The organism is Algoriella sp., assembly GCF_036647415.1.
Lineage (GTDB): Bacteria > Bacteroidota > Bacteroidia > Flavobacteriales > Weeksellaceae > Empedobacter.
Window position 1 is genome coordinate 1 of the sequence record NZ_JAVXKG010000004.1, and the last position, 57,671, is coordinate 57,671.

A 57,671-nucleotide genomic window follows, 5' to 3' on the forward strand; every position below is an offset into this window, starting at 1 on the left:
TGTAAATCCGTTGGTTTCACCTTCGCAGGTTCGAATCCTGCTCTCCCCACAAATACTATTTTAATTTTCTTTAAATCATTTTGCGAATTAGTATATAATTTCTAAATTTGCAATGCTTTATGAAAATTAAAGTAAACGCGGGAATAGCTCAATTGGTAGAGCGTCAGCCTTCCAAGCTGAATGTTGCGAGTTCGAGTCTCGTTTCCCGCTCAATAAAAATCTGGTGGAATCCAGTTTGGTTAATCTTTAAAGTGGTTGTTGAAACTAAATTTATTCAAGGTTAACATTAAATCAAGAAATAAAATACTTTATATATCAATCAAAAAGTGTATTTTTGCACTTGAAAATAATTAAAGTTATTTTTTTAATTTAAGTATAACAATAGAAATTAATAAAAAGTAAAATGGCAAAGGAAACTTTTAACCGTAACAAGCCGCACTTAAATATTGGTACTATTGGTCACGTTGACCACGGTAAAACAACTTTGACTGCTGCGATTACTAAAGTATTAGCTGACGCTGGTTTTTCAGAAGCAAAAGCTTTTGATCAAATCGACAACGCTCCAGAAGAAAAAGAAAGAGGTATTACAATTAATACATCTCACGTAGAGTACGAAACTGCAAACCGTCATTACGCACACGTTGACTGTCCAGGTCACGCGGATTACGTAAAGAACATGGTAACAGGAGCTGCTCAAATGGATGGTGGTATCTTAGTAGTAGCTGCTACTGATGGTCCAATGCCTCAAACTCGCGAGCACATCTTATTATGTCGCCAAGTAAACGTTCCTCGTATCGTTGTTTTCTTAAACAAAGTTGATATGGTTGACGATGAAGAGTTATTAGAATTAGTAGAAATGGAAGTAAGAGACTTATTGTCTTCTTATGAGTACGATGGTGATAACACTCCAGTTATTCAAGGTTCTGCTTTAGGTGCATTAAACGGTGAGCCTCAATGGGTTGATACTGTTTTAGACTTAATGGCGAAAGTTGATGTTTGGATTGAGCAACCAGTTCGTGATCAAGATAAACCATTCTTAATGCCAGTAGAGGATGTATTCTCTATTACAGGTCGTGGTACTGTAGCAACAGGACGTATCGAAGCAGGTGTTATTAATTCAGGTGAAGGAGTAGATATCGTAGGTATGGGAGAAGAAAAATTAACTTCTACTGTAACAGGTGTTGAAATGTTCCGTAAAATCTTAGATAGAGGTGAAGCTGGAGATAACGTAGGTTTATTATTAAGAGGTATTGAAAAGTCTGATATCCGTAGAGGTATGGTTATCGCTAAGGCTGGATCTGTAACTCCTCACAAAAAATTCAAGGCTGAGGTTTATATCTTAACTAAAGAAGAAGGTGGTCGTCACACTCCATTCCACAACCGTTACCGTCCACAGTTTTACGTACGTACAACTGACGTAACAGGAGAAATCAACTTACCAGAAGGTGTAGAGATGGTTTTACCAGGAGATAACTTAACTATTACAGTTGAATTATTACAACCAATTGCATTAAACGAAGGTTTACGTTTCGCTATCCGCGAAGGTGGACGTACAGTAGGTGCAGGTCAGGTAACTGAAATTTTAGAATAATATTCTAATTATATAATACAGAAGATGTGGTAATCTTCATAGATTACCACTCTTTTTTTATTCTACGGGCATAGTTCAATGGTAGAATAGCGGTCTCCAAAACCGTTGATCAGGGTTCGAATCCTTGTGCCCGTGCTAATTTAAAACGATATGAAAGTCGTACAATATTTTAAAGATTCTTTTGTAGAGTTTAAAGAACATGTAACATGGCCATCTTTTGCTAGTCTACAAAAAGACACAATTATTGTTGCAATAGCTACAGTTTTGTTAGCTATATTTTTATATGCGGTAGATACGATATTCACACAAGTGTTGAATTTCATCTACGGCGCTTTTTAGTTTGTAACACATCCCGTTTAGCAATTATAGAATCATGAGTGAAAAGAAATGGTACGTAATCAAAACTGTGGCTGGTCAAGAGCTAAAAGTAAAAGATTACATTGAAAGAGAAATTCAATACCAAAATTTGAATGATTATGTAGGACAGATTGTTGTTCCTATGGAAAAAGTGATTCAAATCCGTAACGGTAAAAAATATCAAAAGGAAAAAGTTCACTTTCCTGGTTACATTATGATAGAAGCTGAACTTGTAGGAGAAATTCCTCACATGGTAAAGAATACATCAGGTGTAATTAGCTTTTTAAGTGCAACAAAAGGAGGAAATCCTGTACCAATGAGACAATCGGAAGTAAACCGAATGTTAGGTAAAGTTGACGAATTAGCTGAAAATGTAGATACATCAATTTCTATCCCATATATTATAGGAGAAAATGTAAAAGTTATCGACGGACCTTTTAACGGTTTCAACGGAACTGTTGAAAAAATTATTGAGGACAAACGTAAATTAGAGGTAATGGTTTTAATCTTCGGACGTAAAACACCTTTAGAGTTAAGTTTTAATCAAGTTGAGAAGGTATCATAACCTTTCAACACAATTATTAAAGTAGAAATTTAGGCTGCTTCCACATAACGCTTAATTTTAAGAATTAAAAAAATGGCAAAAAGAATTGAAAAAGTTGTAAAACTTCAAGTTAAAGGAGGACAAGCAAATCCTTCGCCACCAGTAGGACCGGCTTTAGGTGCTGCAGGTGTTAACATTATGGAGTTTTGTAAACAATTTAATGGACGTACACAAGAGAAACAAGGTGCAGTGTTACCAGTTGTTATTACAGTGTATCAAGACAAATCGTTTGATTTCGTAATTAAAACTCCACCAGCTGCAATTCAGTTAATGGAAGCTGCGAAATTGAAAAAAGGATCAGGTGTTCCTAACCGTCAAAAAGTTGGATCAATCACTTGGGATCAAATTAGAGCTATTGCTGAAGACAAGTTAGTAGACATGAACTGTTTTACTATCGAGTCTGCTATGAAAATGGTTGCTGGAACTGCGCGTTCTATGGGTATAACTGTAAAAGGCGGTCAAGCTCCAGAATAATTAAAAACACATTTTAGGAAATGGCAAAGTTAACAAAAAAGCAAAAGGAAGCACAAGCTAAAGTAGATAAAAACAAACTTTACTCAATAGAAGACGCGTCTTCATTAGTAAAAGAAGTTAATTACGCAAAGTTTGATGCATCAGTTGATATAGCAGTTCGTTTAGGAGTAGATCCTAAGAAAGCTAACCAAATGGTACGTGGAGTAGTTTCATTACCTCACGGAACTGGTAAAGATGTAAAAGTATTAGCATTAGTAACTCCAGACAAAGAAGCTGAAGCAAAAGCTGCAGGAGCTGATTATGTAGGATTAGATGAATACTTACAAAAAATTAAAGAAGGTTGGACAGATGTTGACGTTATCGTTACAATGCCAGCTGTAATGGGTAAATTAGGACCATTAGGACGTATTTTAGGACCTCGTGGATTAATGCCTAACCCAAAATCAGGAACTGTAACTGTAGAAGTTGGTAAAGCCGTTTCTGAAGTTAAAGCAGGTAAAATCGATTTCAAAGTAGACCGTTACGGAATTATCCACGCTGCAATTGGTAAAGTATCTTTTGATGCTGATAAAATTAAAGAAAATGCGAATGAATTAATTCAAACTTTAGTTAAATTAAAACCAACAGCTGCTAAAGGAACGTATGTAAGAAGCATTACGCTTTCTACAACTCAATCAGTAGGTGTACCAGTTGATCCAAAAAGTGTAAACGCTTAAAATTAGTAGATTATGGCAATGACAAAACAAGATAAAGCAAATATGATAGATGAATTGCAAGCTGTATTAGCGGAAGCAAAAATCATCTACTTAGCAGATATCGATGGATTAAACGCTGTTAATACTACTGAATTGAGAAGAGCTTGCTATAAAGGCAATGTATCTTTACGCGTAGTAAAAAACACTTTATTAAAGAAAGCAATGGAGCAAGTAGAAGACAAAAACTTCGAAGAGCTTTATGGATCTTTAAAAGGGAATACAGCTTTAATGACTGCTGAAGTTGGTAATGCACCAGCTAAAGTTATTGATGTTTTTAGAAAAAAATCTGAAAAACCTATCTTAAAAGGAGCTTGGATTGAAGATAATACTTTTGTTGGTGATGACAAATTACCTCAATTAGTTGCATTAAAATCTCGCGAAGAATTAATCGCAGATATCGTAATGTTACTTCAGTCTCCAATCAAAACTCTTGTTTCTCAATTAGAGAACAAAGACGCTTCAAAAGAAGAAGGAGCATCAGAAGAATAGGACACACTCATATTAAATAGTTGACAAACAAAAAAAATTAAAATGGCAGATTTAAAAAAATTAGCTGAAGAGTTAGTAAACTTAACAGTATTAGAAGTTAATGAATTATCTACAATCTTAAAAGATGAATATGGTATCGAACCAGCTGCTGCTGCAGTTATCGTTGCTGCAGGTGGAGGAGAGGCTGCTGAAGAGCAAACTGAATTCGACGTTATCTTAAAAGAAAGTGGAGCATCTAAATTAGCAGTAGTTAAATTAGTAAAAGAATTAACTGGAAAAGGATTAAAAGAAGCTAAAGATTTAGTAGATTCAGTTCCTGCAACAGTTAAAGAAGCAGTTTCTAAAGACGAAGCTGAAGCTTTAAAGAAACAGCTAGAAGAAGCTGGTGCAGTAGTAGAATTGAAGTAATTTTTATTACTCAACAATATAGGTTTGGACCTAACACATAGCGTGTTAGGTCTAAACCTTTTTACGCATAAAGTCATTATATAAACCAAAATTCATTCGAAATTGGCCACTAAAGCAACATTAAGCACGACTGAGAAAAAAGAAAGATTGAACTTTTCTACTGCAAAAGCAGTCGCTCAGTTCCCAGATTTCCTTGACATTCAGATCAAATCGTTTGAAGATTTTTTCCAGTTGGAAACAAGACCTGACCAACGAAAAAATGAAGGTCTTTACCGAACATTTGCTGAGAATTTTCCAATCACGGATACACGCAATCAGTTTGTTTTAGAATTCTTAGATTATTTCGTAGATCCACCACGTTACACAATTGATGAGTGTATCGAAAGAGGATTAACGTACAGTGTTCCATTAAAGGCTCGCCTTAAATTGTACTGTACAGACGATGAACATGAGGATTTTGAAACAGTTGTACAAGACGTATATCTAGGAACAATTCCTTACATGTCTCCTTCAGGATCATTTATTATAAATGGTGCCGAACGTGTTATTGTATCACAATTACACCGTTCTCCTGGGGTATTCTTTGGGCAATCTTTCCATGCGAATGGTACAAAATTGTACTCATCTCGTATCATTCCTTTCAAAGGATCTTGGATTGAGTTCGCAACAGATATTAATAGCGTTATGTACGCTTATATCGACCGTAAGAAAAAGTTACCTTTAACAACTTTATTACGTGCTATCGGATATGAAAGAGATAAAGATATCTTAGAAATTTTTGATTTAGCAGAAGAAGTTAAAGTAAACAAAGCAACTTTGAAAAAAGTTGTAGGTCGTAAACTTGCTGCACGTGTATTAAATACATGGCACGAGGATTTCGTAGATGAAGACACTGGAGAAGTTGTATCTATCGAACGTAATGAAATTATTTTAGACCGTGAAACAATCTTAGAAAAAGATCACATCGATCAAATCGTAGATTCAGGTGTAAAAACAATCTTATTACACAAAGAAGATATCAATTCTGCAGATTATGGAATTATCCACAATACACTACAGAAAGACCCTACGAATACTGAAAAAGAAGCCGTAGAGTATATCTATAGACAATTACGTAACGCTGAGCCACCAGATGAGGAAACAGCTAGAGGAATTATTGATAAATTATTCTTCTCTGACCAACGTTATTCATTAGGTGAAGTAGGTCGTTACAGATTAAACAAAAAATTAGGCTTAAGCATTAGCGAGGAAGTACAAGTATTAACTCGTGAAGATATCATTTCGATTATTAAATACTTAATCGAATTAGTTAACTCTAAAGCAGAGGTAGATGATATTGACCACTTATCTAACCGTCGTGTTAGAACAGTAGGTGAGCAAATGGCTAGCCAATTCGGAGTAGGTTTAGCACGTATGGCTAGAACTATCCGCGAAAGAATGAATGTTCGTGACAACGAGGTGTTTACACCAATCGATTTGATTAATGCAAAAACATTATCATCTGTTATCAACTCATTCTTCGGAACGAACCAGTTATCTCAGTTCATGGATCAAACGAATCCATTATCAGAGATTACACACAAACGTCGTTTATCAGCATTAGGACCTGGAGGTTTATCAAGAGAAAGAGCGGGATTCGAGGTACGAGATGTACACCACACTCATTATGGACGTTTATGTCCAATTGAAACTCCTGAGGGACCAAACATTGGTTTGATTTCGTCATTATGTGTATTCGCTAAAGTTAATAACTTAGGGTTCATCGAAACACCGTACAGAAAAGTAGAAGAAGGAATTGTGGACGTCGAATCAGCACCTATCTATTTAACTGCGGAAGAGGAAGAATCTAAAGTAATTGCTCAAGCCAATATCGACATGACCGACGATGGTACTATTGCTACAGAACGTGTAACTGCTCGTGAAGATGGAGATTTCCCAGTTGTAACTCCATCAGAAGTAGATTTAATCGACGTTGCGCCAAACCAGATTGCTTCTATCTCAGCATCTCTTATTCCTTTCTTGGAGCATGATGATGCCAACCGTGCGTTGATGGGATCGAACATGATGCGTCAGGCAGTTCCATTATTAAAACCTCAAGCACCTATTGTAGGTACTGGATTAGAGAAGCAAGTTGCAAAAGATTCAAGAATCTTAGTAAATGCAGAACGTGAAGGTACAGTAACATACGTAGATGCTGACATTATAACAATAAAATATGATAGAACAGAAGATGAAGAGTTGGTAAACTTTGACTCATCTGAGAAAACATATAATTTAACAAAATTCAGAAAAACCAACCAAGGAACAACGATTACATTAAAACCAATCGTTAAAATTGGAGACCGCGTAGAAAAAGGTCAAGTTTTATCTGAAGGTTACGCAACAGAAGGAGGAGAATTAGCAATTGGTCGTAACATGGTTGTTGCCTTTATGCCTTGGCAAGGGTACAACTTTGAGGATGCCATTGTAATCTCAGAAAAAGCTGTTCGCGAAGACTGGTTTACATCTATCCACATCGATGAGTATTCATTAGATGTACGTGATACAAAATTAGGTATGGAAGAGTTAACAGCTGACATTCCTAACGTTTCTGAAGAGGCTACAAAAGACTTAGATGAAAACGGTATGATCCGTATCGGAGCAGAAGTAAAACCTGGTGATATTTTAATTGGTAAGATTACTCCAAAAGGAGAATCAGATCCAACACCTGAAGAAAAATTATTACGTGCAATCTTTGGTGACAAAGCTGGTGATGTAAAAGATGCTTCTCTTAAAGCTTCTCCATCATTACGCGGTGTTGTTATCAACAAAAAATTATTTTCACGTAGTATTAAAGATAAACGTAAACGTTCTCAAGACAAAGCTATCATTGATAGTGTAGAAGGAGAATATGACGTTAAGTTTAACGAATTAAGAGAAGTATTATTAGAGAAATTATACGTTTTATTAAACGGAAAAACTTCTCAAGGTATTTACAACGACTTGAATGAAGAAGTTATCAAGAAAGGCGTTAAGTATACTCAAAAAATATTATCTAATGTTGAACATTTCTTAAATTTAACAGGTTTAGAATCTTTATGGACAACAGACGAGGATAAGAACGAATTAGTAAAAGAGTTAATACATAATTATAAAATTAAGTACAACGATTTACAAGGAGCTCTTAACCGCGAAAGATTTACAATCTCTGTTGGAGATGAATTACCAGCAGGTATCGTTAAATTAGCAAAAATCTATATTGCGAAAAAACGTAAACTGAAAGTTGGGGATAAAATGGCAGGACGCCACGGTAACAAAGGTATTGTTGCTCGTATCGTTCGTGACGAAGATATGCCTTTCTTAGAAGACGGAACACCAGTTAACATTGTACTTAACCCACTTGGGGTACCTTCTCGTATGAATATCGGTCAGATTTATGAAACGGTATTAGGATGGGCAGGTATGAAGTTAGGACGCAAATTTGCAACTCCTATCTTTGATGGTGCATCAGCAGAGCAAATTGATCAATTAACGGAAGAAGCTGGTTTACCACGTTTCGGTACTACGTACTTATACGACGGTAACTCAGGAGAACGTTTTGCTCAAAAAGCAACTGTTGGGGTGATTTACATGTTGAAATTAGGACACATGGTAGATGATAAAATGCACGCGCGTTCTATCGGACCATACTCACTAATTACTCAACAGCCATTAGGAGGTAAAGCACAATTCGGTGGTCAACGTTTTGGAGAGATGGAGGTTTGGGCATTAGAAGCATTTGGTGCATCTAATATCCTACGCGAAATCTTAACAGTTAAGTCGGATGACGTAATTGGACGTGCAAAAACTTACGAAGCAATCGTAAAAGGAGACCCAATGCCAGAACCTGGAATTCCAGAATCATTTAACGTATTGTTACATGAATTACAAGGTCTTGGATTAGACATAAACTTGGAAGAATAATAGGGCAACCTATTATTCTCCCTTTTCGTTATAATAATATAATTGTTAGATACATTTCTATATGTCAACAAAAAATAAAACAAGTCAATTCACAAAAATTCGTATTGGGTTAGCTTCTCCAGAATCGATTCTTCAAGAATCAAAAGGTGAAGTTTTAAAACCTGAAACGATTAACTATAGAACGCACAAACCAGAGCGTGATGGGTTATTCTGTGAACGTATCTTTGGACCTGTAAAAGATTACGAATGTGCCTGCGGAAAATATAAAAGAATCCGTTATAAAGGTATCGTTTGTGACCGTTGTGGGGTAGAAGTTACTGAAAAGAAAGTTCGTCGTGAGCGCATAGGACACATCAACTTAGTTGTGCCAATTGCACACATTTGGTATTTCCGTTCATTACCTAACAAAATTGGTTACATTTTAGGATTACCATCTAAGAAATTAGATATGGTAATTTATTACGAAAGATATGTCGTAATACAAGCAGGTATTGCTAAAGGACCAGAAGGTGAAGAATTAAAAAGATTAGATTTCTTATCAGAAGAAGAGTATTTAGATATTTTAGAAACTCTTCCAATCGAGAATCAATACTTAGAAGATACTGATCCAAATAAATTTGTTGCGAAAATGGGTGCTGAAGCATTAGAAGACCTATTATCTCGTATCAATTTAGATGAATTATCTTACGAATTAAGACATAAAGCACATAACGAAACTTCTAAACAACGTCGTACAGAAGCGTTAAAACGTTTACAAGTTGTAGAAGCGTTACGTGAGTCTAATATGCGTCATGTAAACCGCCCAGAATGGATGGTAATGCGTGTTATTCCGGTTATTCCACCAGAATTACGCCCATTAGTTCCATTAGATGGAGGTCGTTTTGCAACATCAGATCTTAATGATTTATACCGTCGTGTAATTATCCGTAACAATCGTTTGAAACGATTAATGGAAATTAAAGCACCAGAAGTAATCTTACGTAATGAAAAACGTATGTTACAAGAGGCTGTAGATTCATTATTCGATAACACACGTAAAGCATCTGCTGTAAAAGCTGATGGTAATCGTCCGTTAAAATCATTATCTGATTCATTAAAAGGTAAACAAGGTCGTTTCCGTCAAAACTTATTAGGTAAACGTGTAGATTATTCTGCTCGTTCTGTAATTGTTGTTGGACCAACACTTAAATTACACGAATGTGGTTTACCAAAAGATATGGCTGCTGAGTTATACAAACCATTTGTTGTTCGTAAATTAATCGAGCGTGGAATTGTAAAAACAGTAAAATCGGCTAAGAAAATTATTGATAAAAAAGAGCCAGTTGTTTGGGATATTTTAGAAAACGTAATCAAAGGACACCCAGTTTTATTAAACCGTGCCCCTACGTTACACCGTTTAGGTATCCAAGCATTCCAACCGAAATTAATCGAAGGTAAAGCAATTCGTTTACACCCATTAGTGTGTACTGCCTTCAATGCCGATTTCGATGGTGACCAGATGGCCGTTCACTTACCATTAGGACCAGAAGCTGTTTTAGAAGCACAATTATTAATGTTGGCTTCTCAAAATATTTTGAATCCTGCAAATGGTTCTCCAATTACTGTACCATCTCAGGATATGGTATTGGGTCTGTACTACATGACGAAAATTCGTCGTACTGACCACCAGTTTACAGTAAAAGGAGAAGGATTAACTTTCTATTCTGATGAAGAAGTTCAAATCGCTTATAACGAAGGAGCTGTAGATCTTAATGCACCAATTCGTGTAAAAGGAACTATTCGTCAAGGAGAAGAATTAATCGAGAACCAATTAATCGAAACTTCAGTAGGACGTGTGTTATTTAACCAAATCGTACCGAAAACAGTAGGTTATATTAATGAAGTATTAACGAAAAAATCGTTACGTACTATTATTAATAAAATCATCAAGATTACAGACTTCCCTACAACGGCAGCCTTCCTTGATGATATGAAACAATTAGGATACCGTAATGCCTTTGAAGGAGGTTTATCTTTCTCATTAGGAGATATCTTAATCCCAGAACAAAAGAAAGAGCTTATCTCAGGTGCGATCAACCAAGTTGAGAACATCAAGATGAACTATAACATGGGTCTTATTACAAATAACGAACGTTACAACCAAGTAATTGATGTTTGGACAACAACCAATGCAACATTAACAGAAATTGTAATGAAACGTATGACAGAAGATCAACAAGGATTTAACTCTGTATTTATGATGCTTGATTCTGGAGCACGTGGATCTAAAGAGCAAATTCGTCAGTTATCAGGTATGCGTGGATTGATGGCAAAACCTCAAAAAGCTGGTTCTACTGGTGGGGATATCATCGAAAATCCAATTATCTCTAACTTCCGTGAAGGTCTGTCAATCTTAGAGTACTTTATTTCTTCGCATGGTGCGCGTAAAGGTCTTGCCGATACTGCCTTAAAAACTGCCGATGCGGGATACTTAACTCGTCGTTTAGTTGACGTTGCACAAGACGTTATCGTAATGCACGAGGATTGTGGTACATTAAGAGGATTAGAAGTATCTGCACTTAAGAAAAAAGAAGAAATAATCGAAAGTTTATCTTCTCGTGTATTAGGTCGTACTTCTTTAAATGATATTACTAACCCAGATAATGGGGAATTAATAGTTTCTGCTGGTCAAATCATTAATGAAGAAGCTGGTGATATTTTAGAAGCTGCAGGTATAGAGCACGTAGAAGTACGTTCTCCATTAACATGTGAGGCTAAAACTGGTATTTGTGCAAAATGTTACGGACGTAACTTGGCAACAGGTAAAGGTGTACAAAAAGGAGAATCTGTAGGTGTAGTTGCTGCACAATCTATTGGTGAACCTGGTACACAGTTAACATTACGTACTTTCCACGTTGGGGGTACTGCCGGAAACGTTTCTGAGCAAAATACAGTTGTATCTAAATTTGACGGAACAGTAGATTTTGATGATTTACGTACGGTAGAAAGTACAGATGATGCAGGTAACAAAGTTGATATCGTAGTTTCTCGTTCTACAGAAATGAAAATTTCTGATGAATTTGGAAATGTTCGTCAACAAACAAACATTGCATACGGTACAATCTTAGCTGTTAAAAATGGAGCTATTGTTAAGAAAGGTCAAGAGATTGCAAGTTGGGATCCTTATAATGGGGTTATCATCGCGGAATCTACTGGTAAAATCGAGTACGAACAATTAGAGCAAGGTATCACTTTCCAAATCGAAATTGATGAGCAAACAGGATTCCAAGAAAAAGTTATTTCGGAATCACGTAATAAAAAGTTAGTTCCTGCGTTAAGAGTTATCACAATTGATGGTGAAGAGAAAACATACAATTTACCTGTAGGTGCCCACCTTATGGTAAATGATGGCGAGAAAATTAATGCTGGTAAAATCTTGGTTAAGATCCCACGTAAATCTGCAAAATCTGGAGATATTACAGGAGGTTTACCTCGTATTACTGAGTTATTAGAAGCTCGTAACCCATCTAACCCAGCAGTTGTTTGTGAAATGGATGGTGTTGTTTCATTCGGAAAAATAAAACGTGGTAACCGTGAAATCATCGTTGAATCTAAAAATGGTGAGATTCGTCGTTACTTAGTTAAATTATCGGCACAAATATTAGTTCAAGAAAATGACTTTATTCGTGCAGGTGAATCTTTATCTGATGGTGCAACAACTCCAGAAGATATCTTGAAAATCTTAGGACCAACAGCGGTTCAAGAATACTTAGTAAACGAAATTCAAGATGTATATCGTTTACAAGGTGTAAAAATTGATGATAAACACTTCGAGATTATCGTACGTCAAATGTTACGTAAAGTTCGAATTGTAGATTCAGGAGATTCAAGATTCTTAGAAGATAGTTTAGAGCATAAAGACGATTTCATGAAAGAAAATGATCGTTTGTTCGGAATGAAAGTCGTAGAAGAAGCTGGAGATAGTGCTGATTTAAAACCAGGACAAATTATCACAGTTCGCGAATTACGTGATGAAAACTCTAAATTAAAACGTGAAGATAAAGTTTTAGTAACAGCTCGTGAAGCTTTACCTGCAACAGCAGAAGCAGTTTTACAAGGGATTACAAGAGCATCTTTACAGACAAAATCATTTATGTCTGCAGCATCGTTCCAGGAAACAACAAAAGTTCTTAACGAAGCAGCTGTAGCTGGTAAAGTAGATGGTTTAGTAGGATTAAAAGAAAACGTAATCGTTGGACACTTAATTCCTGCAGGAACTGGATTAAAAGAGTACCAAAGTATAATCGTAGGATCTAATCGTGAATACGAGGAATTAATAAACGCAAAACAAGAATTATAATGTCAGAAAATCAACAAAACGAAGGATTAAACATTGAGTTAAACGAATTAGTCGCTCAAGGTGTTTACGCAACAGGGGCAATCATCAACCACTCTCCATCAGAGTTCGTTGTAGATTTCGTTCAATTTTTACCAGGTGCAAGACCAAGCGTAAAATCAAGAATCATCTTGTCTCCATTACAAGCGAAACAATTATCTAAATCGTTAGCAGAAAACGTAGTTAACTTCGAGAAAAGCTTTGGTGAAATCAAAGAACCTCAAACTAACAACGGTACAGCAACTTACGAAGCTTAAGAAATCATTCTTAAATATTTCAAGAATCCCTCAATCTATGATTGGGGGATTTTTTTATGAATAAATATCAAATTCGTAAAATAGCTGTAATTAGATTTGGTATTATTATGAAAAAGATAATATAAATCGATTTTTTTAGAGATAATCAAAAACTAAATTGAATAATTCTTAAAAAATGCATTTTTTTGAATCGAAAAAATGTTTAGATTTGTATCAAGCAAATAAACACAAGCATGTCTGACTATAAATTAATTCTACCTTCGATGGGTGAAGGTGTGATGGAGGCCACTGTAACCAATTGGATTAAGAATATTGGAGATACAATTGCAGAGGACGAATCAATCGTAGAGATTGCTACAGATAAAGTAGATTCTGATGTTCCTTCGCCAGTTGCAGGAGTTTTAAAAAAAATATTAATTCCAGTTGATGGAATTGCAAAAATAGGTGAACCAATTGCAATCCTATCTGTTGATGGAGTTGTTGATCAACCACAAGAAACAGTTGATGCAAATAGCGATGAAGAAATTGCAGATGCTGTAAAAACAATTGAAAAAGATGTAGCGTCTATCAAAACTGATGCGGTTATCGTTTCATCAGACGATAAGTTTTATTCTCCTTTGGTTAAATCTATCGCAAAAGAGGAAGGAGTTTCTCAAACAGAGTTAGATCAAATTTCGGGTTCTGGTAAAGAAGGACGTGTTACAAAAGATGATATTTTAGATTTTGTAAAAAATAAAGGAAATAAAGTTACACCACCAGTTGTTAATGCGGTAACTTCTGCTCCGGCTGCTAAAACGCAATCTGCACCAGTTTCTCTTGCAAATGGAGATGAGATTATAGAAATGGATAGAATGCGTAAAATTATTGCGCAAAATATGCTACAAGCAAAACAAGCTGCACCTCATGTTACTTCTTTTGTAGAAGTTGATATGACGAATATTGTTTTATGGAGAAATAAAAACAAAAACGAATTCTTAAAAAAACACGGTGAAAAAATTACATTTACACCAATTTTTATAGAAGCTGTAGCTAAAGCTATCGAAGATTTTCCGATGATTAATGTTTCTGTAGATGGAGATAAAATTATCAAAAAGAAAAATATAAACGTTGGTATGGCTGCTGCTTTACCAAGTGGAAATTTAATTGTTCCTGTTATTAGAAATGCCAATCAATACAATTTAGCTGGTTTAGCAAAACAAGTTAATGATTTAGCAAACCGTGCGCGTACAAATAAATTGAAACCAGACGAAATACAAGGTGGTACATATACAATTACCAATATAGGTACTTTTGGGAATATTTTAGGAACACCAATTATTCCACAACCACAAGTTGCAATTTTAGCAGTAGGAGCTATTGTAAAGAAACCTGCTGTTATAGAAACACCACAAGGTGATATGATTGCAATTCGCCATAAAATGTACTTATCTCATGCCTACGATCACCGTGTTGTAGATGGTGCATTAGGAGGAATGTTTGTAAAACGTGTTGCCGAATATTTGGAAGCATTTGATATGAATACACCGATTTAACAAAAAAATATAAAATTTTAATTATATATCTGTAAAAAAGCTCTGATTAGTTCAGAGTTTTTTTATTTTTACACTAAGGTTTAGTTGTAAGAAGATGAAGTTTGTATATTTAATAGTTTTGTTGTTTTCTATTAGTTGTTATTCTCAGAATAGTGAGGAGAATAATACATTTTACAATGAAGCAATACAACAAATAAAAACAGATAATAATAAAACGATCAGGATATATGAATACCTGATAAATAACTCGACTTCTAATTTTCAGAAATTAAATTATCAACTCGATTTAATAAAAATTAAAGTTTATGTCTCAAAAGATATAGAAGCTTTAGAATTATTTTTTTCGATAGAGCCAGAGATTATTTCTACAGATAATCAAGAATTAAAAGACAAATATTATATCATAGGATCAGATTTAGCTCATTATTTAGGATTTAAAAAGCAAGCAAAGAAAATGCAAGCACAAGTAAAATCTAATGATAAAGACTGGATCAATTCTATTCATCATAAATTTATAGATTTGCGTTATGATTTGGCAATTAATGCAAATATTATAAAACCAATTTCTTCAGAAAATCAAGCCATTTTATTACAAGATAGTTTACCCAAGATATCAAATGAAGTGGAGAAATTTATTTTGGTTAAGAAACTACAATCATTTTATCTCAAAAAGAATGATTTACAAAATTATGCAGTTAACAATAGAAAACTCAACGAATTAAATGATCGATTAACGATTGAGAAAAAAGTTACACGAAATTATTTAGCAAATAAATTATTAGAAAAACAAAAAACACAACAAGTTATAGACGATAAAAATTTAACTCTATTATCGATAATTTTTAGTGTTGTACTTTTTGGATTGATTTTATTTACCATTTTTTATAAAAAGAAAAAGGTGGAAATGGATTCATCTATTAATAAAACAAACATGATTTCGGATCGTGTAGAATCTCAAATTCTTGAAAGATTAGAAGCCTTCGAAAAAAGTAAAGGTTATCTAAATCCCACAATTTCTATTGCTATTTTAGCCAAAGAACTGGATACGAATGTCAAATATTTATCGTCAATTTTAAATAATATCAAACAAAAAAGTTTTAATAATTACATTAATGAATTACGTATTTATTATATTGTAAATTGTCTAACAGAGGATAAAAAGTATAGATTATATAAAATTAGTCATTTAGCAAAGTTGAGTGGATTTGTTTCTCAAAGTAGTTTTACGACATTTTTTAAATTAATAACAGGTATCACACCTTCTGTTTTTATCAAAAAATTAAACGATAATGAGCAATAAATTTTTATACATACTACTTTTTTTTGCTTCTCAAGTTGTTTTTGCAGAAAAGGTAGACAGCATCCGAATAGCGTACGATTATGTTTACATTAATCCTAAAAAAGCAATTGAAATTGCAGATCGAATAATTAAAAACTCCAATGATCGAAATGATCAGATTACTGCAAGATTAATAAAAACGAATGCGTATAGTTCTTTAGACGATAGCTACAATGCATTGAAATATGTGTTTGAAACGTATGAATATATAAAAAAAGAGAAAGATATTTTTAACGAAGCACGAATTTTAGGACGAATTGGCGAACTTTTTCAGTTGTACGGTTATAATACACAATCTCGTGATTATTTGGATGAGTCGGTAAAAATAATAACATCCTCTAGTTTTCCAAAAGAAAAACGCTCTATGTATTTGGGAAATATATATGGTGTAAAAGGCAATGGTTACAAAGATGATTTAGATTGTGATTTTGCTTTAAAATATTATAATAAAGCAATTTCAGCTTATAAAAGCGCAGAGCAAAATCAGAGTGTCGTTAATAATTTAGCATTAGTGTACATCGAGAAATCAAATTGTTTGATTGATAAACAAGATTTAGACTCTGCAACCTATTTTTTAAATAATGCATTGTCTGTCATCAAAAAAAATAATTTGATAGAATACGATCAGTCTGCAACAATAAGTTTAGCTAGAATTCATCAATCAAAGAGAGAATTTCGTCAAGCAAATGATTTATTAAATCAGGTTTTAAAAGATAAAAATCTTGCTCAAGAATTGTTGATACAAAATCAGATATATAAATTATTGGCGCAAAATGCGTTCGAATTAAAAGATTTTGTTACATATAAAAAATATATGGATATTATAAAGACCTCTAATTCTAAAATAGAAAAGATTAATTTGAATGCTTTAGAAAGAAGTTTTGATTATCTATTGTATAAAGATCAAACATTTTTAGATAAATTATCATTTTTTAAACTTCCTATAATTTTAATCGTTGTATTACTTATTTTAATATTTCGGGAAATTTATAAATCAAATAAGAAAATAGCCTAATTTTTTTATTCGTTTTTATTAAAGTTTAATCGTTTCATTTTTAATGTTTTAAATGGTTTTTATTCTTAATGAATTTCGGTAAGATTCATCAAAATGAAACGATAAGTAGTTCTTATTCTAATAAAAACTTTCTTCATTTGAGAAAAATAACACACAGAATATGAAGAAGACTTTTATCCTTTTAGCAACAATCTTTAGTATTAGTGCAACTACACAAGCACAAACAATTTTTGATAAATCGAATACAACAGTTATTAAAAATAACAAATCAAATCACTCAAAAAAATTAAATAAGAGCTTTGATTTGAGTACTTATAACAGAGGAAAAGATGCAAATAGTTTTGGAAGTTTTGAACAAACTACAAGTGATTTTGTAAAAAAAGGAGCTGAAGTAAATGAACTAAAACCTTTTGGTAACATAAATGCACAACGTTGGACATACGGAACTAATGTTGATACAGATGAAACAATTATGTTTTCTATTGATGCTAAGTATGGTCAAAATGGAACATTAACATTTAAAACATATACAGATGATTTAAAAGTTGATAAACAGTTTACGATTAATATTCCTGCAACAGCAAATAAAGCAGAACCAATTGGAGATTTTTCTTCTAAGATTTTAGATAATAATAACAAATTAATTGTTGGTGTTTATGTTCACTTTTTTGAAGGAGGACAAGGACCAGAGTTTCAAAAACATCAAATTTGGTTTGTAAATGAAACAGGAGATATCCTTTATAAAGAAGATGCATCTTCTGCAGAAATTTTAAAAGATTCTAAAGGAAAATTAAATGTTTATACTTACGATAGTGACGAAGACTATTTTACAGTAAAAAAAGTAAATTTAAACAATACTGCAAGTAATTTAGAATACAAAGTAGATTTTGATCTTGTAAACTACTATGTAGGAATGCCAATAGCTCATAAAAATTTAGATGGAAAAGATTATTTAGTTTTTTCTCATTTTACTGAAAAATTATTAGATAATAGTACGTTAGAATTTAACACAAATGCAAAATTTGCATTAGATTTTATTGATACAGAAACTTTTGCATTAGAAAAAACATACGCATTACCAGTGTTGGGGTTTGATCCAGAAAATCCTTATACAATTCCGATGACTACTTTTGGATTATTGTACAATACTGATAAATACGATATTTCAAGAAATGTTTATAATACGGATAATAAGTTAGAGTTTACTTACGGATCGTTATTTTATGATATGCCAAATGATCGCGAATGGTTTAATTACTATGTTGTGAACGAAGATGGTGAAGTTCTGAAAACGTTGAGCGATGATATTGCAAATGGTGGTATAGAATCAGGTATAGAATTAGTAGAGTTGCCAAATCAAAAAGATCAGGTTGCAATGTTAATAGATACTGGAGAAGGAATAACTAACATTAAAATTTATAATTTACCAGAATTTGAATTAGCTCAAGATTTTGAAGCAGTACATAATGGAGATTTATTATCACTTAATTTCAATAGAATTCCAAATGGAGATTCATATAATTATGTTGTAGGTCTAAATGCTGGAGAAATGGAAGGAGATAAAGCATTTGGTCTTGTAAAACATTATGATACAAAAGGTGTAGAAGTAAAAAAAGTAAGATTACCTATTTCTGCTGAAACAGAATTATTTGCTCCATTCTTAAATCAATTAACATTAGATCCTAGAATTGTTAATAACGATGATAAGATAGAATATGTATATGCTTATTTAGACAGACAAAATAATGTTGGTGCAAATACATACAGTATCGCGCAAGATGAGAATAATGTATTGGCAAGTTTCTCTGGGCGTACAGCAAAAGGAAATATAACAATGGCTGGTTACGGTGCAAATAGAAAGGGTGAGTTTGATCGTTTGTATGCTTATTACGGAAGTGATTATTCAGCTACATCATATGTAACAGATTTCTACAAATTTCCATTTGAAGTTTTGGGCGTTAATGATATTACAAAATCAAATCAATCAATTAAATATTTAAGTAACGTTAATCAGATCACAATCGGGTATGATTATTCTACTTATCAAGTTTATAATGTAAACGGAAATTTAGTTGATACAGGAAAATCTGTTAAAACAATTTATACAAATGGATGGAATAAAGGAGTTTATTTCATCAAAACAATAGATAAACAAGGAAAAGCAAATGCTGCAAAAATTTTGGTTTTCTAAATTTACTAATTAACACTAATTATGAAAGAAAATCCATCTTATTTAGATGGATTTTTTCTTTTTAATTTATAGGTTAACATTATTCCGCCTTTGTAAAGCAACCATTCGCCACTTTTGTTAAACGCATGTGCCGAATCATATCTTCCAATACCAGAATCATCTTTATAATAACCTTTGTAGTTTCCTTGTGAATGACCACCACCAACAAAAATATCTAAATTTAATCGATCATTTAATTTTGCCTGATAACCAATCGTAGCTCCAGTTAATATTGTAAGACCACGTTGATAATTATTTGTATTCCAATAATTCCATTTTTGAATATCAAAAAAACCAATTCCAATATTTGGTCCGATATAAAACTTACTGAATGATTTGTCAAAGTAATATCTTCCTTCACCAAAAGCCATATACATTTGCAAATGATTTCCAGCAAAAGATTTCCAAGGAGATATAAAACCATCTGCCTGTAAAGTGATTTTGTTACTTATCGCATGTTCTATTCCCAAATTTACCATACCAAGAGGTAAGGTAATTGTATTGATTTTTAACTGAGTTTCTCCTTTTTGGGCGAATACAGCAAGAGGAAAGAGTAGTAAAATAGAATTTTTCATGATTTTTAAGTTGATTTTTAGGGCAAGGTAAATATTTACAAGAATATATCGTATACTTCGTGTTTTTTTATAACTTTATCCTAACATAGTTTAACAATATGACAGCATTATTATCAATTCTAATTATTTTTTTAATTTTCGGAGTTTTTGTTTCGACTTTCTTTATTATTGCCATTTCCGATGCCAAAGTAAGAGAGAAAAATGAACTGTATACATTAGAGAGTTTACCAGATAATATTACGCTAAAAGCTGTTGTACGCTACAATATTGGTCGTCCGCAAGGTCGCTTTCTAAAAATGAAATCTTTTCAAGGAAGTGGAGTTTTGTATGTACAAGGCGAACAATTAATTTTTAAAGATATTTTAGGAAACGAAGATCATGTTTATGATTTACAAACCTGTAAAATGTCTTGGGTAGAAAATAAAATCAACGGAATTACAAATGCTTTCAAGGTTGCAGACCATGAGGCAATTATTTTCTTTTATATTGATAAAGGAGTTTTTAAACCGATTGAAGAAAATGTATCAACTTCAGATTTGTATATGCGATTGAAAGAGTTGCGTAAAAAACTTAGAAATGCTAAAAAAGCTGAGTCGGCAAGTGAATAGTTAAGCCGGCTCTAAAACCACTCATATCTTTAAAATCTTTATTTTCTCTGAATTCAAAAGAATATCCAGCATTCAATTCCAATAAACTTAGCACAGCAATACCAACTTTAGGCGTTATTGTCCAAGGAGAAACTTCTACACGAACAACATAAAATGCAGAACTAAAATTAGAACTGTACGGATCACCAGTATTATTTTCAAAATTGAATAAATATCCTGCGCCAATTTCTGGTATTACACGAAATTTATCTTTCATATAACCCAAATTTGCATTTGCACTAAATGCCAATATATTGTTGTTTTGTTGTACCAAATACAAGTCTGTACCTACTTTTCCGTAGTTTCCGTTCCAATATTCATAACCCAAATTTATCGTAAAATAATCGGTTAATTGTTTCTGTGCTTTTGCATTAAAACTTATGAAAATGATAAAGAGTACAAGGATTTTTTTCATTTGACAAAATTAAAGAATAATTAGTAAATGTTGAAGTTTAATGGAATATTTAATCCAAAACTGAATTGAAATTTATCGATTGATTTAAAGTTTTGTTTTTGTTTCATTTCAATTCCATAACCAAATCCAAAATCAATAAATGTAATATATGATAAGCCAATTTTTGGTGTAAAAGTGTACGGAGTAAATTCGGTTTCTGCGAAAAAAGCTAGTCCACCAGAACGTTCTGGCATAATATAAAAACTAAATCCTGCTTCTGGAATTAATTGAAAATCATCGCGCATATAACTCATGTTTGCATTTACATCTAATTTTAAAACGTAATAATTTCCTAAAAAAACTTCTCCAAAAGCGCCAATTTTACCAAAGTTTCCTGCTTGATTTGTATAACCAATTGTTGGTCCAAACAAAAAATCGGGATTCTTATATTTTTGTTGAGCGAATAACATGTTTCCTAAAAATAGAAAAATAAGCAGTGTAAATAAATTGTATTTCATAAACGAAAAATAGTATTAATTAGTTTTACATCATTTTGAGATGTAAGTTGAGAGGAATATTAATACCTAAAGAAAGCTGAAAACCTTTGATTGGTTTAAAATTATCTTTTTCATGAAGTTTTATTCCGTATCCAAAGCCAAAATCTACCATTGTAAATATAGAAAAACCTGCTTTTGGCGTAAAGGTATACGGTGTAAATTCGGTTTCTACAAAGGGAAAAATATCTAATAATGTGAAAGAAGTAATGTATCCTGTTATACCAATTTCTGGAATAATTTGAAAATCATCTCGCATATACGCCATATTTGCGTTGATGTCAATTTTAGTTGCAATAGAAGAATTAGAATCGAATGTATAAAAAGCACCTATTTTACCAAAATTTCCAGATTGGTTGGCATAGCCTAATGAAAAACCGTATAAATTATCTTCTCTTTGAGCAAATGAGAAAGTGGATAATGATAATACAAAAAAGGTAATGATTTTTTTTAATTGCATAGGATTGGTTTTATATGATTTGAATTTAGTGTAAAAATAAATAGCTACAACGAAATTTGTTGTAGCTATTTATAATGATTTTTTAAAATTTAAAATCGACTCAAAATTTTAATCCATCGTAAATCCTTTTGTATAGATTCGTCCATAATAGTCGGCAAACTTAATAGATACACGACCTTTATAATTTTTCAGAATCTTTTCGATAGCATCCTGAGAACTTACTTCTTTATCATTCACAGATAAGATAATAAATTCGTCTTGTACACCGGCGGCGGCTAATTTTCCTGAATTGTCAAGATTCTTAACCATTACACCGTAATTTATTCCGAAACTATCTTTTTGACGCTCTGTTAATGGCTCAAATTCTGCTCCTAAAATTTCTGTTGGCGATAAATCTGCTTTACTTCTAATTTTAGTTCCACCTTTTGCATCTTTTAATGTAATTGTATATGTTTTGTCAGCTGCACCACGTCTTACTTTGATGTTGACTTTATCACCAGGACGTTTGCTACCAACTAAGAAAGATAAGCTAGAGAAAGATGTTACTTCTTTACCGTCAACTTCTGTAATAATGTCACCATTTTCTATACCAGAATCTATTGCAGAACCTTTAGAAACTAATTCGGTAACCATTACACCGTTTTGTGTTTTTATATTTTTCTTAAACTCTTTGTTATATTGTGCAACAGCTTGGTCATTTGATAAATCAAAACCTTTTATACCTAAGTATCCGCGTTGTACAATTCCGTAAGATTTAATATCCTCTACAACTTTTTTCACCAAATTAGTTGGTACAGCAAATCCATAACCAGAATATGCACCTGTTGGCGAAGAAATAGCAGTATTAATACCAATTAAATCTCCATTTGCATTAACCAAAGCTCCACCAGAATTTCCTGGATTTATCGCTGCATCAGTTTGAATAAATGATTCTATTGGCGATTCAGAGTTTTTACCTAAAATATTAATGCTACGACCTTTTGCCGAAACGATACCTGCGGTAACAGTAGAAGTTAAACCAAATGGATTACCAACTGCTAATACCCAATCTCCAACATTAATAGCATCAGAATCTACAAATTTTGTAAATGGTAAACCTTTTTCGCTAATTTTCAATAAAGCAATATCCGTACTTGGATCTGTTCCAACTAATTCTGCAATGTAACTTTTTTGATTATTTAACGTAACTTCTATTTTTGACGCTCCAGCAATTACGTGATTGTTTGTAACAATGTAACCATCTTGCGAAATAATTACACCAGATCCCATTCCTGATGGTTGATCAGGTTGTTGTTGCTGTTGTTGACCGCGACGTTGCTGTTGTTCTGGTTGTCCAAAGAAAAAGTCAAATGGATCAAATTGTTGTTGCTGTTGTTGTTTTTGATTCGAATAATTTTTAATACTTACAACTGTGTGCACAGCCTTTTTTGATGCCTCTACAAAATTAGGCGCATCATATCCATAATTTCCTTTGTAATCTACTAACTGAAAATCTCCGTTTTTACTATTATTTGCATCTGTGATAAAAGGATTATTACCACTTTCATTCATAAAATAAAAACCTCCTAAAGTTGTCATAGAACTCATTAAGCCAACTAGTAAGTAACCTGTATATTTTTTCATCTTTATATTTATAAGTTTTTAATGTGTTTTTTATTGTGAATTGATTAAATCAAATTTAAGACCAAAATGTTAACATTTCAAATAGCTTTAACGCATCTTAACACTGTATTATAAATATTTTATAACATTAGTTAAGAGTGACAAAAATGTATTTACTTTGTTTAAAAATTAAGAAGTTTGAAATTAAAGTTTTCTAAATATCAAGGAGCAGGAAATGATTTTGTAATGATAGATGATCGTCAACAAACGTTTCCTATCTCAACAAAGCTTATAAATAGACTATGTGATCGCCATTTTGGTGTTGGAGCAGATGGGTTAATTTTGCTACAAAATGATACCAAATCTGACTTCAAAATGGTTTATTTCAATTCAGATGGTAACGAGAGTACAATGTGTGGAAACGGAGGACGTTGTATTATTCGTTTTGCAAATGATTTAGACGTTGCGTCAGAAAACATGACATTTACTGCCATAGATGGTTTACATCACGGTATTGTTGACAATAATGTGATTCGTTTACAAATGATTGATGTTGATGAAGTCGAAGATCACGATTATTATTTGTTTATGAACACAGGTTCGCCGCATCACGTAGAATTTGTAAATAAGGTTGAAGATGTTGATGTTTACAATCGTGGAAAAGAAATTAGAAATGGATCACCTTATTTCGAAAAAGGATCTAATGTAAATTTTGTAGAAGTTACGCCCGACAATAATCTTAAAATAAGAACCTATGAACGTGGTGTAGAAAATGAAACCTTAGCTTGTGGAACAGGAATTACTGCAGCAGCTATTTCGGCTTATGTTAAAAATTTAGTTGATAAAAAATCAATTGAAATAAAAGCCTTAGGTGGAGATTTATCTGTTAATTTTGAAGAAAATAATCATAAATTTGTAAATGTTTGGTTAAACGGACCAGCAGTTAAAGTTTTTGATGGTGAAATAGAAATTTAATTCTATATGAAAAAATTAAATTTATTACTCGTAATAATCTGTTCATTCGCATTTGTCGGATGTACATTTATAGACGGTTTCAAAGGAAATGCAACCAAAGATGGTGCAATTTATATTTCTCGTGGAGCAAATTTTGAACAAGTTTTAGATTCTTTAAAACCTTATTTAAAGGACGTAAATTTGTTTAAACAATATGCAGAAGATGCAGATTATCCTGCAACAATAAAATCTGGAAAATATAAAATCTCAAGCTCAGATTCTAACCGCGATATTATAGATCGTTTACAAGGCGGAGAGCAAGAAGAAGTAAAATTAAGAATAAAGAATGAGCCAACAATTTATCATTTGGCAGGTTCTGTTTCGAAACAAATTGATGCAGATTCTATCGAAGTTTTGACTGCAATTCGTGATTTTGTCAAAGAAAAAAACGATTCGACACTTAATGATGAAACTGTCAAACAATACTTTATTCCAGAAACATATTTTGTGTATTGGGGATTAACACCCGATAAGTTTGTAGAGAAAATGGTTGCACAACACGATAAAATTTGGAATGCAGAACGTTTGGCAAAAGCAAAAGCGCTAAATATGACGCCACTTCAGGTAACAACTTTGGCATCTATCGTACAATTAGAATCGTCTGATAATATGGACGAACAGCAAAGAGTTGCACGTGCGTACATGAATCGTTTGGCGAAGGACATGCGTCTGGAGGCTGATCCAACTTCTATTTATGCGTATAAAATGGAGAATGGTTGGGACAAAAAAGTGCAACGTGTGTACAAAAAATGGACGTGGTCATCTAATGCTTACAATACTTATCGTAACAAAGGTTTACCGCCAGCACCAATTTGTTTGCCAAATTTAGGAGCAATTGATGCGGTTTTATCTCCAGCAAATCATGATTTTATTTTCTTTGTTGCAGACCCAGCAAAACCAGGTTATCACGTTTATACGAATGATTATCAAGAACATTTGAAAAATGCTGAGAAATACAAAAATTGGCTAAAAGAGAATAACATCAAATAAGAAATTGTACCTTTAAGCTAAGTTGATTTAGCTATGATACAAAATAATTATACCAAAAGAGAATTCCTAAAGTTGCTTGGAACAGGCAGTTTAGGAATTTTTTTTATGTCTTTTTATTCGTTTGAAGATTTTTTGGATGACGAATTAATTTTATTGACAAAAGATGATGAAAAGTACGAATTGTATCGAAAATCATTTAATAAAAGAATTAATAAATTTCCCAAATATATTGCAGTTTGTAAATCTAATGAAGCTGTAAAAAAAGCAATTTTATTCGCAAATGATAAGAAATTAAAAATTGCAATTCGCAGTGGTGGACATAGTTTTGAAGGTTTTTCGAATAACGATAATGGATTATTAATTCATCTTGGATTGATGAAATCCATTGTTTGGCAAAAAGATAATACAGTAAAATTGCAACCTGCTTGTTTGTTGCAAGAAATTTATGCAGATTTTTTACCGAAGAAAAGAATTTTGCCCGCCGGTTCGTGTGGAACAGTTGGTGTAGGAGGTTTGGCTTTGGGTGGAGGTTACGGTTTTTTTAGTCGGAAATATGGGTTGACGTGTGACAGTTTGATTCGTGTAAAAATGATCGATTACAAAGGAAATACCATCGATTCTGATAAAGATCCTGATTTGTTATGGGCGTGTAAAGGTGGTGGAAATGGAAATTTTGGTGTAATTACAGAATTATATTTTAAGACATATCCTGCTCCAAATTCGTTTAGTGGATACAGAATGAAATTTTCTAATTTAACACTTACTCGATTTACTTCTTTGATAAAATTATGGTTCAAATCAACACAAAATTTACCAAAAGAAGCTTTTTCTGCATTTGTATTGAATGGAAAATTTCTGACGATTTTATTTACAAATTATCAATCCAATCAAACAGATTTTGAGAAAAATTTTACAGAATTAATTGCTCAAGCAGATAATTACAAACCGATGAAAAATAGAAATCTTGCAGCAGCGCTCAAAAATTATTATGGCGTTACAGAACCTATTTATTTCAAGAATGCATCTGCTGGTTTGTACAACGGAATTGAAGATATTGAGAAAGGTTTAGCAGATATTTTCAATAAAGTTATTGCGGCAAAAGGAACAATTTACCAGATAAATACATTGGGTGGAAAAATAAACGAAGTAAAGAAATCAGATTCGGCTTATCCGCATCGTGATATTAATTATTTGAGTGAATTACAAGCGTATTGGGATTCTCCAAATCAGGAAGGAAAATTGACGAAATCTTTTGAAGAAATTCAACAAATAATTCGAAATTTAGGAAATACAAAACAATACCGAAATTATCCTGATCTCAATTTTCCTGATGCTAATTTATCTTATTTTGGAGATAACTTGGCTCGTTTGCAACAGTTGAAAAAGAAATATGATCCACAAAATATTTTTGATTATCCACAAGTTATAAAATAAAAAAATCCCTTCAATTGAAGGGATTTTTGCTATTATGAATATATTTTGATTAGAATTTATATCTCAAACTAACTATAAAATATCTACCTAAAACATTTTTAGTTGTTGTTGAAATATAGTTGTCATTAACACCATTTGTAACGATTATATTATTTCCTAATAAATTTCCTCCTGTAACAGTCAAATATGTTTTCTTCGCTATATTGTATCGTACAGAGGCATTCCATTCTCTTGCTGTGTTTATTTCTTTACCATCACGGTATTGTAAACGATAAGAGAAGTCAGATTGTAACAGTAATTTATCTGTAATAGACCAAGCGGCATCACCATAAGGTCTCCAATTGGTAAATTTTTGTTCGTATAAAGATTGATATTTACTTATATTAAGATTAACACCGGCTTTTAATTCAAATTTCTTTTTGAATGTAAATGAATTCTCTAAATTATAGGTTTGGTTAAAACTTTTGTTGTTTACATTGTTTAATTGATCATTTGTTACAACACCATTTTTGTATTCAATATTTCGTGTAATTGTATAATAATTAGAAGTAGAAATATTACCCGTTAATCGTGCATTGTACCATTTAGCAAAACGTTTTCCGATCATAAAATATCCTGAATAAGTTTCTTGGTTATTACCAGAATTAATTAAAGTATTGAACTGATAGTTATTTACAATGGTATCGTTTCCATTTATAATAAAATCACGGTTTAAAATAGACTGCGTTTGTATACTTTTCTCTTGTAATGTATAACTTAAATTCGCGAAAATATTAAAAAATGTAAATGAGTTAAAATGACTAAAATTAATACTTGCTGTATGTGTCAAAGCTTGTCTTAAATTTCTATTTCCATAGAAAATCGATTGGTAACTTTGAATTGTGTATGAGTCATTAAAATCTTTTGTGTACGGATAGCTATAGTTTTGTGTATAACTTGCACGAACATTTGTTGCGTTGTTGAACTTGTATTGTAAATTCAGATGAGGTAAAACTTTCGTTTCAGAACGATTTAACTTTTCACCGTCTTGGTATTTTGATTTTTCATTGAAAAATGAAACTCCAGCTCCTAAATCAGCTTGAAAATTACCGAACTTCTTTGTCAATGTTACATCAGCAAAAGTTTCATTGTAATCCAAATCTGTATTACTGATTAATAAATTATCATTCATCAATTTCTGAAAATCATAGATTTGATTGTCAAAATCTTGTGTACTAAAACTTGTTCCAACTTTTATTTTAAGATTTGCTGTATTTGTTAACAAGTGATTATAGATTCCGTATAATTGAACAGTGTTTAAAACAAAGTTTTGATCTTGATTGATATTATATTGGTTATTTACGTAAGATAAATTCTTGAATAAATCAAAAGAAGAGAATGGATTTGCTGTTGATAAAACATTGTAATCTGGTGTGTCTTTTTGATATTGATGACGGAAATATAAACCAACATTATCATCGCGACCAACTTTACGGATATAAGATAAAGTTTGTGATAATGAGTAATTCTTTTGTTCAGAATTTACATTTCTAAAGCTATTTTTTTGATCGTTATAGTAACTATCAACTAATTGCTCGTTCTCACTATCTAAATAATTAAAGTTTAAACGATATTTAATTTGTCCTTTATCATTTGGGTTATAATCAAGTCGTAAACGAGCCATTCCCATAAATACATTACTTTTATTTTGTTCATCATCAACAGTTGTATATGGTTTTTCGATGTTGTTGTAATAACGCTCTGATCTAGAATCATATCTAATGTTATTTGTGTTAACTAATCCAAAACCAGAAACTTTTAATTTCTTATTTGGTTCAACTCCAAAATGTACAGCTCCATTATACGTATTCATACTTGGTGCATCATTTTTAGACATTAAATTTAATCCGTTTGAGTTTCCTCTTAATGAATAAATACTTCCTTCTGAATTAAATTCTGAATATCCACCAAAGAAACTTATATAATCATCTTGATCAAAAACTTGTTTACCAAATGTATTGAAGTCATTGATAACCGTTGCGTCTGTTTTTTCTGAAAAATAGAAAATTTTAGCTTGTGCATCGGTGTGTTTGTCAGCATCTCCACCTAATGTTACATTACCAAAAGCAAGACGTTTCATGTCATCTTTTAACTCGATGTTTAATGAAAATTGTTCGTCATCTTCTTGTAGCGATGAAGCAAAAGGATTTGATTTGAATTTTGTATTCAATTGGATTTTAGAAACAGCATCAGAAGGTAAATTTTTGTTTAGTAATTTTTCGTTACCACCCAAAACTTCACGTCCACCAACAGTTACCTGTTTCATTTCTTTTCCTTTGTACATGACTTTTCCGTTCACAACTTCAATTCCAGGTAACTTTTTCAAGATATCTTCTAAAACTTCTTCATTTCCAACTTTGAAAGAATCTGCATCAAACTCTATTGTGTCACCTTTTACTTTAATTGCTTGTTGAGCCTTTACAATTGTTTCTTTCAGAGAAATTTCTTTACCCTTTGCTAGTTTTATTTTTTTGTTGATATTTTCAGTCAAATCAACATTCTCTACATAGGTTTCGTAACCAGCTTGTTCTATTTCGACATCATACTTTTGTCCACAAGGCAATTTGAATTCAAATTCACCAACATTACTTGTGAAAATGAAACCTTTTCCTTCGTTTTTGCTATCAAAAATAGAAACAGAAGCATCAGTAACAGGAATGCCATTTTCGTCGGCAACCATTCCTTTTAGCTTACATTCTTGTGCAAAAATATTTTGTGTAGAAGCAATAAATAAAAATAGATAGAGTAATTTTTTCATAAATGTGTTTTTAGAAGAAGAAACTAATTTGTAAGGCTAGTTAAGGAAAAATATCAGCTCGAAAAATATTACCGAGCTGAGAAATTTTATTATTTTTTTTAGATGATTTTATTTGGTGTCGACACCACTACCCATCATTTCTTTGTATTTTTCTTGAAGTTCTTTCATCGCTTTCATAAAGCCATCTTGTGTTACAACTTCACCTTTATTTGGTAATGTAACTTTTAATTCTTTATCCGAAATGTTTAATTCTTTCAATGTATAAATCATTGTAGCTCCATTTGCTTCAAATTCTGCTTTTACAATTAATCCAGGTAAACCAGCCAAAGAAGTTGGACCATCTTTTACAGGAATTGATGGTGCGTACCATGCAACAACCTTAATAGAGTCCATCATTACACCTTCTGCTTTTGTTGCTTGATAACCTGCAATTTCTGTTTTTTCACGAGAAATTTTCCATTTATAATCAGGAATAACATCTTTTATTAAATATTGTTTTGCTCCTAAATCTACTTCTTTATAGTACATATTAGGTGTTGCAGTAAAATCTTTGTAAGTTGGTTTATTATCAAAGGCAGCCATTTGTTGAGCAATCATTCCACCTTGTGTTTGTGCATTACCAACTTTTTGTTCTAATACAAAAGTTGATGTTTTACTGTTGCTTTTAAAAAAATATGTCATAAAAACACCCGCATCAAGTTCTGCTTTTAGCATTGGTCCGACTTGTGCACGATATTCCGTAGGAACATTTTTCATAGTTTGGTCGTAATCCAATTTCATTTCGCAAATGTAAGTTGCATCGATGTTTTGTTTTTTATTGTCTTGCGCCAAAGAAATAGTTGTTGTAATAACTCCTAAAGCAAAGGTTAAAAAAGCTTTTTTCATAGTTGTATTTTTATAATTAGTAGTAAGATCTTTAAAATGTTACATTAAAATAGAAAATATTTTATTAAAATAAAAAACATCACTTCATAATGCATAATTTAAGTGATGTTTTCGGTATTTTTAATCAATTCATTATTGAAAATTTATAATAAATAAGTAGAGACATTACCACCTTTTTTAATGAACTCTTGTTTTAATTCATCAAAATGAGTAACGTCAATTGCTTTTGTAGAACCTTCGAGAATATTAGTTGTGTATCCCAAAGCTAGAGCGTCTTTTGCAGTATAATATACACAATAATCGGCAGCTAAACCACAAATATAAACACTTGTCACATTGTGATCTTTTAGAAAACCATCTAATCCTGTCGGATTTTTTTTATTTACATCAAAAAAGCCACTGTACGAATCTATATTAGGATTCATTCCTTTTCTGATAATTGCGCTAATTTTATTTTGTTTCAAATCCTTGTGTAATTCTGCGCCTTTTGTTCCTTGTACGCAATGATCTGGCCACAAAACTTGCTGTGTTCCGTTAAGCTCTATCACATCAAAAGGAACTTTGCCTTCGTGTTGCGATGCAAAACTTTTATGATTTGCTGGATGCCAATCCTGTGTTGCAACAACATAGTCAAATTTATCTTGAAGTTTATTTATACGGTCAATAATTTGATCACCATCTTTTACAGCTAATGCACCACCTGGTAAAAAGTCATTTTGTAGGTCAACAATAATTAATGCTTTCATAGTATTTCTTGTTTTATAAGTTTAATTTGATAGTTAAATATAAGTTTTAATCGGTTGATATCTAAAAAAAAGTAAAATTATTTATAGTAAAAAAATAGTCAAATTTATTAATTTGACTATGTAGACATATTATTGTTTAATCTCTTTTATTAACACCGGAATTACGCATATCTTCAAATTTTTTGCGTTGTTCCTGCATCAATTTATCGTATTCTTTTTGTGTTATTATATTCTTTTCTTTTGGCTTGTCTAACGGTTTTGTATTAGTTGATGTTTTAATGTCTGTCAACGTAATAATTCGTGTTCCTTTCAACATTCCTCTGTTCAGCTCAGTTTGTACTTCTGCAATTAAACCAGGTAAACCCCAAAAATTTTCAGGACCAGTTTTATATTTCAAACTTGGAATATACCAAACCGTCGTTTGCACGCTATCTATAATTATTGTTGCTTTTTTTGCTTCGTTTCCTAAAATTGTTTTGGTTTCGCGTGTCAATTTCCAATCAAAATTTCGTAGAGAATCTTTGATGACATATTCTTTTCCCATCATATTTTGTTCTTTTAGGAGTTGATGAGTTGCCGTGTTTTTATAAATATTATCCCCGTTCATTGAGAGTATTCTCATTCCACCGCCGCCACGCATTCCCATACCTTGATTTTGATCGTTGGAAATTTTCTCGATGATTTTATACAAAGATTCATCACCCAAAATTGTTAATGTTGCTTGTTGAGGTTCTTGAATATTTTTTTTGAATTGGTCTTGCATTTCTTTCGACATTGTACGTCCATTTCCACCACCAGGAGGCTGAAATGTAAAATCATCAGGTAAAATGAGACGAGATGTGTACGAAATTTCTACTTTTTCTTGCTGAGCAAAAACTACAAAGCTTAGTAATAAAACGAAAACTGAAATTATTTTTTTCATGATTTATTGTGATTATTCTTTTTAGACAACGAATATGGTAAAATGTTTAATGACTCATCAAAAAAAATTAATCTTTTTTGTCAACGCTTTCGGTTTTCATACTTTTATAACGTTCGATTTCTTTTTTAGATAATTCGTTATATTCTTTATCAGTGATTACATTTTTCTCTTTTGGCTTATCTATCGGTTTCATATCAGGAACTTCTTTTACTTCTGTTGCGCGAATTATACTACTGTCTATTCCTTTATTTTCAGATTCTTTAATTTCTAATTCTAAAATTAATCCTGGTAAACCATTATACATTTTTGGCCCATCTTTTACAGTTATATTCGGTGCATACCATGCAACCACAGATGTTGTACTGTCAATAATAGAAGTTGCTTTTTTGACATCAAAACCAATTATTTTTTTCGTTTCGCGTGTCAATTTCCATTTATAATCGGTTAGTTTGTCTTTTATCAAATATGATTTATCCATCAAACTAACATTTTTAGAGTATTCTTTTGTAGATGAATCTTTGTAAATACTATTGTCAGCATCACCAAATGAAATTGAAAAATTAGAGCCTTGCTTATTATTTATTTTTTCTACTTTTTTATAAATTGATAAGTTGTCATAAATTGATAAAGTAAAATCTTTAGGCTCAATCATACTTTTTATAATATTGTCGAAGAAATCACTTGGTAAGTTTCCTGATCCAGATGATTCAAGTTTCATGTTTTCTTTTAATTTATCTTTATTTACGTTCAAAATTTCTTGATACTTAATTTCAAGTTTTTGTGCATAAATTGAAGTCGATAAAAATGTACAGTATGCAATAATTGTCAATAATTTTTTCATTGTAAGTTTTGATTTATATTACAATGATAATACATTTTTTATGTTCTACAAGTATAGAATATAAAAAATGCAAGAATTTAGTATTTAATTAATTGTAGTGATTAATTATTTCAAATCTTTATAATATTGACGTTTTTGTAAGAAGTATTGTACAGGAAGTAATTCTTTATCAGAATATTTTTTGAGTTGATTTTTTTGACGTTTTTTATACATTTTGAAAAATCCACGATAAAAATGCATGTGTGATAAAAATACAGCCCAAAGATGTGGAAAACCTTGAGAAGGTAAAAACGCGATTGCTGCAATACCATCTAAAGAAAGTCGTGTAAAAATCATTGGAAATAATTTATTTTTAGGAAGATTTTTTAAGTTCATCCACAAACTATTTCTGTAATTTAGATAGGCTTTTTTAGGATTAGATTTTTGTAATGTTGCGCCACCTAAGTGATAAACAGTAGATTCTCCACAATAATATACTTTTCGATTTGCATTATTCAGTCGCCAACACAAATCTATTTCTTCCATGTGTGCGAAGAATTCTTCATCAAAACCATTTTGTTCAAAAAAATCTTTTTTACGAATAAATAAACTTGCTCCAGTTGCCCAAAAAATTTGAATGGTATCGTCGTATTGTCCTTTGTCTTCTTCTAAAGCAGAAAAAACTCGTCCACGACAAAAAGGATAACCAAATTTGTCTATAAAACCACCACCTGCACCTGCATATTCAAACATTTTTTTGTCTCTATAATCCAAAATTTTTGGTTGTACAGCTGCAATTTCAGGATTATTGTCTAATAATTTTTCAATCGGCTCAATCCAATTCTCAGTGACTTCTACATCAGAATTTAGTAAGCAAAAATAATCGGCATCAATGTGTTTTAAACCTTCATTATATCCTTTTGCAAAACCATAATTTCCATTATTCTGAATTATTTTAATGCTTGGAAATTGAGTTTTCAACAATTGTATCGAATTATCAGTTGATGCATTATCAATAATGTAAATTTCAGCATCTTTAGAGTTATTAATAACTGAGGGTAAAAATTGAGGCAATAATTTTTCGCCGTTCCAATTTAATATCGCGATGGCTGTTTTCATTTTTCTAAATCTGCATATTTCCAACGTTTATGGCTCCAAAGCCAATTGTCTGGATGTTCTTGAATTGTTTTTTCTAAATGTCCAAAGAATTGATGAACGATTTCATTTTCTTCAAATTGTTCATTTTTTGGCTCTAAGCGAATAAAAGTAGTGTGATAATAGCCACGTTTTATTTTCTCGGTTTTAGCATAAATAACGCCCATATTTTTTTTGCGTGCTATTTTATCAAATCCATTAAAAACAGGAGTTCTTTGATTAAGAAAATCAATAAAATAATGCACTGCAGATTGCTTTGGACTTTGATCTGCCACAAATAAAAAAGAATGATTACCATCATTAGGAACTTTCATAATATGGCGTAAAACATCTTTCATGTCCATAGGAACTGTGCCAAATTTGCCTCGCATGGCGTTTATTTTATCGTTCCAGAATGGGTTTTTAATTTTATGATAAACAGCAACTGAGTTTTCAAATTTCATTATTTTAGCCGTACCAACATACCATTCCCAATTAAAAATGTGCCCAGCCATAAATATTAAATTTTTCTTTTCAGCTTTAATTTCTTTAAAAACTTCAGCATTTGTATAAGTATGACGTTTGTCTAATTCTTCTTGAGAAATGGAAAATGTTTTGAGTGTTTCTACTAAATAATCACAGAAATTACGATAAAATTTTCGATGAATAATTTGTATTTCTTCTTTCGATTTTTCAGGAAAAGATTTTTCTAAATTAGTTTTAATCACTTTTCTACGATAACCAATGATGGTATACAGCATAAAAAATAAAAAATCTGCAAAGAGGTACAAAAAACCAAGTGGTAGTCGAGAAATTTGATAAATGATAAAATAAAAAATGGCGTTCATTATATGAATCTATAAGCGATAAATTTACAATTTAAAATTTAGTTGTAGCCTGCCAAATTGCATCTTTTGGTACAGGAGCTGTAATGGTTAATTCTTCTTTTTTGACAGGATGCTCAAATGTAATGCGATAAGCATGTAGAGAAATACTACCATCTGGATTTGATCTTTTTGCACCATATTTTAAATCGCCTTTTATAGGAGAGCCAACCGAAGAAAGTTGCGCACGAATTTGATGAGAACGACCTGTAAATAGTTTTACTTCGACACAATGAAAAGAATCTAATGCGCCCAAATAAGTATATTCTAATATTGCTTTTTTTGCATCAGCAGTTGGTTTAGAATAAACAGTTGTTTTATTATTTTTTGGATTTTTTCGTAAATAATGTTCTAAACGCTCAAAGTTTTGAGGAGGTTTATTTTGCACAATTGCGCGGTAAACTTTGTCGATGTCTCGTTTTTGAAACATTTCATTCATTCGTGTTAACGCTTTAGATGTTTTTGCAAAAATTAAAACACCAGAAGTTGGACGATCCAAACGATGAACTAATCCTAAAAATACATTTCCAGGTTTGTTATCACGATTTTTTATATAGGTCTTTAGACTGTCGATAAGTGGAATGTCGCCTGTTTCGTCTCCTTGTGCTAATTCGCCTGCTTTTTTGTTAATGATTAACAAATGATTATCTTCGAATAAAATTTCTGGATTCATAAAGGTATTTTGAATGATGAGTTTTGAGTTGACAAAATTACATTTAATAACTCAAAACCCACAACTCATCAATTAATTAATATTGTTCATTCGCATTAGGGAAATCGCCAGATTTTACATCCGCAACATATTTTCCGATTGCTTCGTGAATTTGATCTTCTAGATTTAAGTATCGGCGCACAAATTTTGGTTTAAATTCATTATTCAAACCTAACATATCATGCACAACTAATACTTGCCCATCACATCCAGAACCAGCACCAATTCCGATAGTAGGAATACTAATTTCTGCTGTTACTTTTGTTGCTAAATCTGCTGGAATTTTTTCCATAACAAGAGAAAAACAACCTAACTCTTCTAATAATTTGGCATCGCTTATTAATTTTTCTGCTTCAGCATCTTCCTTTGCACGAACTTTATATGATCCAAATTGATAAATAGATTGGGGTGTTAAACCTAAATGTCCCATAACAGGAATTCCTGCATTTACAATACGACGGATAGATTCTTCAATTTCTTTTCCACCTTCTAATTTTATAGCATGAGCGCCAGATTCTTTCATAATTCTTACAGAAGATTCTAATGCTTTTTGTGGATCAGATTGATATGTTCCGAAAGGTAAATCAACTACAACTAAAGCTCTTTTAGCACCACGAACCACACATTGCGCATGATAAATCATTTGATCCAAAGTAATAGGTAAAGTTGTTTCATGACCAGCCATAACATTTGCAGCAGAATCACCAACTAAAATTATTTCTGTTCCAGCAGCATCAACTAATGTTGAGATTGTAAAATCATAAGCCGTTAACATTGAAATTTTTTCTCCAGTAAATTTCATGTTACGAATTGTTTCGGTAGTAATTCGTTTGATTTCTTTATTTACAGACATTTCTTATAATTTGATTTCTGTAAAGTTAAATTGAAAAATGAAGTTCGACTAATTTTGATGTTTTTTTTTACAAAACTTATTCAAATTAATACTTTTCAATATCGTATATTACGAATAATTAGGATTGAATAAAGTAATTATTAATTATTTAAAAAATGGATTTGTTCTATCCTCATTTTAAATAAATTAATATGTATTTTTTTGAATAAATAGTATTAAATTTGTTCTCTTAAATTTATTAGAAATAAACCTTAAATGAATATAGCAATTGTAGGAACTGGTTACGTAGGATTAGTAACTGGTACTTGTTTAGCCGATTTCGGGAATCATGTTATCTGTGTTGATATCGACCAAAAGAAAGTTGAAATGATGCGTAACGGACACGTTCCGATTTACGAACCTGGATTGGAAGAAGTTTTTCTACGAAATATAAAAGCCAACCGAATAGAATTTACAACTAATATAAAAGATGCTTTAGACGTATGTGACGTTGTCTTTTTAGCCTTGCCAACTCCTCCAGGAGAAGACGGTTCTGCAGATTTATCTTATGTGATAAGTGTTGCAAACCAAATAGGAGAACTAATGACGAATTATAAAGTTGTTGTAAATAAAAGTACCGTTCCTGTTGGAACTGCAGATAAAGTACGCGAAGTAATTGCTTCTAAAACATCAATAGAATTTGATGTTGTCTCTAATCCAGAATTTTTAAGAGAAGGATATGCAGTGCAGGATTTTATGAAGCCAAGCCGTGTTGTTGTAGGAACTTCGTCTTATAAAGCGTTAGATATTATGAATCGTATCTATAAACCGTTAACAGAAGATGGAATACCTGTAATTTCTATGGATGAAAAGTCATCAGAATTAACAAAATATGCAGCAAACGCTTTCTTGGCAACTAAAATTACTTTTATGAATGAAGTAGCTAATTTTTGCGAATTAGTTGGTGCAGATGTAGATAAAGTTCGTCTCGGAATGGGATCTGATGATCGTATCGGAAATCGTTTCTTGTTTCCAGGAATTGGTTACGGAGGTTCTTGTTTCCCGAAAGATGTAAAAGCTTTAGTGAAATCTGGTAGACAAGAAAATTATCAATTCAAAGTATTAGAAGCTGTAGAAAATGTAAATCAAGCACAGAAAGTTATTATGGTTCCAGCAATCAAAGATTATTTGGGCGGATCATTGCAAGGAAAAAGAATTGCAATGTGGGGATTAGCTTTCAAAGAAAATACAGATGATATTAGAGAAGCTTCTTCTTTGGATATGATAGAAGAATTAACTGCTCAAGGCGCATCTGTTATTGCATACGATTCGGCAGCGATGAGTAATGTGAAACGAGCAATTGGCGATTTGATAGAATATGGAGAAGATATGTATTCTATTCTTGATGGCGCAGATGTTTTGTTGGTTGTAACAGAATGGTCAGAATTTAGAAATCCGCGTTATGATGTAATTGCAGAGAAGTTGAAGAATAAGGCAATCTTTGATGGTAGAAACTTATATGATTTGGATGTTTTAGAAGAAAAAGGATTTTTCTATAAATCAATCGGACGTAAAACAGTTTTACCAAACGCCTAAACAAACAATATTACTAAATCAATAAAACGATTTATATAATTTAATTTTTGGAGAAAACATCTCTCCAAAATTTTTTTACTTATTAACCTTAACCTGAAATATTAATTTATGAGTTTACACTCAGAAACAGATCAAAATTGGTCTCAAGTAATTGGATCTAAAAATTCGTTATATTCTTTAAATTTAAAAGAAGTTTGGAGATATAAAGATTTGGTTTATATGCTTGTAAAAAGAGACTTTTTAACATCTTTCAAACAAACTATATTAGGGCCATTGTGGTTTTTTATTAACCCTATTTTCACAACAATTATGTATGTAATTGTTTTTGGGAATATTGCTAATTTATCTACTGATGGTGCACCTAAAATTCCGTTCTACTTATCAGGAGTAATTTTATGGAACTATTTTTCATCTTGCTTGAATGGTACTTCAAATGTTTTTAGAGGAAATGCGTCAATTTTTGGAAAAGTTTATTTTCCCAGATTAGTTATGCCTCTTTCTATTGTCATATCTAATTTGATGCAATTCGCAGTACAATTTGCGTTGTTAATTTCCTTTGTTGTGTATTATTCAATAGAGGGTAATATACAACCTAATTTATGGATATTAATAACACCATTTCTTATTGTATTAATGGCTGCATTTGCGATGGGAATGGGAATGATATTTTCAGCTATGACAACAAAGTACAAAGATTTATCAATGCTGTTAAGTTTTGGTGTATCGCTGTATATGTATGTTACGCCAGTAGTTTATCCAACATCTATGTTACCAGAAAAATACAGATGGATTGGAGAAATAAATCCTTTGACAGGAATATTTGAATGTTTCAAATATGCTTACTTAGGAGTTGGAGATTTTAGTATAGGAATGTTACTTTATTCAACAATTTTTATTTCGATAGTATTAATTATTGGAACAATTATTTTCAATAAAGTAGAAAAATCATTTATGGATACAGTTTAATTATTTTTTGAATTGAATATTTAAAATGATTAATCCAACCAAAAACAGAAAAAATGAATAAAAATATAGTACTTGATATAGAAAATGTTTCTAAACAATATCGCTTAGGAGAAGTTGGTACAGGGACATTACAACATGATTTGAAACGTTGGTGGGCAAATGTAAGAGGAAAGGAAGATCCTTATCTTAAGATTGGGGAAATGAATGACCGTACTGCCAAAGGAGATTCCGATTATGTATGGGCGCTTAATGATATTAATTTTCAGGTAGAGCAAGGTCAAGCTGTAGGTATTATTGGACGAAATGGTGCAGGAAAATCGACGTTATTGAAATTGCTTTCTCGTGTTACGAAACCAACGACAGGCTCTATAAAATATAAAGGACGTATTGCTTCTTTACTTGAAGTAGGTACAGGTTTTCATCCAGAAATGACAGGACGTGAAAATATTTACCTTAATGGAGCTATTCTTGGAATGACACGTAAAGAAATCACGCGTAAGTTTGATGAAATTGTAGCTTTTGCTGGCGTAGAACGTTATATTGACACACCTGTAAAACGTTATTCGTCAGGAATGTATGTTCGTTTGGCATTTGCAGTTGCAGCACATTTAGAATCGGAAATATTAATTGTAGATGAGGTCTTAGCCGTTGGTGATGCCGAATTCCAAAAGAAATGTCTCGGTAAAATGGGTGATGTAACCAAAGGTGAAGGACGTACTATTTTGTTTGTAAGTCATAATATGACGGCTGTTGAAACTCTTTGTACTAATGCTGTAGCTATGCGACATGGAACTATTGTTGATATTGGTCAGCCAGAGCTTTTAATTAAAAATTATTTAGCAGATAGTATTACAAATTGTAGAAAAATAGAATTTGACGATATTAATTTAGCAAAAGGGAATGAATTTGTAAAAATTAAATCTGCTTCAATTAATAACTTATCTACATTAGATCCTAATGAAGTGATTGATGTAACTTCTGAAATAGAAATAGAGTTTGAATTAGTAAATCAAACGAATGAAGAAACGCTTTCTCTTGGTTTTGATTTAAAAAATACAAGAGGAGATGTGATTTTTGGAACTGGAAATAAATTCAATTTTCCTATTAATATTCCTACAAAAATTAGATGTAGTATACCAGGGAATTTGTTAAACGATGATACTTATCAAATTCTTTTATATATAAATACAGAAGCAATGAGTTCTCTTTATATTGAAGAAGAATTTTTGTCTTTTGAAATTAAAGACATAGCAAGGGAAAGTGGTTATCTTGGAAAAGTGAATGGTTTTATTAGACCTCAATTAATTTGGAGATAAATTACTATGAAAATTGCAGTTTTAGGCGCAAGTTACCTTCAATTACCATTAGTACAGAAAGCAAAATCAAATGGTATCGAAATTCATTGTTTTGCTTGGGATGATGGAAAAGCAGTCTGCAAAGCTGTTGCAGATTATTTTTATGACATTTCGGTTTTAGAAAAAGAAATTATTTTTGATAAATGTAAAGAAATCGGTATTGATGGAGTTCTTACTATAGCAACAGATATATGCATACCAACAATTGCCTATATAGCTGAAAAATTAAATCTTGTAGGTAATACGTATCAAACTGCTTTGTTAACTACTAATAAAGGATTAATGAGAAATTGTTTTAGAGAAAATGATATATTATCACCTTTTTATCAAGTTATTGAAAACTATTCTCAATTAAAAAAAGTTAATTTTCCATTAATTGTAAAACCTGTCGATCGTTCGGGTAGTTTAGGTGTCGTGAAAGTAGAAGATAATGAAAGCCTGCAACAAGCAATAGATAATGCGACAACATTCTCTTTTAGTAAACAATGCATTGTTGAGGAGTTTATGGAAGGCGAAGAAGTAAGTGTAGAAACTGTAAGTTGGAAAGGGAAGCATCAAATTATTACCATTACAGATAAAGTTATAACAAACGCACCTTATTTTGTAGAGATTGCACATCATCAGCCAAGTACACATAACGAAAAGATTATAGCGGAGATAGAAAAAACAACGCTTGAAATACTAAATGCGACGCAAGTAACAAATGGTATTTCACATATAGAGTTAATGATTACTAAAAATGGTCATGTAAAAGCAATTGAAATTGGAAGTAGAATGGGAGGTGATTTTATAGGATCAGATTTGGTTCAGCTTTCAACAGGAATAGATTTTTTACAAGTGGCTTTAGATTGCGCATTAGGAACGGTAAAGTTTCCTATACAAAAAAAACTAAATAAAAATTCGGGTATATATTTTCTATCAAAAGACACAGAATACTTATTACCATTATTTAACACTGACAATCAAAACGTTAAAATTGTGAAAAAAGAAATCTTATCAGATAAGCTTTTATCACTTACATCAAGCAATGATCGTTCTGGGTATTTAATATACCAATCTAATCAAAAAGAATATTTAGTATGAAAAGAATAGCTATAATAGGTTCAGGAGATTTAGGTCAACAAGTAGCACATTATATACATCAAGATACGAAAGATAAAGTGGTTGCTTTTTATGATGATTTTCAGGATTTAGGTATTTTTATTAAAAATATTCCTGTATTAGGTAAGATTAATGCTATTTATGATGAATTTAAGAAAGATAAGTTTGATGAAATTTTAATAGCAATAGGATACAATCATCTTGATTTCAAAGAAATGTTATATAATAAATTATCCAATGTAATACCATTTTATAAATTTATACATTCATCAACTTTACTTGATTCTACCGCCAAAATTGGAAATGGAACAATAATTTATCCTGGGTGTATTATTGATCAAAATGTAAAGATTGACGACAATGTATTAATAAACATTGGTTGTGTTATATCACATGATTCTCAGATAAGTAAACACACTTTTATTTCTCCAGCTGTTAGTATTGCAGGTTTTGTCAATATTAAAAAAAAGTGTATAATAGGAATAAATACAACAATAATTGATCATATAACTATTGCAGAAAAAACGCAATTAGGTGGTGGATCTGTCGTGATAAAAAATATAGAACAAAGTGGATTATATGTAGGTAATCCAATAAGATTTATACATTAAACAACTAAACTATGATACCTTTCAACAAACCATTTATTATTGGTAACGAACTAAAATATATCGAAGAGGCAGTGAAATCTGGTAAAATATCAGGTGACGGATTGTTTACTAAAAAATGTCAAAACTTCTTTCAAGAAAAATATAACTTCCCAAAAGTATTGCTGACGACTTCTTGCACAGATGCTTTAGAAATGGCTGCAATTCTTTGTGGTATACAAGAAGGTGATGAGGTTATCGTGCCAAGTTATACTTTTGTTTCATCTGCCAATGCATTTGCTTTACGAGGAGCTAAAATTGTTTTTGTAGATTCTTATTTAGACAATCCTAATATTGATCCAGAAGAAATAGAAAAACACATTACCTCAAAAACCAAAGCCATTATACCCGTGCATTATGCAGGTGTAGCCTGTGATATGGAGGCTGTCATGAATTTAGCCAAACAATACAATCTCTTTGTTGTGGAAGATGCAGCACAAGCGATAGATAGTTATTATACATTTTCTGATGGTACTAAAAAAGCATTGGGATCAATTGGTCATTTTGCAGCATTTTCTTTTCATGAAACCAAAAACATTATTGCAGGAGAAGGAGGTATGTTAGTCATTAATGATGAAAAGTATTTTGATCGTGCAGAGATAATACGAGAAAAAGGAACGAATAGGAGTGCTTTTTTTCGTGGTGAGGTTAATAAATATGGTTGGGTAGATTTGGGATCATCTTTTTTGCCTTCAGAAATTATTTCGGCTTTTCTTTATGCTCAATTAGAAAATTTAGATAAAATACAAACTAAGCGTATTGCTATCTGGAGTTATTATGCAGAAAAGTTAGCTTCATTACAAGAACAAAATAAGATACAATTACCAACTATTCCAAGTTACGCAACCAATAATGCACACATGTTTTATATGGTATGCCGTAATTATGAAGAAAGAACTGCTCTAATACAAGCTTTAAAATTAAAAGACATTCATCCTGTTTTTCATTATTTGAGTTTGAATAAAAGTGAGTATTTCCTTAAAAATAATCCAGAGATTGATATACCCAATTCTGATCATTTTACCGATTGTTTATTGAGATTACCATTTTATTATGAGTTATCTATTGAAGAACAAGATATAATTATAAATGAAATAATCCAATTTTACAGATAGATGCCCAAAATTAAAGTATTATTTGTTGTAGCTGGTTTTTATAGAGCTGGAGCAGAGCGTTTTGCTTATGAAATAGATTGCGCTTTAGATAAAAGTAAATTTGATTTAAGTATTCTTGCTTTAGAAGAAGAAGAAAAGATTAGTACATTATGGAATATTAGATATTATGAGAATTTACATAAAGAATTAGGAACTACTGTAAAATATGCAGATGATTTTATTGATAAAAGATTTTATGAACAAAATAGGTTACGCAATAAAATAAAACGCCAATTACATTTGTTTCCTAAGCATATCAATTTATGGAAAATTGAAGAATTATCTACTTATATGACACAATTTGATGTCGTGCATTGGATGGGAGAATATATTTTTATAAATGAAATATCAGATGAAATAAAGAGGAAAAGTTTAATTCACATGATGACAGCAAGATTTCAGAAAAGGAATTTATATGATAACTTTGATCATGTATTTAATTATAATTTTTGTACACCGTTTAAGAAGGAAGAATTGGAATTTGAATTAGAACAATTTACAAATTATCATTCCGTATTTATTCCTTTGGTAATGAAGATTGACAAAGAAAAATATAAATGGAAATTTGATGGAACTTCTAAAGTTAAAAAGATTGGAATTTTTACCCGGTTAAATCCTTTTAAACCGTTAGACCCCTTTTTCTATTCGTTTCAATTGTTATTAGATCAATATCCTCATGTAGAATTACATGTTTTTGGAGCAGGTGATCCAAATGATTTTGGAATGACTGATATGCTAGAAAGATTAACTATTCAAGATAAAGTTTTTTTTAGAGGACATCAAGAAGATATTGTAGAAACCGCTATAAACGAAGAGCTATCTTTGTCATGGTTTCAAGGATATAATAATGATAGACCAGCAGGATATGCAGGTTTGGATATTTGTACGACAGGAACTCCATTACTATGTTGGGATTTTAGCCCAAAGCCAAATAATTTTGAGAATAAAATATATCCTCATTATAAAAACCTAAATAAGTTTGTGGATAAAACAGTTGAAATTTTGACTAATGAAACCGATGCTTTGGATTTATCAAGTAAACAATATCATGATGTAACAAACAATAGAAATATAGACGATTATATAGAGGTAATAGAAAATGAGTATATAAGAATCAATACCTAAAAAAAACCAACTAATTTACAAGGCAAATTTTTATATAGTACTATTTTTTAACGTCTAAATATTTGACTTATTGATAGTTAATAATTAAATCTATTTTTCATGAGTTTTATTCAGTTAAGTTTTAAAAACAAAGAATAACCCAACTAATTGCTGTATATATTATAGATTAACATGATGTTAAGAAGTATAAATATTAAGTGATTGTCTAAGACGTAGATTTTATTCTATATGAATTGAAAAACTAACTAATCATTTGTGTATTCTTACAAATAAAGTAATTTTGTAAATAACCTAAAACTAATAAATTCTTAATATGCAACAACCTCTTATATCGGTTATTGTACCTTGCTACAATCAGTCTATTTACATGGACGAATGTCTACAATCAGTCTTAGATCAAACTTACCAAAATTGGGAATGTATTATGGTGAACGATGGTTCTCCAGATAATACAGAAGAAGTGGCGAAGAGATGGGTTGAGAAAGATTCACGTTTCAACTATTTATATAAAGAAAATGGAGGCTTATCTTCTGCTCGTAATGCAGGAATAGAAATAGCAAAAGGAAAGTGGATTTTACCATTAGATTGTGATGATAAAATAGGAAATCAATATTTAGAATTAGCAGTCGAACAATTTGATAAAGATTATACGATTATATATTGTGAAGCAGAATTTTTTGGTGATAAAAAAGGTAAATGGGAGTTACCGGAATTTTCTACTTTAGAATTATCAAAAGGAAACCCCATCTTTTGTACAGCATTTTATAAAAAGTCAAGTTGGCAAAAAGTAAATGGGTATGATACTAATATGATTCATGGATTAGAAGATTGGGAATTTTGGTTATCAATTATTCATGAATCTGGCAAGGTATTTAAAATAGATGAAGTTTTATTTTATTACAGAATTAAGAATCAATCTATGATAACAGAATTAAATGTAGATAAAAAGACTAAAATGTTAAAATATATTGAAAAAAAGCATATCGATTTTTTTCATAATCATTTAGGTTCAATGCATTTTTTACAAGAATCAAACATCAATTTATCACAAAATTTTGATAGATTAAATATTCGTTTTAGTGAATTTACTTCATCAAAACGCTATAAATTAATGGATAAAATATTTTCATTTTTAGGACGATGAGTAATAATTTAATGAGAGATGAAAATAACTTTGATTTTTTAAGATTAGTATTTTCAAGTGCGGTTATATTTTCACATTCATTTCCACTTACAGGAAAAGAAGAGATTTTTACTGTATTAACAAATAATCAGCTTGGTTTAGGTGGACTATCAGTTAATGTGTTTTTTGCACTTAGTGGCTATTTAATTTTTATTAGTTTAAAACATAGTAAAACAATTAAAAATTATTTATGGAAACGTCTATTGCGTTTGTACCCAGCTTTGATTGTTCTTATAGCTATAACAATGTTGATATTACCGTTTTTTTATACTGGAGATAATATATTTTCGGAATCTAGTTACAGAAGCTATTCATATAACGTATTATCTTTATATCATGTGCAATATGAAGTTGCTCATGTATTTGAAAATAACCCCTATCCTAAGGCTATAAATGGTAGTTTATGGTCACTTAGTTATGAATTTACAATGTATATATTACTTTTGCTTTTATTTCCATTTAGGAAGAACAGAATTAGTTTTATATTACTAATAATTGGATTTATTTTTTCTTATTTATTACATATTTTCCGACCAGATTTTTTATCAAAATTATTATCAATTATTTATCTAGATTCTAAAGAACTCTATCGTTTATCAACTTACTTTTTAGCAGGAAGTTTATTGAGTTATGTAGACATAAAGAAAATAAATACATTAATTTTAAGAGTAGCTTTATTTTTCATTCTAATTTTATCATTATATTTTAATTTTTTCAATTTAGTAGCACCTTTAGTATTACCACTTCTAATTTTATTAATAGGTACTTTAAAAACAAAATACATTAGTTCAATCGGAGAAAAATTTGGAGATATTTCATATGGTGTTTATATATATGGTTTTTTAGTTCAACAATGTTTAATGAATTATTTTGGATTTAATGTTTATGAATTAACATTTTATAGTTTAATTATTACATTTACACTAGCTTATTTATCTTGGCATTTTGTAGAGAAACCAATGCAGAAATTTAAGAATTTTATATGATGAAAAACCAACTCGCAATTGTAATACCATATTATAAAATTGATTTTTTTGAGGAAACTTTAAAATCTATTTCCAAGCAAACGGATAAAAATTTTAGTTTATATATAGGGAATGATACCAGTCCAAATGATCCCTTACCTCTGATTAAAGAATATTTTGAAGAAGGAAAATATAACTATTATAATTATCTTGAAAATTTAGGAGGAAAAAATCTTGCGATGCAATGGGAACGTATCTTAGGAAATGTAACGGAAGATTGGTTTCAGATTTTGGGAGATGATGATATAATTGCAGAGAATTTTGTAGAAGAATTTTATAAACAAATAGATGAAGTAGAGGAAAACAAAATTAATGTAATTAAAATATCGCAAGCTTTTGTAGACGAACATACAAATAGGTATACAGAGTTTACTTCTTATGATAAAAATATTTCTACTGAAGTTTTTTGGAAAAATAAATTTATAGACTATCATCGATCAAGTCTATCCGAACATATTTTTAATAGAAATAAATACAATAAATTAGGATTTAGAAAATATCCATTAGCTTGGCATACAGATGATATGGCTGTAATAGAGTATTCTATATCAAATGAGATTTATTTTATATCTTCAACACACGTATTAGTGCGGTTTACTGAGAAGAGCATTTCCGGTGACATAAATAATGATACAAATAATAAAGAAAAGGATTTGGCAAGTTTACAATTTTTTACAGATATGCTGAATTTGTATAAAAATTATATACCTAAAGATATGATAGAACAATTGTTAATACGAAATGCAGATAAATGCTGGGAATTAAAGCAAGAGAATAAAGTAAATCTTTATGGTGTTTATTGTTATTTAGGACAACCAATTAATTTATTAAAGGTTCCGTACAAAAATTATATTTTAAGTCATCATGCTAAAAAATAGAATTTTAAATCATGTTAATTATTTACATTATCAATATTTAATTAAAGTAAATAAATTGATAAAGTCTCAACGAAAAAATCCGTTGTCGATACCAATTATTATTATAAATTTTAATCAATTATTTTATTTAAAACAATTGGTAGATTTTTTAATCAATCGTGGTTTTGAGAATATTGTGATTATAGATAATTTATCAACTTACCCACCATTGTTAGAGTATTATAAAATTATAGAATCTAAAGTTAAAGTAGAGTATATGGGAGATAATCAAGGTCATAAAGTTTTTTTTGAAAGTGAGATGCTACAAAGAAAATACGGAAAAGGTTATTATGTTTTGACAGATGCAGATATTGTACCTAACGAAAAATTGCCAATTGATTTTATGGAGAAAATGATTAAATATCTTGATAAATATTTTAAAAGAGTAACAAAGGTAGGCTTTGCATTAAAAATAGATGATATTCCTAATGAATTTCCGCTTAAAGATAAAGTTATTAAGTGGGAAAGTAAATATTGGGAAAATGAAGTAGAAGCTAATTTATATAAAACAATTATTGATACTACGTTTGCTTTATATAAACCTAATTACCCTAATAATTTTAATTTTTTAGACTTTTTTTTAGGGATTAGAGTAGGAGAAAATTTTGAAGCAAAACATGGAGGGTGGTATAAGAACCCTTTGAAGATGACAGAAGAAGATATGTTTTATCAAAAGACTGCTTCTAGTTCTAGTTCTTGGAATTTTGATGGAAAAGGAAATGAGATAGGAGCCATTAAATACTAATTAATATAATTTATTTCATACAAACATTTAGGTTTAGTAAATTGGATAAAAGCAAAACGTAAAATAAAGTTAATTAAAAAATACAATGAATACTAAATCAAAAATTTTAATAGTTAATCCTTTATTTAGAGACTTATTTATAAATCATAGTCAAAATATTTTAAAAAATAAATTTGAAGTAGATGAGTTTTTTATTCATAAAAATAATAGAACAAACAACTTTTCAAAATATTTCCATAAGGTAATTAATCTGATTAATATACATTTTCTGAAGAAAAGAGATTATTATAAAAGATTAGAAAAAAAAAGACAATCTAATTACTATCAATATTGCTTGAATAATGTTAAAAATAAACGATATGATAAAATTTTAATTTGTAGAGGAGATAGATTGCCCCATTTTGTTTTAAAAAATCTACAAATTCAATCAAAAAAAATGATTAATTATCAATGTGATGGGGTAGAAATGTGTCCAGATATATTTAAAAAAAAGAAATATTTTACCTCAATATATAGTTTTGAAAAAGAAGATATTATTAAATATCCTGATTTAGATTTAAAGTTTATTACAAATTTTTATTTCAACTATAATCCCATGATAAATAAAAAAGCAGATGTTGATTTTTATTATTTAGGAGTGGGTTTAGAAGATAGAATTAAAATGCTAGATCAATTTACACAAAAATTTAAGAATTTTAATGCTAAATTTTTAGTAACTAGTACTAAACCAAATAATTTACCAAAAAGTGTAACTCATTTAAAAGAAATTGTGAATTATCAATCTAATTTGGATTATACAATTATGTCTAAATGTATAATTGATTTAAAAATGGATGTACATAATGGATTGTCATTTAGATTTTTTGAAGCGTTATATTATCAGAAAAAACTTATTACGAATAATACTGATATTATTAATTATGAATTTTATAATCCAAATAACATAATGATTATTGATTATAATAATTATACACAAGCTTCTGTTTTAGAATTTTTGGATAAGGAATATATTAATATAGATAGTGAAATTATAAATAAGTATTCTTTTGATAATTGGTTAAAAAGAATTTTAGAGTTAGAATAATGCCATCAGTCCTTTTTATATACAAAAACACTAATCTTGCTACACAGTTTACCAAACATTTTAAGCTGAATGGTTATGATGTATACGAGTTTTATGACGAAGAAATTCCGTATTATGAATTTTCTACGCTTCAACGATTAGAGAATATTTATCATCGCCTTGTAAAAAAAGACACACAACATATACATACAATCAATCACCGTAATTTTATTAAGCTTACGAACAAAAAATTAAATCAGTTAACAAAACAAAACCTACAATTTGATTTTTGTTTTGTGGTAAGAGGTGATCTTGTCCCAGAAAATGTGTTACACTATGCACGCTCTATTTCTGATAAAATGATCGATTATCAATTGGATGGATTATCTGTGTCTGCAAAGATTTTAGATTATGACAAACTATTTGATCAAATCTATGTTTTTGATGAGCAAGATGTAAAAGATTATCCTAATTACAACCTAAAAGCGATAACAAACTGTTATTTTGAAGAAGCGAATGAAATTCATAAAACAATTGATTTTTCTTATATAGGAGTTAATACTGAAGATCGATTTGAATTGTTAGAGCAATTTTATCTGACTTTAAAAAAGATAAATGCAGCTTATAAAATTCAATTTAACTTAAAACAAGATGAATTTCATCCCTATCATTCAGATAAATTAATCATGTTAGATAAATCAATTACGTATCAACAATCTTTAGAATTGAGTAATCAATCAAAAGTCTTAATTGATTTGAAACGTAATGAACACAATGGTTTATCGCTTCGTTTTTTTGAAGCAATAAATTATCATAATAAAATTATTACAAATAATCCAGCAGTTAAAAATTACAACTTTTACCATCCAAATAATATCTTTATTACAGATTTCACAAACTTTGATGGATTAGAAGAATTTATTAATTTACCCTATCATAAACTGGCAGAAGAAATTACTAATCAATACAATTTTAAGTATTGGATAAAAAATATATTAAAAATAACTGATTAATTTAAGTTTAAATTTATCCAAATTAGAAATTCTAAGATTAGGATTATTTTTAATAATAGTCGAAATAAAACTTGTTTTAAAAGCATAATATAAAAAAAGAGAAGAATCTATTTTAGATATTTGCCATGGTTTTGTTTTACCAACATAATGATAAATTGTAAACCAATTATTTCTTTTTTTATTTAGAAAATTAGATTTAATGGCATTTAATAATATACGAAAATATGTTATTTTATATGTAATAGGATTATTAAATTCATTTGAAATCATTTTGACACCACCATTTCGGTAAAAAACTGAGTTAAATAAATCTTGATCCTGAAAAATAGGTTTTTTTATTTGGTTGATTGAATCAAAAAGTTTTTGATCAATTTTTTTCTCCCGAATTTCAGCTAAATTCAATAACATCACGCCTGCGTTGAAATATTGTGAAATATCATTCATTTGTAAATGTTGATTAAAATAAGCTAATGTGAATAGTGCGTCAGATTGTTCTGTTAAAATTCGCTGTACATATATACTTGGGCTTGTGATTGCAACTTTATTTTCAAAATCGATAGTTGTATAAAATGAAATATCATTATCAATTATCAAATCGCTATCTAAATATAGAATTCGATCATAATTTTTAAATAGCTCAGGAATATAAAATCGATAGTAGGTACTTGCGTTCATATAAGAATTTAAATAAAATTTTGAAGTATCAAGATTATCAAGATAAATAAAATTAAGATTGAAATTTTTATGTGCTTTAATTAATTGATAACCTTTCGCTTTATTTTCTTCAGAAATATATTCAGTTAATACATTTATCTCATATTGAGTGGAAGAAATAGAATTGGAAATAATAGATTGTATTACAACAGCAGTATATTTGAAATAATTATTGTCACAAGTAAAAACAATAGGTAAAATATTCATTTTTATAATAGTTACATTTGTTGTGTAAATATATTATTTTTTATATTAGAGAAAGAATTAAAATGCAAAAACTAAAAAATGCGCTTGCAGTTCTATTAGGTAAAGCAATAGCGACTAAAATATTACCTAAAAAAGAAATTCATTTTAAGAATGAAGAATTTACGACAGAGGAAACAGAATGGTTAAATTCTATTTCGGTAGAGTTTCTATTTGCAGAATTTGGAGAAGAAAGAACAAATGGAGGAGGGACAAGTTTTGATACCGAAAATAGATTAAATCCATCACTCAAAACGTTGCGTCAGTATTTTCCAAATGCAAAATATACAGTTTACAGTGATTTTGACCTGAATGTTGATGGGGTAGAATTAATAAAAGTAACTTCTCCAGTAATAGATAAAGAACATTCTCGATATGGTTATCGAACTGCGGACTATTATAAATTTATGGCTTTGGTAAATTCTACTTCAGATTTTAAATGTATTTTAGACAGTGACATGCAGGTAGTTTCATCAGATATTATTACACTAATTAAGTTAACACATAAATTTGGTTTTTGTGTGCCTTACAATAATCGGCAGCTGCTAAGACAAGACATGATGATTTCGAAAGATACACAACATATAGATGATGAATCTAAAGGTTTGGGGCATTCTTATAATCAAAGCCCGATGACTTTGTGGAAAAATGACGAACGTGGAAAATTATTTTATACGACTTGTGCAGAAACAATGCAGAAAGATCCGTCAAGAGCATCTTTGGTCATGTGGAAAGCAGCATGGCAAACAGGAATTTATCCGTATATTTTACCTAAACAATGGTGTGTTTGCGAATCGGATGAAGGGATTGGAGAAGAAGTTATATTACATGTAGGGCATACAAGTGTAAAAGAATATTACAATGATAATAGGTAAAGGGCTTATAGCAAATTTGTTTACAGAAGTAGACTCGGATGAGGTTGTGTTTTTTGCATCGGGAGTATCTAATTCTTCTGAAACTAGAAAAGAAGAATTTTTTCGCGAACAAATTTTGGTAGAGGAAACGATAAACAATCATCCCAAAAAAATATTTATTTATTTCAGTACCTGCTCTATTTATGATTCGTCGAAATATAATTCGCCCTATGTATTACACAAATTACATATAGAAGAGGTTATCAAACAAAATACTTCGTCTTATTTAATTTTGAGAGTAAGTAACGCTGTTGGTGTAGGAGGAAATCCTAATTTGTTAATGAATTATTTATCACGACAAATATTGAATAATCAAGAATTAACAGTTCATCAACACGCAACTCGTAATTTGATTGATGTGGAAGATGTGAAAAACATTACATTGAGATATATTGAATCTAAAGATTGGAACAAGATTATAAATGTTGCCTACACCGATAATTTTACTATCCTAGAAATTATTAATGCTTTTGAAGTGAATTATAATAAAATTGCGCAAAAAAATATCCAAAATAAAGGCGAACATTATTCTATTGATGTTCACGAATTAGATTATGAATTTTCTCTAAAATCTAAAAAAGAATATTTAACACAACTTATAGAAAACTATTATTTATGAGTGATTTAAATAGATTAGCTATAGTAATACCTCTTTATAAAATAGATTTTTTTGAAGAGACTTTAAATTCAATATGTAATCAAACTGATAAAAGATTTAATCTGTATATTGGAAATGATGCGAGTAGTTCAGATTTTGAAGAAATTATTAAGTCATATAAAGAAAAATTTGATTTTACGTATCAATTTTTTAAAAACAATTTAGGAGGAGAAGGTCGATTGGTTGAGCAATGGGAAAGATGTATCGCTTTATCAAATAATGAAGAATATATTCAAATATTAGGTGATGATGATTTTATTAGCTCCAATTTTGTTGAGACTTTTTATCAAATCTTAGATAAGAAGAAAACATTTGATCTTCTTCGGTTTAAAATGCTGAAAGTATCTTCGGAAAGTGAAGTTTTACAAGAATTTAATCAAATAAAAAATATTAATTCAACTCAACATTTATTAAATGATTTAAATCAAATGTATTGGATTTCAATTTCTGAAAATATCTTTTCTAGAAGGGTTTATAATAATATTGGTATCAACAAATATCCATTAGCTTGGCGAAGTGATGCGATGTTGGTTTTTGAATTTGGGTTAAGAAATATTGAAGTTACAAATCTAGCATACGTTGCAATAAGAAGAAGTGATGTTCAATTAACAATGACTAGTAATCCAATACATCTTTCTTATAAGAGAAAAGCAATGGGACGATTTTATACAGATCTTCTTGAAAATTATTCTGATTATTTTGATTATAATACACGAATATTATTTTCGAAGAATATCATATTTTATGAAGAGAAATTAACGTCTAAAACTAAAAAAATATTAATTAAAGCAACGTCAGGATTGAATTATTTGAAATTAATTATGAAAAAGTATTTTACTAATTAAATCTATCCTTCATAACGTTTCTTAAAAATTTTGTACCCTATATTAATAGGAAGATTTAGTAGTAGATTTTCCTTTTTTTGTTCTTTTGTAAAATCAGCACTCAAATAATCAGAAATTGTAAGTGAAGGTGCTTTTTTCATTCGAGCATAATTTGTTTTGAAATATTCTTCATCTTTTAACACCTTCCATTGCATTTGAAGAATTAATTTTTTGAAATTAACGATCCAGCCACGAATTAGTTTTTTTCGGTTTTTATCTGAAGTTTTTTCAAAAGATCTTGTAACCCATTCTAATATTGTTTGATGATTTTCTGAATTCTTTTTTGTACGATTAAAAATGACAGAATTGGCGTGTAAGTAATAATTGTACGTAATATCTTTTATTACAGAAAGTGAATTTATTTTCTCCATAACATGAAACATCCAAAGCTCATCTTGGGCGTATAAACCTGGGATAAAATAAATATTATTTTCTTTAATAAAACTTAGTTTTATCAATTTATTCCAAGAACTAACAGGAAATGCACCTTTACAATAAGCATTAAAAATAGCCTCATTATCATTGAATATTAATTTAGAAAAATCTGTTGGAAAGCCAAAGTCTTTAGTTGATCCATCAAAAGTGTTGATCCATCTGTTTTGAGCAATTACCATTTGAGTATTCTCTGTAGATACATTTTTTACCAATTTTTCTATACAATCACTCGTTATATCGTCATCGCTGTCTAAAAAATAAATGTATTCACCAGTAGAATTATCAATTCCTGTATTTCTAACAACAGATAAACCACTATTTTCTTTGTGATGAAGTAATTTGATATTAAGATTAAGATTATTTTCTATAAATTTTTCAATCAAAGAGATACTATTGTCTGGTGTACAATCATTAATAAGTATAATCTCAATATTTTGATATGTTTGTGCTTTTACAGACTCTAAACATCTGGTAATGTAATTTTCACATTTATAAACAGGAATATTGATACTAACTAAAGGCGTGTTCATGTAATTGGTTTTATAATACAAATTTAACTAAAAAGTTAATAAGATAGAATTTCAACTTAGTGTTCTTTTAATTAAGTGGTTATTAATTCTAATTATTGTAAATTTGTTAATTAAACCAAACTAACAACTATGAAACAAAAATATGATTATTTAATTATCGGTGCAGGTGTATTTGGGGCTGTTTCGGCTCACGAATTAACTAAGAAAGGCTATAAATGTCTTGTAATTGAGAAAAGAAATCATATAGCAGGTAATTGTTTCACAGAGAATGTAGAAGGTATCAATGTACACAAATATGGTGCGCATATTTTTCATACAAACGATCAATCTATTTGGAATTATGTAAATCAATTTGCAGAATTTAATCGTTATACAAACTCTCCTATCGCCAATTATAAAGGTGAAATCTATAATTTACCTTTCAATATGAATACTTTTCATCAATTATGGAAAGTTAAAACACCTACAGAAGCACAAGAGATTATTAAGAAACAAGCCGAAGAATTTGGGGTTAAAAATCCATCAAATCTAGAAGAACAAGCTATTTCTTTAGTTGGAACAGATATTTACAACAAATTAATCAAAGAGTATACGGAGAAACAATGGGGAACTTCGGCAACAAATTTACCTGCATTTATCATCAAGCGTTTACCTGTTCGTTTTACTTATGATAACAATTATTTTAACGATAAATATCAAGGAATTCCAATAGGAGGATATACCCAGATTTTTGAAAAATTATTAGAAGGTATTGAAGTTCGCTTAGAAACAGATTATTTTGAAAATAGAGAAGACTGGAATAGTATTGCTGAAAACATTATCTATACAGGACCTATTGATGCTTTTTTTGATTATCAATTTGGACAACTTAATTATAGAAGTTTACGTTTCGAAAATGAAATTCTAAATCAAGAAAATTATCAAGGAGTTGCAGTTGTTAACTATACATCACACGACGAAAAATTTACGAGAATTATAGAGCACAAGCATTTTGAATATGGGACACAACCCAAAACATATATTACAAGAGAATATTCGGATGACTGGAATTTAGAAAAAGAACCTTATTATCCAATTAATAATAAAGAGAATGATGATGTTTTTTCTAAATATAAAAATTTAAGTAAAAATAAATCTAATGTTATTTTTGGAGGTCGATTAGCAGAGTATAAATATTACGATATGCACCAAGTTTTTGGTTCTGCTTTAGCTAAAATGAAAAATATTCCGAACAAATAATCAATTATGTCAACAAATAAACCCGCAATAACTTTGTTAATGTGTAATTTTAACAATGCACATTATCTGAAAAAGGGAATTGAAAGTGTTTTAAATCAAACCTATAAAAATTTTGAATTACTAATTCTAGATGATTGTTCTACAGATGAATCAGTTGAAATTATCAAAGAATATGTACCCAAAGATGAACGTATTTCTTTTTATCAACAAAAACAAAATGGTGGATATGGACAAGCAATTTATGATGCGATAAATCTTGCAAAGGCAGATTATGTTGGTATTATTGATCCAGATGACGCTTTAGTTCCAGATGCTTTAGAGGTAATGTTGACACGATTACAAGAAAAACCTCAATTGGTAGGTTTGTATTCTCAACATTGGATTTGTGACAAGGATCTTAATCCTGTAGAAATTTGTAAAACGAGTACAAAAATTCCAGAAGGTATTTCTTATTTAGAATATGGAAAATCTGCAATGACACATTTTTTTGTTTTTAATAGATTAAAGTTTATTGAGAATGGAAATATAGATCGTACAATGCGAAATGCATTAGATCAAGATTGGTATTATAAAGTAGAAGAGGTTGGTGAGATTGATTTTGTAGAGCAACCTTTGTATTTTTATAGAATATCTCCAACAGGAATTTCCCAAGGATTCAAGAAAAGTTATATAACTTATCGTGATCATCATATTATAAAAGAACGTGCATTAGATCGTCGTAAAATTTTTGGTAAAAAGCGAAATGAAATTTTAGGAAAATCGAGATCAGAAGTAATGTACAAGAAGTTTAATTATTTGTTAAGTGAAAAAAATCCAGCATTTTTAATTCCCTTAACCGAATGTTTTTTCAGAAGTCCTGTCTCTACTACACAAGCTATTTTATATAAATTGAAAAAGTAAATGGATATTATCATTAAATCGTTTAATCGTCCGTATTATTTGGATCGATGTATTCTATCTATTTTAAAAAATGTAAAAGGTGATTTCAAAATTAAGATTGTAGATGATGGTACACCAAAAAAGTACCTAGAAAGGATAAAAGGAAAGTATCAAGTAGAAATTATTCCTACAATTAATTATCTTCAAAAATCAAAAAATATTGAAGAAGGAAAAGAAAATAATGGTTTTGTAATTCCCACAGAAAGCTGGAGGAAAGCTGTAGAGGAAGCTTCAGACTATTTTTTAATAACGGAAGATGATGTCTGGTTTACAAATCAAATCAATTGTAATGAATTGATTGAAGAGATGAAATCTAATCAAATACATTTGACAAAGCTGGGAATTCTTGGAATTTATTCTGATGATAATTATGCTGAAATCAAACCAATTTCAAAGAATTTAGAAACAACATATCCATTAAAAACGTTTACGTCAAATCAATTTGTGATGGATTT

The 57,671-nt window shown here is 30.4% G+C and carries 53 protein-coding genes and 2 tRNA genes (1 of these 55 running past the window's edge); 39 read left to right on the top strand and 16 right to left on the bottom strand.

What is annotated here, in order from left to right; genetic code table 11:
• The first annotated feature begins 137 nt into the window (after positions 1-137).
• The 16 genes from RSC72_RS02410 (at position 138) to RSC72_RS02485 (ending at position 19,329) form a co-directional block, all read left to right on the top strand.
• A tRNA-Gly gene (locus RSC72_RS02410) sits at positions 138-210 on the top strand.
• Positions 211-403: 193 nt separating this feature from the next.
• Entirely contained in the window at positions 404-1,591 is a 1,188-nt protein-coding gene (tuf, locus tag RSC72_RS02415; RefSeq protein WP_332543539.1) for an elongation factor Tu, read from the top strand.
• A 64-nt stretch (positions 1,592-1,655) separates the two neighbouring features.
• Positions 1,656-1,726 (top strand) — tRNA-Trp (locus RSC72_RS02420).
• Positions 1,727-1,741: 15 nt separating this feature from the next.
• Positions 1,742-1,930, top strand: coding sequence for a preprotein translocase subunit SecE (gene secE, locus RSC72_RS02425; RefSeq protein ID WP_332543540.1), 189 nt, complete (start codon positions 1,742-1,744; stop codon positions 1,928-1,930).
• A gap of 34 nt (positions 1,931-1,964) precedes the next feature.
• A complete protein-coding gene (gene nusG / locus RSC72_RS02430; protein ID WP_332543541.1) occupies positions 1,965-2,513 on the top strand; it encodes a transcription termination/antitermination protein NusG in 549 nt (182 codons plus the stop codon).
• Positions 2,514-2,585: 72 nt separating this feature from the next.
• A complete protein-coding gene (gene rplK / locus RSC72_RS02435; protein ID WP_332543542.1) occupies positions 2,586-3,026 on the top strand; it encodes a 50S ribosomal protein L11 in 441 nt (146 codons plus the stop codon).
• A gap of 20 nt (positions 3,027-3,046) precedes the next feature.
• A complete protein-coding gene (rplA, locus tag RSC72_RS02440; protein WP_332543543.1) occupies positions 3,047-3,742 on the top strand; it encodes a 50S ribosomal protein L1 in 696 nt (231 codons plus the stop codon).
• An 18-nt stretch (positions 3,743-3,760) separates the two neighbouring features.
• A complete protein-coding gene (gene rplJ, locus RSC72_RS02445; protein ID WP_332543545.1) occupies positions 3,761-4,270 on the top strand; it encodes a 50S ribosomal protein L10 in 510 nt (169 codons plus the stop codon).
• A 42-nt stretch (positions 4,271-4,312) separates the two neighbouring features.
• A complete protein-coding gene (gene rplL / locus RSC72_RS02450) occupies positions 4,313-4,678 on the top strand; it encodes a 50S ribosomal protein L7/L12 (RefSeq protein ID WP_332543544.1) in 366 nt (121 codons plus the stop codon).
• Positions 4,679-4,780: 102 nt separating this feature from the next.
• Entirely contained in the window at positions 4,781-8,620 is a 3,840-nt protein-coding gene (rpoB, locus tag RSC72_RS02455) for a DNA-directed RNA polymerase subunit beta (RefSeq protein ID WP_332578402.1), read from the top strand.
• A gap of 61 nt (positions 8,621-8,681) precedes the next feature.
• Positions 8,682-12,959 (top strand): DNA-directed RNA polymerase subunit beta', encoded by a 4,278-nt coding sequence (gene rpoC, locus RSC72_RS02460; RefSeq protein WP_332578403.1) that lies wholly within the window; start codon positions 8,682-8,684, stop codon positions 12,957-12,959.
• Positions 12,959-13,252 (top strand): DUF3467 domain-containing protein, encoded by a 294-nt coding sequence (locus tag RSC72_RS02465; protein ID WP_177190264.1) that lies wholly within the window; start codon positions 12,959-12,961, stop codon positions 13,250-13,252. Before rpoC ends, RSC72_RS02465 begins: the two co-directional genes overlap by 1 nt.
• A 233-nt stretch (positions 13,253-13,485) precedes the next feature.
• Complete coding sequence (locus RSC72_RS02470) at positions 13,486-14,784, top strand: dihydrolipoamide acetyltransferase family protein (protein WP_332544117.1); 1,299 nt, start codon at positions 13,486-13,488, stop codon at positions 14,782-14,784.
• A gap of 94 nt (positions 14,785-14,878) precedes the next feature.
• Complete coding sequence (locus RSC72_RS02475; protein WP_332544118.1) at positions 14,879-16,084, top strand: helix-turn-helix domain-containing protein; 1,206 nt, start codon at positions 14,879-14,881, stop codon at positions 16,082-16,084.
• Positions 16,074-17,138, top strand: coding sequence for a tetratricopeptide repeat protein (locus RSC72_RS02480; protein ID WP_332544119.1), 1,065 nt, complete (start codon positions 16,074-16,076; stop codon positions 17,136-17,138). The genes RSC72_RS02475 and RSC72_RS02480 overlap by 11 nt, the downstream gene beginning before the upstream one ends.
• A 160-nt stretch (positions 17,139-17,298) precedes the next feature.
• A complete protein-coding gene (locus tag RSC72_RS02485) occupies positions 17,299-19,329 on the top strand; it encodes a hypothetical protein (protein WP_332544120.1) in 2,031 nt (676 codons plus the stop codon).
• A 38-nt stretch (positions 19,330-19,367) separates the two neighbouring features.
• Here the strand turns inward: RSC72_RS02485 and RSC72_RS02490 are convergent, their stop codons facing one another.
• On the bottom strand, positions 19,368-19,943 hold the full coding sequence (locus RSC72_RS02490; RefSeq protein ID WP_332544121.1) for a DUF3575 domain-containing protein: 576 nt from the start codon (positions 19,941-19,943) through the stop codon (positions 19,368-19,370).
• Between the two features lie 98 nt (positions 19,944-20,041).
• On the opposite strand from RSC72_RS02490, the gene RSC72_RS02495 reads away from it, so the two are divergent.
• Positions 20,042-20,551 (top strand): hypothetical protein, encoded by a 510-nt coding sequence (locus tag RSC72_RS02495; RefSeq protein WP_332544122.1) that lies wholly within the window; start codon positions 20,042-20,044, stop codon positions 20,549-20,551.
• Here RSC72_RS02495 and RSC72_RS02500 read toward each other — a convergent pair.
• From RSC72_RS02500 to RSC72_RS02515, 4 genes are all read right to left on the bottom strand, one after another.
• On the bottom strand, positions 20,523-21,005 hold the full coding sequence (locus tag RSC72_RS02500) for a hypothetical protein (RefSeq protein WP_332544123.1): 483 nt from the start codon (positions 21,003-21,005) through the stop codon (positions 20,523-20,525). The two genes, RSC72_RS02495 and RSC72_RS02500, sit on opposite strands and share 29 nt — an antisense overlap.
• A gap of 20 nt (positions 21,006-21,025) precedes the next feature.
• On the bottom strand, positions 21,026-21,502 hold the full coding sequence (locus RSC72_RS02505; protein WP_332544124.1) for a hypothetical protein: 477 nt from the start codon (positions 21,500-21,502) through the stop codon (positions 21,026-21,028).
• A 25-nt stretch (positions 21,503-21,527) separates the two neighbouring features.
• Positions 21,528-21,998, bottom strand: a complete 471-nt coding sequence (locus tag RSC72_RS02510; RefSeq protein WP_332544125.1) for a hypothetical protein — start codon at positions 21,996-21,998, stop codon at positions 21,528-21,530.
• 108 nt (positions 21,999-22,106) lie between these two features.
• Entirely contained in the window at positions 22,107-23,621 is a 1,515-nt protein-coding gene (locus RSC72_RS02515) for a Do family serine endopeptidase (RefSeq protein WP_332544126.1), read from the bottom strand.
• A 177-nt stretch (positions 23,622-23,798) separates the two neighbouring features.
• Here RSC72_RS02515 and dapF point away from each other — a divergent pair, with 177 nt between their 5' ends.
• Genes dapF through RSC72_RS02530 form a run of 3 tightly spaced genes read left to right on the top strand, consistent with a single transcriptional unit; the run spans position 23,799 to position 27,038 of the window.
• Positions 23,799-24,575, top strand: a complete 777-nt coding sequence (dapF, locus tag RSC72_RS02520) for a diaminopimelate epimerase (protein WP_332544127.1) — start codon at positions 23,799-23,801, stop codon at positions 24,573-24,575.
• Positions 24,576-24,581: 6 nt separating this feature from the next.
• Complete coding sequence (mltG, locus tag RSC72_RS02525) at positions 24,582-25,604, top strand: endolytic transglycosylase MltG (protein WP_332544128.1); 1,023 nt, start codon at positions 24,582-24,584, stop codon at positions 25,602-25,604.
• 33 nt (positions 25,605-25,637) lie between these two features.
• The gene (locus RSC72_RS02530) at positions 25,638-27,038 is read left to right on the top strand and encodes an FAD-dependent oxidoreductase (protein WP_332544129.1); all 1,401 of its coding nucleotides are present in this window, start codon (positions 25,638-25,640) and stop codon (positions 27,036-27,038) included.
• Between the two features lie 49 nt (positions 27,039-27,087).
• Here the strand turns inward: RSC72_RS02530 and RSC72_RS02535 are convergent, their stop codons facing one another.
• From RSC72_RS02535 to panB, 9 genes are all read right to left on the bottom strand, one after another.
• Entirely contained in the window at positions 27,088-29,835 is a 2,748-nt protein-coding gene (locus RSC72_RS02535) for a TonB-dependent receptor (RefSeq protein WP_332544130.1), read from the bottom strand.
• Between the two features lie 108 nt (positions 29,836-29,943).
• Positions 29,944-30,720, bottom strand: a complete 777-nt coding sequence (locus RSC72_RS02540; RefSeq protein ID WP_332544131.1) for a GLPGLI family protein — start codon at positions 30,718-30,720, stop codon at positions 29,944-29,946.
• A gap of 143 nt (positions 30,721-30,863) precedes the next feature.
• Positions 30,864-31,466, bottom strand: coding sequence for a bifunctional nicotinamidase/pyrazinamidase (pncA, locus tag RSC72_RS02545; protein WP_332544132.1), 603 nt, complete (start codon positions 31,464-31,466; stop codon positions 30,864-30,866).
• 136 nt (positions 31,467-31,602) lie between these two features.
• A complete protein-coding gene (locus RSC72_RS02550; protein ID WP_332544133.1) occupies positions 31,603-32,388 on the bottom strand; it encodes a GLPGLI family protein in 786 nt (261 codons plus the stop codon).
• A gap of 67 nt (positions 32,389-32,455) precedes the next feature.
• Complete coding sequence (locus RSC72_RS02555; RefSeq protein WP_332544134.1) at positions 32,456-33,229, bottom strand: GLPGLI family protein; 774 nt, start codon at positions 33,227-33,229, stop codon at positions 32,456-32,458.
• 105 nt (positions 33,230-33,334) lie between these two features.
• Positions 33,335-34,327, bottom strand: a complete 993-nt coding sequence (locus RSC72_RS02560; RefSeq protein WP_332544135.1) for a glycosyltransferase family 2 protein — start codon at positions 34,325-34,327, stop codon at positions 33,335-33,337.
• Entirely contained in the window at positions 34,324-35,190 is an 867-nt protein-coding gene (locus RSC72_RS02565) for a lysophospholipid acyltransferase family protein (RefSeq protein ID WP_332544136.1), read from the bottom strand. The genes RSC72_RS02560 and RSC72_RS02565 overlap by 4 nt, the downstream gene beginning before the upstream one ends.
• A gap of 31 nt (positions 35,191-35,221) precedes the next feature.
• Complete coding sequence (locus RSC72_RS02570; RefSeq protein ID WP_332544137.1) at positions 35,222-35,899, bottom strand: RluA family pseudouridine synthase; 678 nt, start codon at positions 35,897-35,899, stop codon at positions 35,222-35,224.
• 76 nt (positions 35,900-35,975) lie between these two features.
• Positions 35,976-36,791 carry a 3-methyl-2-oxobutanoate hydroxymethyltransferase gene (panB, locus tag RSC72_RS02575; RefSeq protein WP_332544138.1) on the bottom strand — a complete coding sequence of 272 codons (816 nt, stop codon included), beginning with the start codon at positions 36,789-36,791 and terminating at the stop codon, positions 35,976-35,978.
• 255 nt (positions 36,792-37,046) lie between these two features.
• Here panB and RSC72_RS02580 point away from each other — a divergent pair, with 255 nt between their 5' ends.
• The 13 genes from RSC72_RS02580 (at position 37,047) to RSC72_RS02640 (ending at position 50,660) form a co-directional block, all read left to right on the top strand.
• Positions 37,047-38,366: a UDP-glucose dehydrogenase family protein gene (locus RSC72_RS02580; RefSeq protein ID WP_332544139.1), complete on the top strand. Its 1,320-nt coding sequence runs from the start codon at positions 37,047-37,049 to the stop codon at positions 38,364-38,366.
• Between the two features lie 108 nt (positions 38,367-38,474).
• Complete coding sequence (locus RSC72_RS02585) at positions 38,475-39,332, top strand: ABC transporter permease (protein WP_332544140.1); 858 nt, start codon at positions 38,475-38,477, stop codon at positions 39,330-39,332.
• A gap of 53 nt (positions 39,333-39,385) precedes the next feature.
• Positions 39,386-40,648, top strand: a complete 1,263-nt coding sequence (locus RSC72_RS02590) for an ABC transporter ATP-binding protein (RefSeq protein WP_332544141.1) — start codon at positions 39,386-39,388, stop codon at positions 40,646-40,648.
• 6 nt (positions 40,649-40,654) lie between these two features.
• The gene (locus tag RSC72_RS02595) at positions 40,655-41,770 is read left to right on the top strand and encodes an ATP-grasp domain-containing protein (RefSeq protein WP_332544142.1); all 1,116 of its coding nucleotides are present in this window, start codon (positions 40,655-40,657) and stop codon (positions 41,768-41,770) included.
• Positions 41,767-42,399 carry an acetyltransferase gene (locus RSC72_RS02600; protein WP_332544143.1) on the top strand — a complete coding sequence of 211 codons (633 nt, stop codon included), beginning with the start codon at positions 41,767-41,769 and terminating at the stop codon, positions 42,397-42,399. The genes RSC72_RS02595 and RSC72_RS02600 overlap by 4 nt, the downstream gene beginning before the upstream one ends.
• 11 nt (positions 42,400-42,410) lie before the next feature.
• Positions 42,411-43,550: a dTDP-4-amino-4,6-dideoxygalactose transaminase gene (rffA, locus tag RSC72_RS02605; RefSeq protein WP_332544144.1), complete on the top strand. Its 1,140-nt coding sequence runs from the start codon at positions 42,411-42,413 to the stop codon at positions 43,548-43,550.
• Positions 43,551-44,714 (top strand): hypothetical protein, encoded by a 1,164-nt coding sequence (locus RSC72_RS02610; protein WP_332544145.1) that lies wholly within the window; start codon positions 43,551-43,553, stop codon positions 44,712-44,714.
• 313 nt (positions 44,715-45,027) lie between these two features.
• The gene (locus RSC72_RS02615) at positions 45,028-45,858 is read left to right on the top strand and encodes a glycosyltransferase family 2 protein (protein WP_332544146.1); all 831 of its coding nucleotides are present in this window, start codon (positions 45,028-45,030) and stop codon (positions 45,856-45,858) included.
• Complete coding sequence (locus tag RSC72_RS02620; RefSeq protein WP_332565997.1) at positions 45,855-46,883, top strand: acyltransferase family protein; 1,029 nt, start codon at positions 45,855-45,857, stop codon at positions 46,881-46,883. Before RSC72_RS02615 ends, RSC72_RS02620 begins: the two co-directional genes overlap by 4 nt.
• On the top strand, positions 46,883-47,800 hold the full coding sequence (locus tag RSC72_RS02625) for a glycosyltransferase family 2 protein (RefSeq protein ID WP_332544148.1): 918 nt from the start codon (positions 46,883-46,885) through the stop codon (positions 47,798-47,800). Before RSC72_RS02620 ends, RSC72_RS02625 begins: the two co-directional genes overlap by 1 nt.
• Before the next feature lie 55 nt (positions 47,801-47,855).
• Positions 47,856-48,584, top strand: coding sequence for a glycosyltransferase family 2 protein (locus RSC72_RS02630; protein WP_332544149.1), 729 nt, complete (start codon positions 47,856-47,858; stop codon positions 48,582-48,584).
• A gap of 85 nt (positions 48,585-48,669) precedes the next feature.
• Positions 48,670-49,668 carry a hypothetical protein gene (locus RSC72_RS02635; protein WP_332565996.1) on the top strand — a complete coding sequence of 333 codons (999 nt, stop codon included), beginning with the start codon at positions 48,670-48,672 and terminating at the stop codon, positions 49,666-49,668.
• A complete protein-coding gene (locus tag RSC72_RS02640) occupies positions 49,668-50,660 on the top strand; it encodes a hypothetical protein (protein WP_332545655.1) in 993 nt (330 codons plus the stop codon). The genes RSC72_RS02635 and RSC72_RS02640 overlap by 1 nt, the downstream gene beginning before the upstream one ends.
• Here the strand turns inward: RSC72_RS02640 and RSC72_RS02645 are convergent.
• Complete coding sequence (locus RSC72_RS02645) at positions 50,643-51,581, bottom strand: glycosyltransferase family 8 protein (protein WP_332578404.1); 939 nt, start codon at positions 51,579-51,581, stop codon at positions 50,643-50,645. The genes RSC72_RS02640 and RSC72_RS02645 overlap by 18 nt on opposite strands.
• Positions 51,582-51,643: 62 nt before the next feature.
• Here RSC72_RS02645 and RSC72_RS02650 point away from each other — a divergent pair, with 62 nt between their 5' ends.
• The 3 genes from RSC72_RS02650 to RSC72_RS02660 are packed head-to-tail and all read left to right on the top strand — an operon-like array spanning position 51,644 to position 54,034.
• Positions 51,644-52,492 (top strand): hypothetical protein, encoded by an 849-nt coding sequence (locus RSC72_RS02650; RefSeq protein WP_332578405.1) that lies wholly within the window; start codon positions 51,644-51,646, stop codon positions 52,490-52,492.
• Positions 52,479-53,150: an NAD-dependent epimerase/dehydratase family protein gene (locus RSC72_RS02655; RefSeq protein WP_332545661.1), complete on the top strand. Its 672-nt coding sequence runs from the start codon at positions 52,479-52,481 to the stop codon at positions 53,148-53,150. Before RSC72_RS02650 ends, RSC72_RS02655 begins: the two co-directional genes overlap by 14 nt.
• Entirely contained in the window at positions 53,147-54,034 is an 888-nt protein-coding gene (locus RSC72_RS02660; RefSeq protein ID WP_332545663.1) for a glycosyltransferase family 2 protein, read from the top strand. The genes RSC72_RS02655 and RSC72_RS02660 overlap by 4 nt, the downstream gene beginning before the upstream one ends.
• Positions 54,035-54,036: 2 nt before the next feature.
• On the opposite strand, the gene RSC72_RS02665 is transcribed toward RSC72_RS02660, so the two are convergent.
• On the bottom strand, positions 54,037-55,038 hold the full coding sequence (locus RSC72_RS02665) for a glycosyltransferase (protein ID WP_332545665.1): 1,002 nt from the start codon (positions 55,036-55,038) through the stop codon (positions 54,037-54,039).
• A gap of 129 nt (positions 55,039-55,167) precedes the next feature.
• On the opposite strand from RSC72_RS02665, the gene glf reads away from it, so the two are divergent.
• The 3 genes in view from glf to RSC72_RS02680 are tightly spaced (at most 6 nt apart) and all read left to right on the top strand, a layout consistent with a single transcriptional unit that may run on beyond the window.
• Entirely contained in the window at positions 55,168-56,277 is a 1,110-nt protein-coding gene (gene glf, locus RSC72_RS02670) for a UDP-galactopyranose mutase (RefSeq protein WP_332545667.1), read from the top strand.
• Positions 56,278-56,283: 6 nt separating this feature from the next.
• Positions 56,284-57,177, top strand: coding sequence for a glycosyltransferase family 2 protein (locus RSC72_RS02675; protein ID WP_332545668.1), 894 nt, complete (start codon positions 56,284-56,286; stop codon positions 57,175-57,177).
• Positions 57,178-57,671: the 5' end (the start) of a glycosyltransferase gene (locus RSC72_RS02680; protein WP_332545670.1), read on the top strand. 520 nt of this gene lie beyond the right edge of the window; 494 of the gene's 1,014 nt are visible here — the first part of the coding sequence; it begins with the start codon at positions 57,178-57,180; its stop codon lies beyond the right edge, outside the window. It begins immediately after the preceding gene.

Coding starts and splice junctions, on each gene's coding strand:
- pncA (WP_332544132.1), bottom strand. CDS start 31,466: ATGAAAGCATTAATTATTGTTGACCTACAAAATGACTTTTTACCAGGT.
- RSC72_RS02510 (WP_332544125.1), bottom strand. CDS start 21,998: ATGCAATTAAAAAAAATCATTACCTTTTTTGTATTATCATTATCCACT.
- RSC72_RS02615 (WP_332544146.1), top strand. CDS start 45,028: ATGCAACAACCTCTTATATCGGTTATTGTACCTTGCTACAATCAGTCT.
- RSC72_RS02610 (WP_332544145.1), top strand. CDS start 43,551: ATGCCCAAAATTAAAGTATTATTTGTTGTAGCTGGTTTTTATAGAGCT.
- rplA (WP_332543543.1), top strand. CDS start 3,047: ATGGCAAAGTTAACAAAAAAGCAAAAGGAAGCACAAGCTAAAGTAGAT.
- mltG (WP_332544128.1), top strand. CDS start 24,582: ATGAAAAAATTAAATTTATTACTCGTAATAATCTGTTCATTCGCATTT.
- RSC72_RS02600 (WP_332544143.1), top strand. CDS start 41,767: ATGAAAAGAATAGCTATAATAGGTTCAGGAGATTTAGGTCAACAAGTA.
- RSC72_RS02490 (WP_332544121.1), bottom strand. CDS start 19,943: ATGAAAAATTCTATTTTACTACTCTTTCCTCTTGCTGTATTCGCCCAA.
- RSC72_RS02475 (WP_332544118.1), top strand. CDS start 14,879: ATGAAGTTTGTATATTTAATAGTTTTGTTGTTTTCTATTAGTTGTTAT.
- RSC72_RS02565 (WP_332544136.1), bottom strand. CDS start 35,190: ATGAACGCCATTTTTTATTTTATCATTTATCAAATTTCTCGACTACCA.
- RSC72_RS02665 (WP_332545665.1), bottom strand. CDS start 55,038: ATGAACACGCCTTTAGTTAGTATCAATATTCCTGTTTATAAATGTGAA.
- rpoC (WP_332578403.1), top strand. CDS start 8,682: ATGTCAACAAAAAATAAAACAAGTCAATTCACAAAAATTCGTATTGGG.
- rplK (WP_332543542.1), top strand. CDS start 2,586: ATGGCAAAAAGAATTGAAAAAGTTGTAAAACTTCAAGTTAAAGGAGGA.
- RSC72_RS02625 (WP_332544148.1), top strand. CDS start 46,883: ATGAAAAACCAACTCGCAATTGTAATACCATATTATAAAATTGATTTT.
- RSC72_RS02535 (WP_332544130.1), bottom strand. CDS start 29,835: ATGAAAAAATTACTCTATCTATTTTTATTTATTGCTTCTACACAAAAT.
- RSC72_RS02660 (WP_332545663.1), top strand. CDS start 53,147: ATGAGTGATTTAAATAGATTAGCTATAGTAATACCTCTTTATAAAATA.
- RSC72_RS02640 (WP_332545655.1), top strand. CDS start 49,668: ATGCCATCAGTCCTTTTTATATACAAAAACACTAATCTTGCTACACAG.
- RSC72_RS02480 (WP_332544119.1), top strand. CDS start 16,074: ATGAGCAATAAATTTTTATACATACTACTTTTTTTTGCTTCTCAAGTT.
- RSC72_RS02495 (WP_332544122.1), top strand. CDS start 20,042: ATGACAGCATTATTATCAATTCTAATTATTTTTTTAATTTTCGGAGTT.
- secE (WP_332543540.1), top strand. CDS start 1,742: ATGAAAGTCGTACAATATTTTAAAGATTCTTTTGTAGAGTTTAAAGAA.
- RSC72_RS02515 (WP_332544126.1), bottom strand. CDS start 23,621: ATGAAAAAATATACAGGTTACTTACTAGTTGGCTTAATGAGTTCTATG.
- RSC72_RS02595 (WP_332544142.1), top strand. CDS start 40,655: ATGAAAATTGCAGTTTTAGGCGCAAGTTACCTTCAATTACCATTAGTA.
- RSC72_RS02650 (WP_332578405.1), top strand. CDS start 51,644: ATGCAAAAACTAAAAAATGCGCTTGCAGTTCTATTAGGTAAAGCAATA.
- RSC72_RS02530 (WP_332544129.1), top strand. CDS start 25,638: ATGATACAAAATAATTATACCAAAAGAGAATTCCTAAAGTTGCTTGGA.
- RSC72_RS02540 (WP_332544131.1), bottom strand. CDS start 30,720: ATGAAAAAAGCTTTTTTAACCTTTGCTTTAGGAGTTATTACAACAACT.
- glf (WP_332545667.1), top strand. CDS start 55,168: ATGAAACAAAAATATGATTATTTAATTATCGGTGCAGGTGTATTTGGG.
- RSC72_RS02620 (WP_332565997.1), top strand. CDS start 45,855: ATGAGTAATAATTTAATGAGAGATGAAAATAACTTTGATTTTTTAAGA.
- RSC72_RS02560 (WP_332544135.1), bottom strand. CDS start 34,327: ATGAAAACAGCCATCGCGATATTAAATTGGAACGGCGAAAAATTATTG.
- RSC72_RS02675 (WP_332545668.1), top strand. CDS start 56,284: ATGTCAACAAATAAACCCGCAATAACTTTGTTAATGTGTAATTTTAAC.
- RSC72_RS02590 (WP_332544141.1), top strand. CDS start 39,386: ATGAATAAAAATATAGTACTTGATATAGAAAATGTTTCTAAACAATAT.
- rffA (WP_332544144.1), top strand. CDS start 42,411: ATGATACCTTTCAACAAACCATTTATTATTGGTAACGAACTAAAATAT.
- RSC72_RS02635 (WP_332565996.1), top strand. CDS start 48,670: ATGAATACTAAATCAAAAATTTTAATAGTTAATCCTTTATTTAGAGAC.
- RSC72_RS02485 (WP_332544120.1), top strand. CDS start 17,299: ATGAAGAAGACTTTTATCCTTTTAGCAACAATCTTTAGTATTAGTGCA.
- RSC72_RS02505 (WP_332544124.1), bottom strand. CDS start 21,502: ATGAAATACAATTTATTTACACTGCTTATTTTTCTATTTTTAGGAAAC.
- RSC72_RS02645 (WP_332578404.1), bottom strand. CDS start 51,581: ATGAATATTTTACCTATTGTTTTTACTTGTGACAATAATTATTTCAAA.
- RSC72_RS02555 (WP_332544134.1), bottom strand. CDS start 33,229: ATGAAAAAATTATTGACAATTATTGCATACTGTACATTTTTATCGACT.
- RSC72_RS02470 (WP_332544117.1), top strand. CDS start 13,486: ATGTCTGACTATAAATTAATTCTACCTTCGATGGGTGAAGGTGTGATG.
- RSC72_RS02550 (WP_332544133.1), bottom strand. CDS start 32,388: ATGAAAAAAATAATTTCAGTTTTCGTTTTATTACTAAGCTTTGTAGTT.
- RSC72_RS02570 (WP_332544137.1), bottom strand. CDS start 35,899: ATGAATCCAGAAATTTTATTCGAAGATAATCATTTGTTAATCATTAAC.
- RSC72_RS02655 (WP_332545661.1), top strand. CDS start 52,479: ATGATAATAGGTAAAGGGCTTATAGCAAATTTGTTTACAGAAGTAGAC.
- RSC72_RS02465 (WP_177190264.1), top strand. CDS start 12,959: ATGTCAGAAAATCAACAAAACGAAGGATTAAACATTGAGTTAAACGAA.
- tuf (WP_332543539.1), top strand. CDS start 404: ATGGCAAAGGAAACTTTTAACCGTAACAAGCCGCACTTAAATATTGGT.
- nusG (WP_332543541.1), top strand. CDS start 1,965: ATGAGTGAAAAGAAATGGTACGTAATCAAAACTGTGGCTGGTCAAGAG.
- RSC72_RS02585 (WP_332544140.1), top strand. CDS start 38,475: ATGAGTTTACACTCAGAAACAGATCAAAATTGGTCTCAAGTAATTGGA.
- rplL (WP_332543544.1), top strand. CDS start 4,313: ATGGCAGATTTAAAAAAATTAGCTGAAGAGTTAGTAAACTTAACAGTA.
- RSC72_RS02500 (WP_332544123.1), bottom strand. CDS start 21,005: ATGAAAAAAATCCTTGTACTCTTTATCATTTTCATAAGTTTTAATGCA.
- panB (WP_332544138.1), bottom strand. CDS start 36,791: ATGTCTGTAAATAAAGAAATCAAACGAATTACTACCGAAACAATTCGT.
- rplJ (WP_332543545.1), top strand. CDS start 3,761: ATGACAAAACAAGATAAAGCAAATATGATAGATGAATTGCAAGCTGTA.
- RSC72_RS02580 (WP_332544139.1), top strand. CDS start 37,047: ATGAATATAGCAATTGTAGGAACTGGTTACGTAGGATTAGTAACTGGT.